This is a genomic window from Marinibacterium sp. SX1 (genome assembly GCF_050389775.1).
Taxonomy (GTDB): Bacteria; Pseudomonadota; Alphaproteobacteria; order Rhodobacterales; family Rhodobacteraceae; genus Marinibacterium.
In genome coordinates, this window is record NZ_CP177144.1 from 902,470 (window position 1) to 957,028 (window position 54,559).

The following is a 54,559-nucleotide window of genomic DNA, read 5'->3' on the forward strand; positions in this document are numbered from 1 at the left end:
GCCTAGAAGTCGATGCCGCGTTGGGCCTTGATGCCGGCGTCGAACGGGTGCTTGACGGCTTCGATCTCGCTGACCAGGTCGGCGGCCTCGCAGAGCGCGGGCTTGGCATCGCGGCCGGTCAGGATGACGCTGGTGCGGTCATGTCGGGCGGCGAGACCTTTCAGGACGTCGTCGGTCGACAGGTAATCGTAGCGCATGGCGATGTTGATCTCGTCGAGCAGGACGAGGTCGTAATCGCCGCTGGCCATCAGCGCGCAGGCCTTGTCGAAGGCGGCGCGGGCGGCGGCGATGTCGCGGTCGCGGTCCTGGGTGTCCCAGGTGAAGCCTTCGCCCATCGTGTGCCAGGTGACGCCTCCGAGCTTGTCGAAGAACCGCCGTTCGCCGGTGATCCACTTGCCCTTGATGAATTGCACGACGGCCACCGACTGGCCCCAGCCGAGCGCGCGGACGAGCACGCCGAAGGCCGAGGACGATTTGCCCTTGCCCTTGCCGGTATGGACCAGGATCAGCCCGCGGCCGGGATCGGCGGCCTTGGCCACCTTGTCGCGGTGTTCGGCCTGGACCTTCTGCATCTTTTCCTTGTGGGTGTCTGTTTCGGACATCGGGGCTCCTCCGGTTGGGTCGGTTGCGGGGTCGGTCAGTCGCGTTGGCGGGCCGCGCGGGCGCGGTCGTTGATCAGGCCGAGCTGGCGTTCGCGCCAGAGCACCAGGACGTTGCCGGCGATGACCAGCAGGGCGCCGAGCAGCATGTAGAGCGTGGGCACTTCGCTGAAGAAGACATAGCCGATGGTGATGGCGAAGATCAGCGAGGCATAATCGTAGGGCGCAAGCATCGAGGCGGCGCCGAAGCGGTAGGCCGAGGTGACCAGGATCTGGGCGATGCCGCCGAGGATGCCGGTCATGCAGAGCAGGAACAGGGTCAGCGGGTCGGGCATGACCCAGCCGAAGGGGATGGTGAAGAGCGACAGGGTGGCCGAGGTCAGCGAGAAATAGAAGACGATGGCCGCGGTATGTTCGGTCTTGACCAGGGTGCGGATGTGGATCTGGACCAGGGCGCGCAGCACGCAGGAGGCCAGCACGAAGGCCACGCCCAGGCGCACGCCCGAGGTGATTTCATCGGGGCGCAGCGACAGGCGCGGCCAGGCGACGATCAGCACGCCGACAAGGCCCAGGATGACGGCCGTGATGCGGATGAAGCGGATGCGTTCGCCCAGGAGGAGCACGGCGAAGATGATCGTGAAGATCGGGGCGGCATAGCCGATGGCCGTGACCTCGGGCAGGGGCAGCAGGCCGAGGGCGGCGAAATTCGAGGCCATGGCCGCCGTGCCGAACAGGCCCCGCCAGACGTGGCCCAGGGTGTTGCGGGGCACGAGGGCTTCGCGCAGCTCGCCTTTCTGCCAGATCCAGATGACGATGACCGGCAGGGCCAGAAGAGACCGGAAGAACACGGCTTCGCCCGCCGGCACGGTTTCGGTCACGACCTTGACCAGCGCGGCCATGGCCGTGAAGAGCGCGACCGAGGTGATCTTGAGCAGGACCGCGAGGCCGGGGGCGGAATGGGTCGTGGGGGGCTTCATGGCTCCACCTCTGCGCCTTTCGCGGGGCGAGGGCAAGCCGTTGCGCGCCCGGGGTGGGGCGGGTGTGCGGCAGTGTCGGGCAGGAGGGTGCGCGGTGTCGGGTTGGCGTGCGCGGTGGTGGGCCGAGAGCGGACGGTGTCCGTTCGGTGCGGTGCGGTTCGGTTCGGTTCGGTGTGGCGTGGTGCGGTGTTGGGCCGAAGCGTGCGCCCGGTGCAGGTGTTCGTCCGGTGGCTCCCGGTGGCCGGGCGCGGGGCCGTGTCAGGCCTGATGCGCAAAGTGGCGGCCGGTCAGGGTGACGGCCGGGCAGACGGTGGTGGGGCGCGGTGCCCGTTCGGGGCGACCGGCGGTGGGCCGGTCAGCCGATGGGGCCGCGCAGGCCGCCGGTCTGGCCGCGATCCAGCAGCAGGTGGTCGAGCATGACACAGGCGGCCATGGCCTCGCCCACCGGCACGGCGCGGATGCCGACGCAGGGATCGTGCCGGCCCTTGGTCACGATTTCCGCCGGTTCACCCGACTTGGTGATCGTCCGCCGGGTGGTCAGGATCGACGAGGTCGGCTTGACCGCAAAGCGCAGGACGATGTCCTGGCCCGTCGAAATCCCGCCCAGGATGCCCCCGGCATGGTTCGACGTGTAGATCGGCCCGTCATTGCCCGGCAGGATCTCGTCGGCATTGTCGACGCCCGTCAGTGCCGCCGCGGCCATGCCCTCGCCGATTTCCACGCCTTTCACGGCGTTGATCGACATCATCGCCGCCGCCAGGTCGGTGTCGAGCTTGGCATAGATCGGGGCGCCCAGGCCCGCCGGCGCGCCCGAGACCGTGACCTCGATCACCGCGCCGACCGAATTGCCGTCCTTGCGCAGGGTGTCGAGGTAATCGGCCCAGTCGGCCGCCGCCCCGGCATCGGGGGTCCAGAACGGGTTGCGCTCGATCTCGGCCCAGTCGAACCGGTCGCGGTCGATCCCGCGGGGGCCCATCTGGACCATGTAGCCCGTGATCTTCAGATCCGGGGCCAGCGCGGCCAGCGCCGCCCGGGCCACCCCGCCGGCGGCCACGCGGGCCGCGGTTTCACGGGCCGAAGACCGCCCGCCGCCGCGGTAATCGCGGATGCCGTATTTCTGCCAATAGGTGATGTCGGCATGGCCGGGCCGGAATTTCTCGGCGATGTCGCCGTAATCCTTCGATCGCTGGTCGGTGTTCTCGATCATCAGCTGGATCGACGTGCCCGTCGTCCGGCCTTCGAAGACGCCCGACAGGATCCGCACCTCGTCCGGTTCGCGGCGCTGGGTGGTGTACTTGTTCTGGCCGGGTTTGCGCCGGTCCAGCCAGTGCTGCAGCATGGCCGCATCCAGGGCCACGCCCGGCGGGCAGCCATCGACCGTGGCGCCCAGGGCCGGCCCGTGGCTTTCGCCCCAGGTGGTCACGCGGAAGAGATGTCCGAATGTGTTCATCGACATGGGCCGGCTCCTGCTTGGTGCGCGGGGGTCTAGCGCAGGGCGTGCCCGGGGGAAAGCTTCTCTGTCGGGAATCGCCGGGAAATCGGCTAGTCTGGCCCGGCCACAGCCGAGGAGAGCCCCGATGGTCCGTCCCACCTGCCTGATCCCGTCCCTTGTCCTGCCGCTGAGCCTGACCCTGAGCCTGGCCATGGCGCCGGCCACCCCGGCCCGGGCCGAGGCGCCGATGACCCGCGCCGAGCTGGGGCGCAGCGAGACCGCGACCGAGACCGAAACCATCGTGTCGGAACTGCGCATGATGCCCGGGGCCTACCTGCGCCTGCACACCCATCCGGGCGACGAACATGTCTATGTCGTCAAGGGCGGGCCGATGACAACCAGGGACGGCCGGACCATTGCCTTTGAACCCGGCGGCTACCTGTTCTTTCCCCGGGGCCAGCTGCATGGCGGGCTGACCGCGGCCGGCGAGGATGAGGTGGTCGTCATGACCGTGCATGTCGTCGACAAGGGGCAGCCGGTCTATGACTATGCCGAGTGATCCGCGCCGGGTGATTGCCGCCCGGTGATCGCCGGCGCCCGACCCGGCCGGGGTGAGCGCAACCGAGCCCGAACAGCCAGCCCAAGGGCCGGCTTGCCAGCCCGCCGGCCAGCGATTACCAAGGTGGCCACCTCGGGGTGCCCGGTCGGGCTGAGATGCATCATGCGAACCCGTTGAACCTGAACCGGCTCATACCGGCGGAGGGAAGGTCATGGTCAGCCATTCATCCTTGCCCTGTCGCCGCAATCGGAGGATGCCAATGACACCGCCCCTTGTCCGCACGTCACATCTCACAATTGCAGCGGGACTTCTGTTCGGCACGGCCGCCCTGGCCGACACGCCCGAACTGATCGTCTATACCTACGACAGCTTCGTGTCCGAATGGGGCCCCGGCCCGGTGATCGAAGCGGCCTTCGAAGAGACCTGCGCCTGCGACCTGACCCTGGTGGGCGTCGGCGACGGCGCCGCCCTGCTGGCCCGCCTGCGTCTGGAAGGCCCGCGGTCCGAAGCCGACGTCGTGCTGGGCCTCGACAGCAACCTGGTGGCCGCGGCCCGCGAGACCGGGCTGTTCGCGCCCCATGGCGTCGACGTGGCCTATGACCTGCCCGTCGCCTGGGACGATGCCGAATTCGTGCCCTACGACTGGGGGTATTTCGCCTTTGTCCACGATCGCGCGACCGCCGCGCCGACCGATTTCCGCGCCCTGGCCGACAGCGACCTGACCATCGTCATCCAGGATCCCCGGTCGTCGACCCCGGGGCTGGGCCTGCTGATGTGGGTCAAGGCGGCCTATGGCGACGAGGCCCCGGCGATCTGGGAGGGGCTGGCCGACAACATCGTCACCGTGACCAAGGGCTGGTCCGAGGCCTATGGGCTGTTCCTCGAGGGCGAGGCCGACATGGTGCTGTCCTACACGACCTCGCCGGCCTATCACGTGATCGCCGAGGATGACGACACCAAGACCACGGCACCCTTTGACGAAGGCCATTACCTGCAGGTCGAAGTGGCCGGCAAGCTGGCCAACAGCGACCAGCCAGAGCTGGCCGATGCCTTCCTCGATTTCATGGTCGGCCCGGCTTTCCAGGGCGCGATTCCCACGACCAACTGGATGTATCCGGCGGTGATCCCGGCCGAGGGCCTGCCCGCCGGGTTCGACACGCTGGTGGTGCCCGGCGAGGCGCTGCTGGTGCCCGTGGGCGAGGTTCCGGCCCTGCGTGACGAGGCCCTGGCCGAATGGCTGACCGCGCTCAGCCGGTAAGGCCGGGCGCCGGGTTTGCCGCCGCCGGGCTGGTCGCGCTGCTGGTCTGCGGCGCGCTGGCGGCCGTGGCCTGGCGGGCCGGGGGCGCGGCGGCGCCCGGGCCGGCCGACTGGGCCGCGCTGCGCTTCACCCTGGTCCAGGCCCTGGTCTCGGCGGCGGTCAGCCTGGCGCTGGCCGTGCCGCTGGCCCGGGCGCTGGCCCGCCGGCGCTTTCCCGGCCGGGGCCTGCTGGTCACCTTGCTGGGCGCGCCGTTCCTGCTGCCGGTCATCGTGGCCGTGCTGGGCCTGCTGACGGTGTTCGGGCGGTCGGGCTGGGTCAATGCCGGGCTTGGCCTTCTGGGCCTGCCGCCGGTGCAGATCTACGGGTTTCACGGCGTTGTCCTGGCCCATGTGTTCTTCAACCTGCCGCTGGCCACGCGGCTGATCCTGCAGGGCTGGGCCGAGATCCCGGCGGAGCGGTTCCGCCTGGCCGCCCAGCTGGGCCTTGGCCCGGCCGAGATCCGGCGGTTCCTGGAATGGCCGATGCTGCGGCGTATCGCGCCGGGGGCCTTTGCGGTGATCTTCGGCATCTGCCTGACCAGCTTTGCCGTGGCGCTGACCCTGGGCGGTGGGCCGCGGGCGACAACGGTCGAGCTGGCGATCTACCAGGCGTTCCAGTTCGATTTCGATCTCGGGCGGGCGGCCTTCCTGGCCTGCGTCCAGATCCTGCTGACCCTGGGCGCGGCGGCGCTGGCGCTGCGCCTGTCGGCGGGCGAAGGGTTTGGCGCCGGGCTGGACCGGACGGTCCAACGCTGGGACGCCGGGGCCTGGCACCTGCGCGCCGCTGACGCGGCGCTGATCGTGCTGGCCGCGCTGTTCCTTGTCGTGCCGATGGCCGCTGTCGCGGCCCGGGGCGCGGCGGGCCTTGCGGCCCTTCCGCCATCGGTCTGGCGCGCGGCGCTGACCTCGCTCGGCGTTGCCGCGCTCAGCCTTGCCGTGCTCGCGCTGCTCGCCCTGCCCATGGTGGCCGCCCTGGCGGGCGGGCGGCACCGCTGGGTCGACATGGCCGGGCTGCTGGGGCTGGCGGTGTCGCCGCTGGCGCTGGGGACGGGCCTGTTCATCCTGCTCTATCCGCTGGCCGATCCGGCGGCGCTGGCCCTGCCGGTCACGGCGCTGGTCAACGCGGCCATGGCGCTGCCCTTCGTGCTGCGCATCCTGGTGCCGGCGGCGCGGTCGGTGGTGGCCGATCACGGCCGGCTGGGCGCCCAGCTGGACATGGGGCGCGGGCCGTTCTTCCGCCTGGTCCTGCTGCCCCGCCTGGCTCCCCAGCTGGGCTTTGCCGCCGGGCTGGGCATGGCCCTGTCGCTGGGCGACCTGGGGGTCATCGCGCTTTTTGCCAACCACGAGGAGGCCACGTTGCCCCTGCAGATCTACCGCCTGATGGGCGCCTACCGGATGGATGCCGCGGCGGGGGCGTCGCTGTTGCTGATGCTGCTGGCCTTCGGGGCGTTCTGGATTTGTGATCACAAGGGGCGTGCCCATGCTGTCGCTTGAGGCGCTGACCTGCGAGGCCGGGGGGTTCCGGCTGTCGGCCGACCTGGCCGTGGCCCCGGGGCGGATCGTGGCGGTGATCGGGCCGTCGGGGGCGGGCAAGTCGACCCTGCTGAACACCATCGCCGGCTTCCTGCCCCCGGCCGGCGGGCGGATCCGCTGGGCCGGGGAGGACATCGCCAAGCTGGCACCGGGCCGGCGGCCGGTGGCCATGTTGTTCCAGGATGGCAATCTCTTCCCCCACCTGGGCATCGCGCGCAACGTGGCGCTGGGGCAGGACCCGCGCGGCCGGCTGACCGGCCCGCTGCGCGCCCGGGTCGAGGAGGCGCTGGCCCGCGTCGGGCTCGGCGGGCTGGGCGACCGCCTGCCGGGCACGCTGTCGGGTGGCCAGCAGAGCCGGGCGGCGCTGGCCCGAATCCTGGTGCAGGATCGCCCGCTGATCCTGCTGGACGAACCCTTTGCCGCGCTCGGCCCGGCGCTGAAGGCCGACATGCTCGACCTGGTGGCCGACCTGGCCCGGGCGCAGGGGGCCAGCGTGCTGATGATCACCCATGATCCCCGGGATGCCCGGCGCATTGCCGACGACGCCATCCTGGTCGCCGAAGGCCGGGCCGCGCCGCCGGTGCCGACCGCGGCCCTGCTGGACAAGCCGCCCAAGCCGTTGCAGGACTACCTGGCGCAATCCAGCTGAGGCCCGAGATGCATCCGAACCCCGTCTACCACACAGCCGATGCGGACCAGAACCTGGCCTGGGCCCGCGAGCGCGCCTTTGGCGTGCTGGCCTGCGCTGCCGGCCCGGAAGCGCCGATGCTCAGCCATGTGCCCTTTCTGCTGGATGCCGAGGCGCGCATGGCCGAGCTGCATCTCGTGCGGTCGAACCCCATCGCCCGGGCGCTGAAGGCCGGCCCGCAGACCGCGCGGCTGGCGGTGTCGGGCCCGGATTCCTATGTCTCGCCCGATTGGTACGGGATCGAGGACCAGGTCCCGACGTGGAACTACGTCGCCGTCCATCTCACCGGGCAGCTGGAACTGCTGCCTGTCACGGAGCTGCGGCCCCTGCTCGACCGCCAGTCGGCCTTCTACGAGGACCGGCTGCGCCCGAAACCGCCCTGGACCACCGACAAGATGACGCCCGAGGCGCTGGACCGGCTGATGCGGATGATCCTGCCGGTGCGGCTGTGGATCGACGATGTGGACGGCACCTGGAAGCTGACCCAGAACAAGACGGCAGCCGCCCGTGACGGCGCGGCGGACCAGATGGATGCCTACGGGTTCGGCTCCGACCCGCGCGTGCTGGCCGCCTTGATGCGGGGGGTATGACGGCCCGGCGGTGCCGCCCCGGGGCTTCTGTCGGATGGGATATTTATGAAGAGAAAGAAGCAGGGGCGCGGTCTGCTGCTTCTTTCTCTTTCCAAATATCCGGCCGTTCGCCGGCAAGCGGGCGCCGTCCCCGGGCAAGGGCGCTTGCGTGGCAGGGGAAAGGCGCTAGGGTCGCGATCAAAGAGGACGGAGCCCCCCATGAAACTCTATCAATCCCCCGCGTCGCCCTTCGTGCGCAAGGTCCTGGTCGTGCTGCACGAAACCGGCCAGATCGCGGATGTCGAGCTGGTGCCGGTCAAGGTCACCGCAACCGCGCCGTCGGACCAGCTGATCCCCAAGAACCCGCTGTCCAAGATCCCCGCTCTGGAGCGCGAGGACGGGCCGGCGATCTATGACAGCCGGGTGATCTGTGCCTATCTCGACGACCGTTCGGGCGGGCGGTTGTATCACACCGGGGCCGGGCGGTGGGACCAGCTGACGCTGGAAGCCACGGCCGACGGGCTGACCGAAGCCGCCGTCCTGATGGTCTATGAAGGCCGCATCCGGCCGGACGACATGCAATATGCCCCCTGGGTCGAGGCGCAATGGGGCAAGGTCGACCGGGCGCTGACCGCGCTGGAAGACCGTTGGATGCCGCATCTGCACGGCGCGCTGGACATCGGCCAGATCGCCGTGGGCTGCGCCCTGGGCTACCTGGATTTCCGCCATGCCGATCGCAACTGGCGCGAGGGCCGGCCGGCGCTGGATGCCTGGTACGAAACCTTTGCCGCCCGGGCGTCGATGGTGGCCACGCAGCCGCAGGGCTGAGCCATGCGCGCGGCGCTCGGCGCAGGGGTGCTGCTGGCCGCGCTGTGGGGATTTACCCAAGTCATGCAGGGGCTTGGCGCCTGGGCATTTGGCCTGGCCGCGCTGGTCACGGCCATGCCGCTGACGCTGGTCGGCGCCCATGGCGCGGCGATGCGGCGGTTGCGGCGCTTGCAGGTGCTCGACCCCGGGGGCTGGGCCTTTCGGCGGCTGTCGGGCCCGGTGCTGCGGGTGGCGGTCCAGCTGGTGGTTGCGCTGGTCCTGGCACTGATCCTGCTGGTGCGCCTGGCCGGGCAGGGCCTGGCCGAATGGGCGGCGCTTGGCGTTGCGGCCCTGGCCGTGCCGCTGGGCGCGCGGGCCTGGGATGCGCTGGCCGGCGGCCAGATCGCCGAGGCCTTCCGGACCGGCGCGCGCATCCGGGCCGGGTGGGTCATCGGGGCACTGGCCGGGCTGGTGGCCTACCTGGTCCTGCGCGGCCAGGGCGGCGCGCCGGTCATGCCCGCCGGGCCCTATCGCAGCGCGCTGGTCGAACAGGCCATGCTGCTGGGCGCGCAATGGCAATTGCTGGAGGATTTCGCCCTGGGCCAGCTGGCCGTTCTGGGCGATTGGGGCCGGCTGGCCGCGGGGATCGTCTCGGCGCTGGGGGTGCTGGCCCTGGCCGGGACCGGCGCCGGGCTGGCCGCGGCCTTCCTGCTGACCCGCGCCGCCCTGGCCCGCGCCCTTGCGCCGGTGGGCGCTCCGGCCCCCGGGCCGGTGGCCCTGGGCTGGACCGCCGCCCTGGTCACGATCCTGCTGGCCTTTGTCTATGTCCCGGCCCTGGCCCTGGCCGAGGCCACCCTGCGCGGCATGCCCCGCCAGGACCGCCCGTCCGAGGTCTTTGTCACCCAGGTCGAGGAGATCGGCGGCCGGTACTTTGCCCCGGGCACCATTGCCGAGATCACCGGCCGGCGGATCGAGGCCCAGGTCGAGGCCGCGCCCGGGGCCCGCGACCTGCTGCATGCCGAGATCGACGCCGGGTTCGACGCGATGACGGCCAATGTCGATCCCTTCCTCGACTGGTATTACTCGCTGCCCGCCGAATATGCCCAGATCGGCCACCTGCTGGCCGGTGATTTCGAAAGCTACCTGGCCGGGCGGATGAGCGATTTCCTCGGCCGGGGCGCGCCCTTTGCCGGGCTCGAAGAGGCGCTGGCCGGGCTGGAGACCGTCGACGCGGCGCTGCGCCCGGACCTGGCCCGCGAGCTGGCAGGGATGGCCGAGGCCCGGCGGGTCGATGTCGTGCCGGGCCAGCCGCTGGCCGTGACCGGCCGGGCCGAGGCGCCGGTGCTGCTGGGGCTGGACGGGATCGGCATCGCCGGAGCGGTGGGCGAGGGGCTGAAGACCCGGCTGGCCGTGTCGGGCGGCACCGCCGGGGTGGCCGGGGCGCTGACCGGGGCGGTGGTGGCCAAGCTGGGTGCCAAGGGCGTGACCAAGGTAGCGGCCAAGGCGGCCGTCAAGGTCGCGGCGTCCAAGGGCATCGGGGGCACCGCCGGGGCCGGGGCGGGCGCGGCGGCGGGCGGGCTGCTGGGCTCGGTCGTGCCGGGGCTGGGCACGGCGGCCGGAGCCCTGATCGGCGGGGCGATCGGCGGGCTGGCCGTGGGCGTGGGTACCGACTTTCTGCTCAAGAAGCTCGAAGAGGCATTGTCACGCGAGACGCTGCGCGCTGATATCGTTGCCGAACTTGACGCAGCCCGTCTGGACGTGCACGGCTTGGTCGACGCGGACCTGTCCGCAAAGTGACGTATCTCGGCCACCGCGGCCGGACTGCGCGCCTATGACCGCTGGACGTAAGCGGTCTGCGGCATTATGCAACCGCGTTGAGGCGCCATGCCCCTGCTGCGTGGCGAGAGGTGAACCGCCCCCGGGTCCGGGGAGCTGAAATCGGAGACGAAGGCCAGTGTCCCACGCAGATGATCACGAAGGCTCCCGGAGAGACTTTCTCTATTACACGACGGCCGGCGCCGGTGCAGTGGTCGCGGGCGCGGCCATCTGGCCGCTGGTCAACCAGATGAATCCCTCGGCCGATGTCCAGGCCCTGTCGTCGATCATGGTCGACATATCGGGTGTCGAGCCGGGAACGCAAATCACGGTAAAGTGGCTGGGCAAACCGGTGTTTATCCGCCGCCGCACCCAGGACGAGATCGACGCCGCCCGTGACGTGCCGATCACCGACCTGCCGGACCCCGACGCGCGCAACGCCAATATCTCGGTCGGGGCGGAAGCCACCGACGCCAACCGTGCCCTGCCTCAGCCCGGCGACGAGAACGCCGAGGAATGGCTGGTCATGATGGGCGTGTGCACCCACCTGGGCTGTGTGCCCCTGGGCGATGGTGCCGGCGATTTCGGCGGCTGGTTCTGCCCCTGCCACGGATCCCACTATGACACCGCCGGCCGTATCCGCCGCGGACCCGCCCCCGAGAACCTGCCGGTTCCGGTCGCCGCCTTCGTCGACGAATCGACGATCCAACTCGGATAAGGAAGCCAGTCATGTCCGGAATTCCGCACGATCATTACGAGCCGAAAACCAAGGGCGAGAAGTGGGTCGAAAGCCGACTGCCGATCATTGGCCTGATCTATGACACGCTGATGATCCCCACGCCCAAGAACCTGAACTGGTGGTGGATCTGGGGCATCGTCCTGGCCTTCTGCCTGGCGCTGCAGATCGTCACCGGCATCGTCCTGGTGATGCATTACACGCCGCATGTCGACCTGGCCTTTGCCAGCGTCGAGCACATCATGCGCGACGTCAACGGCGGCTTCATGCTGCGCTACCTGCATGCCAACGGCGCCTCGCTGTTCTTTGTCGCCGTCTACATCCACATCTTCCGCGGCCTGTTCTACGGGTCCTACAAGGCCCCGCGCGAGATCACCTGGATCGTCGGCATGCTCATCTACCTGATGATGATGGGCACGGCCTTCATGGGCTACGTCCTGCCCTGGGGCCAGATGTCGTTCTGGGGGGCCACGGTGATCACCGGGCTGTTCGGAGCCATCCCGTTCATCGGTGAATCGATCCAGACCTGGCTGCTGGGCGGCCCGGCCGTGGACAACGCCACGCTGAACCGCTTCTTCTCGCTGCACTACCTGCTGCCTTTCGTCATCGCGGGCCTGGTCATCGTGCACATCTGGGCCTTCCACTCGACGGGCAACAACAACCCCACGGGTGTCGATGTCCGCAAGGGGTCCAAGGAAGAAGCCAAGAAGGACACGCTGCCCTTCTGGCCCTATTTCGTCATCAAGGACCTCGTCGGCCTGTCGATCGTGCTGGTGATCTTCTTTGCCATCGTCGGGTTCATGCCCAACTACCTGGGCCACCCCGACAACTACATCGAGGCCAACCCGCTGGCCACGCCGGCCCATATCGTGCCGGAATGGTACTTCCTGCCCTTCTACGCCATCCTGCGGGCCTTCACGGCCGATGTCTGGCTGGTGCAGATCGTCAACGTCCTGACCGGCGGCATCATCGACGCCAAGTTCTTCGGCGTGCTGGCCATGTTCGGCGCCATCGCCGTCATGGCCCTGGCGCCCTGGCTCGACACGTCGTCGGTGCGGTCGGGCCGCTATCGTCCGATGTTCAAATGGTGGTTCTACCTGCTGGTCATCGACTTCATCGTCCTGATGTGGTGTGGCGCCATGCCGGCCGAGCCGCCGTATTCCGGCATCTCGCTGCTGGGCGCGACCTACTGGTTCGCCTACTTCCTGGTGATCCTGCCGCTGCTGGGCGTGCTGGAGAAACCGGATGCGCAGCCGGCGACGATCGAGGACGATTTCAACGCCCATTATCCCAAGGCAGCCGGCACCGATGGTGCGGCCCCCGAGGCCACCCCGGCCGAATAAGAGACAAGGACAAGGTAAAATGTTCAGAACGCTTCTTATCGGCGCCACCCTGGCCCTTTCGCCCCTGGCCGCAATCGCGGCCGGTTCGGAGGGCGGGCATATCGAAAACGTGCGCTTTTCCTTCGACGGGCCGTTCGGCACCTATGACCAGAACCAGCTGCAGCGCGGCCTGCAGCTTTACACCGAGGTCTGCGCGGGCTGTCACGGGCTCAAGTTCGTGCCCTTCCGCACCCTGTCCGACGAGGGCGGGCCGGGCATCCCCGAGGATCAGGTCCGGGCCTATGCCGCGGAATTCGCGGTGCTCGACGAAGGCGCCAACATGCATCTCTACGATGCGGCCGAAGGCGAGCTGCGCGGGCTGACGCCCACGGATCACTTCCCGGCCAACGACTCGCTCGGCGCGCCGGACCTCAGCCTGATGGCCAAGGCCCGGGCCGGGTTCCACGGGCCTTACGGGCTGGGGATCAACCAGTTCTTCAAGGGCATCGGCGGGCCGGAATACATCGTCGGCGTGCTGACCAGCTACACCGGCGAGGAAAAGGTCGAGGCCGGCGTGACGCTCTACGAGAACACCGCCTTCCCGGGCGGCTGGATCGGCATGGCCCCGCCGCTCTATGGCGAGGACGTCGAATTTGCCGACGGCCATGCCAACGACCTGCACCACGAAGCCGAGGACGTCGCGGCCTTCCTGATGTGGGCGGCCGAGCCGAAACTGGCCGCGCGCAAGCAGGCCGGCCTGACCGGGGTGATCTTCCTGGCGATCCTGTCGGTCCTGCTCTACCTGACCAACAAGCGCATCTGGGCGCCGATCAAGGGCAAGGAAGTCCACTGACCGGTGGTGCCGGACCGGTCCCCGCAAGGGGCCGGGACGTGGATGCCGAGACAATGAAAGGGCGTGAGAGGGCAACCTCTCACGCCCTTCGGCTTTGGTGGTGACCGCGCGAGGCAGGGCGCGGCCACCGGCCCCGGGTCACCCTGCGCGTCCGGCCCGGGACAGCGGGCGGCGCAGATCCTGCCACTGGTGGCGGGCCCGTAACGAGACCCACCACAGCGCGGTCATCAGAAGGTAACCGTCGGCCATGCGATGCCGGGCCCTACTTGATCGCGTGAATGCGCGGACGTTCGGGCGAGTTGGCCTGCGAACAGCGGTTCATCTCGGCCAGCGCGGCCCACATGTCGTCATGGGTCCGTATCTGTTCGTTGGACCATTTCGAGATCGACCGCAGAACCCCGCCGAACAGGTGGTCGCTGGGGCTGAGCCGGTGCAGCATGCGGTTGAGGCTGTCCAGCTTGATGCGGCACATTTCCTCGTGCTGTTTGAGGGCCTCGAAACGGGCGACGGCGTCTTCGTAATTACCTGGCATCCCACTCATGATCTGTTCCCAACTTTTTCCTTGTAACAACTGGGATCAGTTAAGCCCGGCCCGGCCGCCGGGTCTGTGAAGCGCGTCACATGTCTGGAATTTTTGGAAAAAATCGGGGGCGCCGGGTTTTCGATGTGAAAAGCCCGGGTCAAGGGCGCCGGACACGGCCGGCCCGGGCGCGGGTGTCATGCGGGTTCTGCGCGGGGCAAATGGCGGGTTGCAGGGCAGACAAGAGCGCGTCCGCAAGCAAGGCGCCAGGGGCCGGCACGTGGGCTGTCAGGAGGCCCGTCAGGGGGGCGCAGGGCCGTCGCAGTGAGACGCTGTCAGGGGCCGGAAGGGGCTGTCAGGAGCTAGGCCAGAAGGGGCTGTCAGGGCCGGGTCAGGCGGCGATGAGACAGCTCTTGTCATGGCCCGAGATGCGCGCCGTCAGCATCTCGCCGGCGGTGTGGTCGGTGTCAAAGACCACCTCGGCGAATTGCCGGGTGCGCCCGCGGTTGGGGCCTTCCATCAGGATGTCGTGGCTCTGGCCGACCTGGGCCTCCAGGTGCTTGCGCACCTGCTTGTCGCCCGCGGCGCGCAGGGCGGCGGCCCGGGCCTTGATCGCCCGGCCATCGACCTGGGGCATCCGCGCGGCCGGGGTGCCCGGGCGCGGCGAATAGGGAAAGACATGCAGCCAGGTCAGGTCGCATTCCGAGACCAGCCGCAGCGAATTGTCGAACTGGGCCTCGGTCTCGGTCGGGAAGCCGGCGATGATGTCGGCGCCAAAGGTCATGTCGGGCCGCAGCCGCCGGGCCTCTTCGCAAAAGGCAATGGCATCGTCGCGCAGGTGGCGGCGTTTCATGCGCTTGAGGATCAGGTCGTCGCCATGTTGCAACGACAGGTGCAGGTGGGGCATCAGCCGCTGTTCGGTGGCGATGGCCAGCATCAGGTTGTCGTCGGCCTCGATCGAATCGATGGACGAGATGCGCAGGCGGGGCAGGTCGGGCACCAGCCGCAGGATACGCATCACCAGGTCGCCCAGCCGCGGCGTGCCGGGCAGGTCGGCGCCCCATGAGGTCAGGTCGACGCCGGTCAGGACGATCTCGTTATAGCCTTTCTGGACCAGCCGCTTGATCTGGTCGACGATCACCCCCGCCGGGACCGAGCGCGAATTGCCCCGGCCATAGGGGATGATGCAGAAGGTGCAGCGGTGGTCGCAGCCGTTCTGGACCTGGACATAGGCCCGGGCACGGGTGCCGAAGCCGTCGATCAGGTGGCCGGCGGTCTCGGTGACCGACATGATGTCGTCGACCTGGACCTTCTCGGTCTCGCCGATGAAATCCCCGGCCATCCCGGCGGCCATGCCCTTCCAGGTGTCGGGGGTCATTTTCTCGGTGTTGCCGATCACGCTGTCGACCTCGGCCATGGCGGCAAAGGTCTCGGGCTCGGTCTGGGCGGCACAGCCGGTGACGATCAGGTGGGCGCCGGGGTTCTCGCGGCGCAGCCGGCGGATTTCCTGGCGGGCCTTGCGCACGGCTTCCGAGGTCACGGCGCAGGTGTTGACCACCACGGCATTGCTCACGCCGGCCTCTTCGGCCAGGGCCTTCATAGCCTCGGTCTCATAGGCGTTCAGGCGGCAGCCCAGGGTGGTGAACTTGGGCACGCTCATGCCAGGGCCTCCAGGAAGGCTTCGGTCAGCACGCCGTCAAAGACATGGGCCGTGCCGCCGGTCATCCACACGCCGTCCGCGCGCCAGTCGATGGTCAGCGTGCCGCCGTCCAGCACGATCTCGACCTTGCGGCCGGTCAGGCCCCGGCGGGCGGCGGCCACGCCGGTGGCGCAGGACGACGAGCCCGAGGCCAGGGTGATGCCCGTGCCCCGTTCCCAGACGCGCATGCGGATGCGGTCGGGCCCGATGACCTGGGCGACCTGGACATTGGTGCGCAGGGGATAGAGCGGGTGATGTTCGTGGGCCGGGCCAAAGCTGGCCAGGTCGACGGCCTCGGCATCCTCGACGAAGAAGGTGCAATGGGGGTTGCCCATGCCCGTGGCCACCGGATCGCCGTCGATCGGCAGGTGCAGGGTGTCCATTTCGTGGGCCAGGGGGATCTCGGCCCAGTCCAGCTGGGGCGGGCCCATGTTGATCGAGGTCAGCCCGTTGCCGGCATCCTCGGCCAGCAGCACGCCGCGATCGGTGGTCAGGCGCAAGGCGCGCCGGCCGGTGCCGTCCATGATGTGCCGGGCGATGCAGCGCGTGGCATTGCCACAGGCGGCCGACAGCGAGCCGTCGGCATTGTAGAAGGTCAGGTGGGCATCGGCCCCGTCATTGGTGCCTTCACCGGTGCCATCCGCGGGCGCGGTGATCACGGCCAGCTGGTCGAAGCCGACCCCGCGATGACGGTCGGCCAGGGCCGTGGCCAGGGCCGGCGTCATGTCGAAGGCCCGCGCACGGCCGTCCACGACAACGAAATCGTTGCCGAGCCCGTGCATCTTCATGAAGGTCCAACCGGTGGTGTCGCGCATGGCGGGCATATAGACCCCCGCGCGCTGCTGTTCCAGTTCTTTGATCGGGCCGGTTGACGGCCCGACCGCTTGTGACGGCGCGTTTCTCAGAGCGGCTGCATCTTCAGCCCGGCCTCGCTGCCCGCCCGGTCGAAATATTCGCCCGGCCGTTCAAAGACCTGGCAGGCCCCGGTCTCGGCCACGAAGTTGAAGGCATGGCAGGTGTCCGATCCCAGGCACTTGTCGGCGCAATCGTCGAAGCTGCGGCCCTGGAAATAGAAGGCCGGGCGGTCGAAAAAGCCCTTGCCCGGCCGGCGCAGGATGACCGGTTCGGTCGCCGCCCGTTGCAGCCCGTCGATCTGGCTGCCCGAGACGTAGAGATCGGATTTCGGATGGGCCGACAGGGCGCGGGTGCTGCGCGACACGTCCTTGAGGAAGCAGATGCCGTTCCAGCGGTCGAACGTGGCCCCGTCGCAGCCCGGCGTGGCCTTGCAGATGGCCATGCAGGCCTCGCCGTTGCCGGCCGCCTCGCGGCCGAGATCGCCGCCGGCCATGTCCATGCCGTCGAACCGGGCGAATCCCGGGGGCGGCGGGGGCAGGGCGGGTCCGCCCTCGGCCCGGGCGGCGGCGGCATCGGGCGAGACGGGCAGGTCGTCCAGCCGGGCATGGAAGGGATACATCAGCAGCGGCGGCACGTCATAGGCGCCCACCAGGCGCGTCGGCGCCTGCCAGGCCACGGGATCGAAGGTTGCGGTGTCGCGATCCTGGCCGCCGTAATCGCGGAACTCGACGGCGATGCCGGTGATCCCCAGCGCCGCGTTCTCGCCGCCATAGGCCGCCACGTCCGCCGGGCGGATGGTGACGTAACATTCCCGCTTCCAGTATTTCGACCCGGCCCAATAGGGTCCGGCATAGCCCTGGACGACATCACCGTCGCGGGCCACCGCGCCCTGGACCGGGGCGATTCGGTTGCGCCGCAGGTTCGAGATGGAATGGGCGGTGCTCATGAAATCGGTATCCAGCGGCCCGGCGGTGCCATCGTGCAGCCGGTGGCGCAGGTAGACCGCATCGCAGATGTTGACGACATGGCGCGGCTCGATCCGCGCGGGCGCGGCCACGCCCATGACCGGGATGTTGGACAGGTAGGCATCGCCCACGGTGTCGATGACATAGGGCTCGGCGCCCCGGTGACGCAGGATCTGCAGGAAGAGATGGTCTTCGAGCAGTCGGTGGCCCTGTTCCTCGGTGACCTTGATGGCAAACAGCCCTTCAACCACGTCCAGCGCCCGGTCGATGCTGCGCCCGGCCCCGGAAAAGCCCAGCCGCGCTCCGGCCCAGATCTCGCGGTGGGGAAAGCGCACCAGCCCGGCCCCGTCGACGGTGGCCCCGCCCAGGAAGATCAGGGCACAGGCCCCGGTGCAGGTCTGGCCGGGCAGGACCCGGGTGCGGATGTTGCGGTTGCGGACGTTGGACAGGATGGCCAGCCCCTCGACCAGGTCGCCGCCATTGCTGTCCAGGCACAGGGTCGTGCCGCCGGGATCGGTGGCCATGCCCGACACGGCCTGCAGATCGCCTTCGGCCACCGGGCCGGAGAGGCGCCAGTCGCAGAAGGTGCCATCGGTCTGATCCAGCGTTCCGGCGGTGGCGGCCCCGGCCACCCATAGCCCGACGGCCGCCAGACCCCACATGCGCTGCAGGTATCTTTTCATCCTTGCCCCACTGCCCGTTTTTTCTTTTGGTTACCGTGGCGTGAATTTGGGCGAAAGTCCATAAATGGCCTCTTGACGCCTCCCTGCAGCGCCGTTAGTTAGCCCCCCACACTGTGGGCCGTTAGCTCAGTTGGTAGAGCAACTGACTTTTAATCAGTGGGTCGCAGGTTCGAATCCTGCACGGCTCACCACTGAACATCAGTTTTCCTTTCCTTTAAGGGACTTGGTGTCGATATTGGCGAACCAATCAGGAAGGTTCGCCAGGTTTTGTTCTCCATTTGGACGTGCGAGCAGCTTCTCGAAAGCTGAATCAGCCAATCCTTCGCGTTCTGCCGCAGCCGTGTAGTGCTGTACAAGCGCCAGCGTCTTGTGGCCCGTCACCGACGCGATCTGGTTCGTGGTCGCTCCGGCCTCCGCGAGTCGCCGCGCACAGGCCTTCCGCAGGCCGTGAGAAGAGCAGGCGGGCAAATCCGCCTCCCGGGTCCAGCGCTGCATGAGATTGCCCAGGCCGGCCGGTGTACGCGCCGTACCGCGCCTCGTGGAGATGTAGGGCCGGTCAGTCGGCAGCTTGGCCAGGACCGCCGCCAGGTCCGGATGCACGGGAATCGAGATCAGGCGCCCGTTGGTCTTCTTCGTCTTCTGGCGACGGTACTGAAACCGCCCATCCTTGATGTTCCAGGGTCCAAGCTGCACCGCATCCACGCGGGCCGCACCGGTGTAGGTCATCAGCGTCATCACCCTGTGCGCCTCGGTGCCCTCAGGATGCGTCTGGATGAACTTTGCGATCTCCGCCTCGGTCCAGGTGTGGAAGCCCTCCGTGGCGACCTTGTAGGGCTTCGTGGCGCGTGCCGGGTTATCTGTCCGCCATCCCAGCGTGATCGCGTAGTCCAGAAGCTGGATCAGCCTCTTGCGCAGGTTGTTGGCCGCTGCAGGCGTGTCCGCCTTGGCAGCCAGAAGGTCCTGCACATGACGGAGCTGGATCAGGTGCACGGGCTTGTCGCCGTGCTGCTGGCGAAAGCTCTCGACCACACCGCGGTAAACGCGCTGTGTCGAGGCCTCGAGCGCCAGGAAGTCCTGCGACCGGTACCATTTCGAGACGAGCAGCCCGACACTGCCGGGTTTCGCGCGGCCGACGCCAACGCCTCCGCGCGTCCGATGCCCCTCCAGCGCAGCCTCGTATCGCCGGATGAAATCCTCGGAGCCGTAATCCGATCCGAGCTCGGCCGAGAAGCCGTCCTTGCGAAAGCGCCAGCGGCGCTTGCCGTGCCGGTCGAAATAGGAGGTCGCGCCGGGATGCTGGCGGCTGCGTTTCAGGCCTGATCCCAAGGGTTGTCCTCCTCCTGCGCCTTCGGCGTGGCCGTGTAGATGACGACGGTGCCGTCGCGGCTGATCTCCGAACGCCCGATGGGGATCCCGGCATCCCGATACGCCTTCAGGTATCGGGTCAGCTCGGATTGCGTGATGCGTGCCTTCTCTGCCGCCATCTTCGCCTCCTCAGGCTCTCTGGTCAGCCTGGGGCCGCCCCGGCATCAGCAGTGCCTCGATCTGCTCCGGAGACAGGAGCATCAGGTTGCCAATTTGGTAGTAGTTGCCGGTCTCGCGCGCCCTCGTGCGGAGGAGGCGCGGCGACACCCGCACACCGTGCTCGAGCAACTGCTTCGCCCAGTTCTCCGGGGTTTTCCCTTCCATCAAGAGTTCCGACATCGGTGCCTCCGGTTTCATACGCTGTCGGGCTGATGCTACCAGCCAAATGCACGGCTTCACAGGCTTTCTTTTTTCGGGCACAATTGCCGGAACGATTGTTCCTATCCTGCGAGGCCGTGACAATGGCGTTCAAATTCACCCCGGAAGACCCAGACGAGTATGCCCGTGGTTTCGAGGAAGAGGAGGAAGCCCGAAGCCAGGAGGAGGCCCTGGCGGCCGCGCTCGCGGTGGAGCCCCACGCCAACCTCGAACGCTTCAGGAAGAAGCGCGGCTTCACCAAGACCGAGATGGCGGAGATGATGGATATCACGCCACGGAGCTACTACGCCTATGAAAGCGGGAAGCGATCGATCCCGACCGAGGCGCTGGTTCGCCTCAACATGTACACCGGGGTTGATCTGAACGAGATCCTGACCGGCCGCCCGTCAAGCGAGGGGTACGAGCGGGTCGTGTCCACGACGATCTGGATGCTTCGCGTTCTCCTGACCGACTACAAGGGCATCCCCCTTTCGAGGCAGGAGAAGATCATCAATGAAACGATCGGCTATGCGCAGGAGCGCGGGCTCACGATCGACAAGCGCCTGGTCGATGAGGTGGTCGCGAGCGAGATGGTGTACAAATTCCATCCGGAGAACATCCCGGCGCCGCCTGACGCCAAGGCGTACGGGGAAGATCAGTACGAGCAGTACAAGCGGGATGAGGAGGCTTGGCAGAAGCACGTCGATGAGGGTCTGGAAGGGCGCAGGTCTCCGCGGTAGGTTTCTGGAACCGCAATTGTGAGGTGATCTCGCCCCAGAATTAGACTCGCCCGGCTTGCCGTCCACCTCGTTCCTAGCTTTGTCTACGCCCGTTCTCAGCTTTATGCGATGACCCGGGTAAGCCGCAGCGTAACGGCACGTGCTGACAATGGCGATTTCGGCACCTTCTCTGCACGCGCGAACTCAACGTCCACAGATCTTGGAAACGGACGCTCCGCCAGGATCGCATCGCTGAACCCGGGTTGTCTACAAGGTGGGCGGAAAGGTCGGCGGATTGCAGCACCGAACGGAAGAGCTAGAGGCTTGAGACGGGGCGGACACGCTACCGCCTCTAGTCAGAGTAACCACCTGATATTGGAGTTAGCGCCGCTTGCGGAAGGACGGATCCGGGGTGCCAGTGTAACACGCCATGACATGTGGATAGGTCTCAGTAATTACGTAGCCATAGACCCCGTTCTGGACCATCCCGTTACACTGATCGAGATCACCGTATCCCACAACATATTCCCAGTCGTCTACGAAGGTCCCATCATAGGGGCCACCGGGGTCACCGGGGCCACTTGGCCGGTTACCGGTCCGCAACCGGTAGCTGCTGCGCGCAGGGCGGATCGTGCCATTGTCCTCGATGTAACTGCCGAAGATCGGAAATCCATCCGCCGCAAAGCCGATCACTGGTGACGGCGCCGCAGGGTTGTCCTGATCGAACAAGGCCATCGGGTTTCCATGGTAGTGATATGTGCCGTCGGGTTGGGTATGGGCATTATGTTCGTCGGCTCCAAATCCGGCGTTCGAAGCTAGCGGATCGTAGCGATAAGGCGCCGACATGTCGGTGCAGCCAATGCGGCCATCGCGTACGCCGAAGCACCCTGCTGCCATCAGGTCTAGCTTTACCCCGTTTAGGAAGACGGCGTTGTCATACTGCAGGCTCAGCGCCGTCGGCCGACTTGCGGCGACGGGGTTTGCGGGGACCGAGTAGACTTGAACTTGTTCGGCCAGCGGGGTGACGAAGTGGCCGGTGGTGTTGAAGTCGTGATTGGGCACCGCGTTGGACCGAATCGTGCAACTGTCACCATCGGTCGAAATTGAGAGCTCCGCGCTGAACTGGCGCCGGTTCTGGATGTCAGTCGCCTCAGCAGAGTAAGTATCAGCATAGGCCGCGCAGTTGGCAAATCGATCTGTCAGCAGAGTATCGGTAATGTCCTCATGAGCGACCGCTGGTGCAGCCTCTGCCAGGATCAACGCCAACACTCCGATCGCGGATACCTGGGCCCAGATCATGAACCGCATGTTATTCAGATGGATTATCGCGTTTCGCGCAGCACCCATGCAGGAGGCCTCCGTTCAGGGTATGGACATTTCGTGATCATCGTAAGCGCAACCTTGCAGACCAATGCTTCTACGCTTCACGACGAGGCTTCCGTCGGACGTGTCTAAAGAGAACGGTCTTCCCGAAGCCACGGTTGATTTACAAGCAAGCCCCAGGGCGCTCACTTCCAAGTAAGAGCGGTAGAGTTGGGGCTCGCGACGGTTAGGTTTGGCGATCTGTCTGGCCGCCGGATGTGCATTTTTCGGCAACTGTGGCACCCTATCCGGCGTGACCCGAGCTTGCTCGGTGATCTTCGCCGATCCTGGCAGGCCGAACAGGTCCGAGGTGTCCTTTGTCGATGCCCTGTCACCAGTTTGCCTTTCGCCTTGGCTTCACCGATGCTCTGGCCTGACTATCGTGATCTCGGAAGTGGATGGCCCATGTCTCGTCGTGTTGAAATCGCTGGAACTGCTGCTGTAGCCGTACTGCTGGTCTCATCGGCCTTTGCGCAAGTTCACAATGGGCCGCCGCCCGACGATGGCGGCCCGCCGCCAATGTCCGTTGAAGATCAGGAGCTTAGTAATGCACTTCAAGCGCGCATGGGTGACACTAGCACCCTCATGGAAAGCTTGCCGATCCCCGACAGCGCCGCCGAGTGCGGAGACGCTCCGGGAATCGGGCGGATGCTGTGCTTGATTGAACTTCTGAAGGCCGACGTGTCCGTGGATATCCTCGAACGCCTGCAACTGGACTATTCCCGCATCGAGGCAGAAAACTGGAGCAACCTTCCTGCAGGAGCCTTTCCGAAGCGGCCGGGCGTCCTGCTGGGCGAGTTGAACGCCAAGCAGCGCGGGCTAGTCAAAGCGATCATGATGGAAGCCACAAGTGGCGAAAGTGAAGAAGGCTGGGACGAACTGGTCCAGACCCTTAACGCCGACGATTACATCAGCACCGTTAGCACCGACTACAAGGCCGGGTATTCCTCCTTCAACACCAAGTTTGCCTTTTTGGGCGTACCCGGACCAACCGGCGTCTGGCAGCTATACTACGGCGGCCACCATATGGCGTTCTCCAACACCTATGTCGACGGAGATCTGGCGGGCGCCACACCGTCCTTCCGGGGGATAGAGCCTTTTCCTTATTTCGAGATGAATGGCCGGGTGAACCAACCTCTGACGCAGGAACGGGATGCCTTTGCCACGCTGCTCAGCGCATTGACGGAGGATCAACGCACCGAAGCGCTGCTGGAAGGAACTTACCGTGACATCCTTGCAGGACCGCAGGCCGATGACGCGCTTCCAGACAAATTCGAAGGCTTGCCTGTTGCCGAATTGGACGCGGACCAGACCAAGCTGCTTCTGGCTGCGATCAAAACTTACGTTGGCGATATATCCGAAGCCGATGCCATGGCCTATATGGCAAAATACTCCGCTGAGCTTCCCGAGACTTACCTCGGCTACTCGGGCACGCCGCAACTGAGCGCGGAAAACGATTACGTCCGGGTTCACGGGCCGTCTCTCTGGATCGAATTCTCGCTGCAATCGAATAAATCCACTGAGAAGGTCGGCAACCACCCTCATTCGGTCTGGCGTGACCTGATGGACGATTACGGCGGGCAGACAGAGTGAGCTGGCGTGCAAGCATGTTCGCATTCGCGGCTATGGTCTGCCTCGCTGGGGGCGCTCTGGCGCACGCCTTGCCGGGGAGTGTTCTTTCACTGCGCCTTCAGGGGGGGCTCTTGCAACTGACGCTCCAGTTTCCGGTGGAAGACCTAATCATCGCGGCGCCCGAATTCGTAGCATTGGAGGACGTGGAGGCAGGCCAATCCGTCTCTGAGGAGTTAACGGATGAGCTGACGCGCTATCTCAGCCGCCATCTTTCAGTCTCAGAAAATGGTGTCTCGTTAGACCTGAATATGACCGATGTGCGACTGCAACCCGCCCACCTTGATCATCTTGGCCAGTTTACTTTGCTCGTCAGCCAGTGGGAAATGATGGGTGCCGAAAAGGACTCAACACCTCTTGAGCTGTCCTACGACGCTGTGATGCATGAGGTGCGAAATCACCGCGCCACTGTGCAATGGATTGAACCGAATGGAGATTTACGTCTGATTTCAGAGTTCGGGTACTTTGACGCAGCCAATGGCGTCCTTCTCGACCTGCGCGCGGTCGGGCGGCAGTGAGCTACGTCCCGCCAGTTGATCCGGCTGCATTGTCGTCGCACATGAAGCAAGGCCGAGCCTAAACTAGGCCGTGCGTGTTTAGACCGCCAACCGGTCTTTGGTGTGTGGTGCCGCGGATGTCTGCACGGTTCTGCGCAGTAGACGCCGGCGCACAACACAGCGAACGTCCGCAAAGGGCCGTGAGTGAAGTCCGCTGCTGTGTGCCACGTGCCAGCCCCGTTGCAGCGCCGCAGATCCGCCACGAGCCCACTACCGAAGTGTTAAATTATCGCTGTGCATGCTCGCAGCATTTCTTCCGCTGGAAGGTGGCTGACTGAAATTGGGCGCAGACTCTATCTGTTGCCTGCGGTCAAGGCGTGTACTGGCTGCGGCACCAGGCGACCAGCGCCTCGGCGAAGAGGGACATTGCCGGCGACACCTCGCGCGACGGGTAATAGAGATAGAACCCCGGCAAGGGTCCGATGTGGTCGTCCAGCACGCTTTCCAGCCGGCCCGCCTCGATGTCCTCCGCGACCATGTGGTGCCATAAGCAAGTCAGTCCCAGACCCCGGATCGCGGCCTGCCGCAGCAACGCTCCGTCGTTGAACACCATCGTGGTGGCATCCCGGAACATCACCTCACCCGTCGGCCCGACGAACCGCCAGGGCATCACGCGGCCCGCCGAATGCATCCGGTAGCCGAGGCAAGGATGCCCCGCCAGATCCTCCGGCCGGACAGGCCGCCCGGCCCGGTCAAGATAATCGGGCGCCGCGACGACCACCGGCCGGGTCTCCTCGGTTAGGCGTTGGGCGATCATGTCCTGCTCCAAACTGTCCCCCATGCGGATACCGGCATCGAACCGGCCCTGCACCAGGTCTTCCAGCGCATCGGTTGCGGCGATCTCGATTTGGATCCCAGGGTGCGCGGCCCGGAAGGCCGGGAGCATCGGCAGGACCAGCAGATCAGCGGCGTCGCGCCCCATCGTCAGGCGCAGCAGCCCAGAGGGCTGATCCGCCGCGGCGGCCACCTGCGACAGCGCCGCGGTGATTTCGTCGAGCGCAGGGCCGAGCCGAGTCAACAGGGCCTCTCCCACGATCGTCGGCGCGACCGAGCGCGTGGTGCGCGACAACAGCCGCTGGCCGATATCCTCCTCCAGCCGCCGGATGGCATGGCTCAGCGCCGATTGCGTGACGCCCAGCTCGGCCGCCGCGCGGGTGAAGCTGCCATGCTCGGCCACCACGCGCAACGCGGCAAGGGTATCGAGGCGGTCACGCGCCATTCATGACTCCATTTCATTGACCCCAGAAAAATGACGGACTTCTGGCGCGAATGAAAGCAACGTATCTCCCTGCCGTAACGCGAGGGCGCAGCGCCCCCGCCGCCCCGGCACAAAGGACATCAGATGGCTGACAGGATCACCCGCCTCAACCCGACCTCCCTTCCTGACACCAGCGCCATCGGATACGCGCAGATTTCCATCGTGCAGCCGGGGCGCATGGCCTTCGTCTCTGGCCAGGTGGCCGGTGCGGAGGCTGTGGCAAAGGGCTTCGAGGCGCAGGTCGCAGACGTGATGCGCAAGGCAAGCGCCGCGCTTGACGCGCTGGATGCCACCACCGACGACATCGTCTTGGCACGGGCCTACGTGGTCGACCTGGACGAGGCCCGGCTGGGCATCTGCGTCGCGCAGATCAACGCCTTTTGCAAAGGCGCCACGCCGTCGCTGACGGGGGTTGGCGTGGCCGCACTGGCTGGCCCGGGTCTGCTGGTCGAGATGGAATTGCAGGTCCTGCTGCGCGACTGATGCGATGTCAGCGACGCCACGCGGGGGGCGCTTGTTCCGCAAAATGCGTTCGAGCAGGCCCGCGTCTCGACCTCCCCGTGCTTGTCAGGAGGCAATGAGAAAGCACGCCGCCGATCGGACATTGTGTCTCCGATGCCTGGGATGTCTGCACTGCGGACCTTCTGTTATCGTGTGTCGCTGCGCCGTGTCACGAACGGCCGGTTCGGGGAAGCTGCGCTGCGGCGTTGCCTCTTCCGGCAAATGGCCGCAAAGGGCCGTCAGGGTTCCGCGGACCTGCTTCATCTGCCCGATACACCTGCCGCGCCGCCGTCTGACCGGTTCTAGCTCAGACTACCGGTTGCCGTATGTGCAGCATGCTGCAAGTGCCGACCGAACGCGCTGAAAATCTCGGCCCAAAACCGCCGTTCAGTCTCTGGCCGACCGCTGTGGTGAAGCTTCACCAGACCCGTCATTCGTCCATCGCGCAACATTTTCGGAAGACGAATGTCGTTGATGCGGACAAAGCCGCGCTGACCTCAGATCAGGTACGTGCGTTAGATGCGTCGATTTCACTGGCCAGTTGGCGGCATTTCGCACCGGCCCACTCATGAGCGTCCGCGCCGAACAGCAACCGCCGGTCGGGCGCGTCGGACGATGCTTCGTTGACGATCAGCGCGGCCAGCTCTTCGGGGTCGTTGTCCTGCGCGCCGTTCGCCTGCGAAATGAAGCCCCGGAACGCGGTAACCGCCTCGGCGTAATCATCGATCTCGAGGTCGCCCTGACGCGCGGTGGAGGGATCGAGGAAGTTCGTGCGCATCATGCCCGGATCGACAATCAGGGATCGAATGCCGAGCGGCGCGATCTCTTCGGCAAGGCCCTCCATCCAGCCCTCAAGGGCAAACTTGGAGGCGGAGTAGATAGATCCGCCGGGGTTGGAGACCAAGCCGTTCACTGACGAGATTGTCACCACCAGACCCGACCGCTGGCGGCGCATCGTCGGCAGAACGGCACGGGCCACGTTCATCGCCCCGAAGACGTTAATCTCGAACTGTCGGCGCACATCGTCGTCGCGGATCGTCTCGAAAAAACCAAGCTGCGCGCGACCGGCATTGTTGACCAGCACGTCGATTTGTCCAAAGACCTTGACGACCGAGTCATGGGCCTCTGCCACAGCGGCAGCGTCTGTCACGTCAAGGGGCAGGGCGAGTAGCCTGTCTTCGGGCGCGGCGAGGCGCTCGGCCAGCCCGTCGACGGCCCGGCTGGTAGCCGCAACCTTGTCGCCCGCGCGCAATGCGTCCCGCGCTATGAGATACCCCAGCCCCTTGGCGGCGCCGGTGATGAACCACACTTTGTCAGTCATCCTGTCAGTCCTTTCATTGGTCGCCTCTCATATTAAGTGGTCTTTTTGTTTGACGATTAGACCCTTGAAAATTGTCGCGATCAGTAGCTTGTCTAATGAATGGACCCGCGCAGATTCTCAGACTTGATCACTTTCAGCCGCGTCGCGGAGACGCGAAGCTTCACTGCGGCGGCGCAGAGCCTCGGGGTGACCCAGTCTGCCGTCAGCCAGACAGTGAAGCGGCTTGAGGCGGACCTTGGCATCAGGTTGTTGTCACGCTCAACGCGCAGCCTGGCACCGACATCAGCGGGCGAGCAGCTGCTGGCCACCCTTGCGCCCAATGTCGCTGAGCTTGACGCGAAGCTCGCCGATCTCGAACGGCTGCGCGAAGAGCCGGGCGGGCAGCTCAGGGTGACCTGCGGCAAACACGCCGCGGATACACTTGTTTGGCCGGCCTTCTCCAGATTGCTGGCCGCGCATCCCGACATCGAGGGCGAGCTGAGTGTCGAGGACAGATACGTAGATATCGTCGCAGAGCGGTTCGATGTCGGGATACGGATGCGCGACAACCTGCAACTCGACATGGTTTCTGTCCCCGTCGGGCCCCCCCTGCGCTCGGTCGTTGTCGGCGCGCCGGGGTATCTTGATGCCTGCACAGCCCTGGATTCCCCGCGCGATCTCTCACGGCATCGCTGCATCGGGTTCCGGACCGCGGGCGGTATCCTGTCGCCTTGGTCCTTCGAAAGGGACGGCCGCACTGAGACGGTGAAGGTCACATCCTCGGTCGTCGTCAACGACGGTAACGCGTTGGTTGCGGCGGCCTGTGCGGGGATTGGACTGGCCTATGTGCTGGAGGAACTGGCCGCTCCGTTCTTGCGGGACGGGCGGCTTGTCGAGGTTCTCCGAAACTGGTCTCCACGGTTCGCAGGCTATCACGCCTACTACTCGAACCGACGCCATCCGCCCCCGGCGGTGAGGCTTTTCATCGACCTCTTGCGGCAGGAGATCTGAGCATCACCAGTGTTTTGGGTACAAGGAGCTTTACGGCTCACTCCGGCCCTCGCCGGCCCTTCAAACTCAGCTCGGCTGTCGCATCGCAGCACCTGCAAGCGGACATTGCCCGAGCCTAGAGTTTTCAGGAGAATATGACGCGCTGTCCGGACCAACCCCAGAGACAGCGCGTCAGGTGTTCAGCGGAACCTGGCTGCGTTCTCTGCAGCCGCGGCATCCGTGTCGCCCTGACCGAACGCCGACGGTCGCGGCTCCGGCAGTTGCAGAGCCTCTTGAACCCGCGGCATGGCGTCGATGCGGTCGAACCACGCTTGCAGGTTCGGCAATCCGTCGACGCGCACCGTGGCCCAGAAGTAGCTGCGCGCCCAAGGGTAGGTCGCAATATCGGCGATGGACATCGTATCACCTACCAGCCACTCGCGCCCTGCGAGCCGCGTATCCAGCACCTCCAGCAGGCGGCGGCTTTCGGTCACGTAGCGATCAATAGCGTAGGGCACCTCGTCACCATTCGGCTTGGCGATCCGCTGGAAGAACATCGCCTGGCCCATCATCGGGCCGATCCCGCCCATCTGGAACATCAGCCATTGCAGCGTCTCCGAGCGCTCCTTGGGGTCGTGGCTGAGGAGCCGATCGTATTTCTCGGCAAGATACCACAGGATCGCGCCGCTCTCGAAAACCGCGAAGTCACCCGCGCCGCGATCCACGATGGTCGGAATGCGCCCGTTTGGATTCAGGAGCAGGTAATCGGGCGCCTTCTGCTCCTTTTTGCCGAAATCAATCGGCACCAGTTCGTAGTCGATCTGCGCTTCGTGCAGGAAGATCAGGGGCTTCCAGCCGTTCATGGTGTTGGCGGTGTAGAGAACGATATCAGGCCGCGTCATTGCTGAGCTCCCCGAAGGTCATTGCGAGATGGGCGTCGAACCGGGCGAGGTCGGAGGCCACGTCGGGGTTCTTCATCACGTCGAAGGCCCCGACGGTCGGCAGCGGCGTCATGCCGAAGAACCTGGCGTTCAGATGGACGGGGCGGAGGAGATCATCCAGCGACATGCCCTCGAAGAACGGCTCTGCCGGGTCATCGAAGGCCTCAGACGGGGCGTTCAGCGTGGCCGAGATCATGTAACGTGTGCCTACCAGCTTGCCGCCCATGCCGTAATTCGCTTTCGGAGCCACGGAGCTGCGGCCGTCACCGTTGCTGAGCTGCCCGCCCATGCCGACCGTGTAGACCTCGTCCATGTACTTCTTGAACGACCACGGCACGCCCATCCAGTTTACCGGGAATTGCAGAAGGACCACATCCGCCCAGAGGTGGCTGTCCACCTCGGCCTGCACGTCGTATCCGGCCGCGACCGTGGTCAGGCGAACCTCGTGACCCTGCGCCTCAAATGTCGCCTTGGCGCGCTCCGCGAGCGTTTTGTTGAGTTTACCGGGGGCAAATTCATAAGGCTGCGCGCCGTTCAGGATGTGGATCTTGCTCATATCGTCTCTTCCGTTGCTCCGCCCGCTTGACTTCGGCGGGGTCCGGGATGAGATGACTGTGGTGGGAAGTAAAAACAACCAGTATACTTTTGGTAACCTAATCCAGCGCGGACCAGCGGAGCTTAAAACGATGGATGCAAAGATCGAAGTAGACGGTGCCGGCCGACGGAGCGCGGCCAATGCCTGCACCGAACCCTGCGCCATCGAGCGTGGGATGCGGATCATCGGAGGGAAATGGACTGGCTCCATACTCTGGCACGTCAAGGATGGGCCGGTGCGGTTCAACGACCTCGCCCGGATGATCGGCGGCGCGTCGAAGAAGATGATCACGGAACGCTTGCGGCAACTCGAAGACCAGGGGCTGGTCAGGCGTGAAGTCTGCGACACCGCCCCGATCACCGTCGTCTACGAAATTACTGATTTCGGGCGCACTGCCCTGGGTTTCCTGGATGAACTGCGCAAGTGGAGTGAGGGCCTGCCGAAGAGTTTGACCGCTGAAACGCGATAGCCTGTCGAGAGCGCGACCGGCCCAGACTTGCCATTTAGGCATCGTTCACCGGATGGCTGCTTCGACATCAATTCGGACTAGGAGCATAACGCCATCCCTACGGGCCTTCACACAGTCCAGAAGGCCATTGTCAGCGCTTCGAGATTGCAGGCAAAAGCGACGAGATCGAGGGTTACCGCTCGGGTGTGACGAGGATGAACGGGCTTTTTGTTTCCGCTGAGGCAGCCTGAATGAAAGCACGGCCGCTAACTTGGCCGTCGACGAGAGCCCGTGCTAACGACTGCTGCTGACCAAGGTTGTTCACTGCGCAGGCAAACCCTTCAGCGATCCGGGCTAGGCGTCCAGCCGCGTCCCGGCGCAGGGAGATCGAGGCGGTCAAATCCTTTTCTGATGCGGCTACCAAACGAGCCAGCGAATCCGGGTTCAGTTGATTTAGGCACCTGAGGTTGTCGTCCAAGTAGTATGCTGCATAATCGCTCGCATGGCCCAAATCCTCTGAAATGAAGAGCGTTCGAAGCTCGGCCTCTTCGCAGAGCCATTTTGCAGAGCTCAGGGTCCAGATCAAATCCAATCGCGCTCTTGGAAGGGAGGTCGCCTCACCTGGGTTCATTGCCTCCCGCAGTAAGTCAGAAAGTGTGCTCACATGAGTGGAAAGTTCTCTTTGCAAAGTGGTTGCAAGGCCGCGATGATCGGTTCTCGTAGCTGCACTATCAAGGTCCTTGAGCGCTGCGCGAATTTCGCTGAAGAGACGACGGAGTTCGGCCTCCTGTATCAACTTGCCAATCTCGCGAACTTCCTCCCGCAGAGTTCCCAGATGGTTCTCGATGGCGTTCAATCTCATATTGATGATCGCGAAGCCGGCAACTGACACGCCAATCCCGATCCCGGTGAGAGCCATGTTGGCGAATTGCAGGTTTTCCAGAAGTGCCATGCCTTCCTGCAATTTGTTGAGGGAGGATTTGATCTGTTCGTTTTGCACAATTCCGACGACGCCCAGAGGCGAAAACCCGGATTGTGCGGCGGCTCCGCCAGCTTGAATCAAAGCTGAGACGAAGCCCTGTGTCTGCTGTACATGTCCTAAAATCTGGCCTGACGAGACATCTTTTATGATCGCGCCAACCAATTGAGCCTGACCAGAGGAAACGAGTGCTTCGAGGCCGGGAGGGATGGCGTAGAGGAGAGGCATCAGGCCGTTTCGATCTTTGTTTCGAGGCTGCGCAGTGTAAACGCTTGCAGATCGGTCACGAGACAACGCGCGCCCGAGGCAAGCCCGTAGCCCAATGCGGCAGTGCGGGCGCGGCTTTGCAGGCGGGTCGTTAGATAGGCGCGATTTCGGTTGCTGAGCCGGTCGACCACTTTGCTGCCGGTAAGGGTGGCCACCGCGAGGCCGGCTCCTCCGACTGCGAAGAGAGGTAAAGAAAGCGTGGGGCTGCTTAATAAGAAAAAGGAAGTTGTCGTCACCGTCGCGAACGAGATCACAGAGGGAATAGCGGCAAGAGAAGCGCCGAGAACACTGACCCTGGCGAGCGCGGGTAGCGCAGCTCGCAAAGCAGCTTGACTGGTGCCTTTCTCGGACAGCGATGCGGCGAGCGCATCGATTTCTCCTTCGAGATCCGCCTCGACACGATGAGCAACTTTCTGTGCCCAAGGTCCGAAGAGTTCCTTCCAAAGCGACTCGGGTGAAATCTGCGCCTTGCTCGCAGCGAACGAGGACATCGAGGTAATGGCGTTTTCAATGTCCGCCATGAGGTCGGGAAGAGCGTCTTCAACGTATTCGGTAACCCGTTCAAAGCGCGCCTGCTTCCATCGGATCACTTCAAGTTCGACAATCGGATCGAGAGTGGATGAGGGGTCAGTTTTTGTTGTCACGGACACTGTCATTCTAGCTGTGTGGAGACCACATCGCGTGGCCACCAGCACATTTGCATACTGCATTGGAAGTCAATCGCCAACTAGCTCTTCTAAGAAAAATTCCCCGCACTATCGGGTGCTATGGCGGTCGGAATGGGGAATGGTTCCCAAGATGATGGGAAAGGAAAATTCAACTCGGCAAGGCCGCTTTCCGGTTTGGGCTTGGGATGGACGTCGCTAGCCCACTCCGGACATTGGCGTCCGGCGCAGCGAAAGCCCGCTTCCCGCCCTTCGTGCCGCCCGAGAGCAACATGTTTCGCGGGGGGGAAAGGCCGCCATGTGTGGGTGCAGTGGTATGCGGGGCGTGGCTCGACAGGCGACCATGGGGCTGGGAGAGAGCCAACGAGATCTACACTGCAGCCAACCACGTTTCGGGCGTCACGTAGATCGCGCTGCCCTCCGTCCCGATCATGATCTCTCCATCCTGGATATTGATTTGGAGCTTCATCGCGCGCTTAGCCAGCTTTTCCAGTGCGGCTGTATCCTCCGCCGGAAAATTGACGATCGTCAGGTTCGAGAAGCGGGTGACTCCACCCTTGATCTTCTCCCACCAAAGGTCAGCCGCGCGTCCTCCATAAGGATAGACGATCACCTTCCCAGCCTTACTGCAGGACTGCCGCAGGACCTTCTCGCTCGGAAGCCCGAGCGCAACCCAGGCTTCGATCTCGCCGCTCAGACTCTTTTGCCAGAGATCGGGCTCGTCATCCGTCGACAGACCCTTGGTCATTTCCAGGTGCTCATGAGCGTTAAGAGCGAAGGCAGCGATACGAAGCATCAAACGCTCGTCGGTTTCCGAGGGGTGCTTGGCCACGGTCAGCTTGTGCGTCTCGTAGTAGTGACGATCCATGTCCGAGACCGACAATTCGACTTTATAGATGGTGGCATTCTGCGCCATTTGCTTCTCAACTCTTCCAGGGACCGCGCTGCCTACCGCGTGCGGAGCACCTTGGGAAGCGGACACCGCTTCCTCCAGGCTACAGACGTCATCATCAGTCCGGCGCAGCAAGGCGGGGTAGGTGACATCTACGCGGGCGGGGTTACTCATCGCTCTGATGCAGGTGAAAGGAAAGGATCAGCCCAGAGCCGCCCCTCGCGCGCGGCGCAGCATGACGTCACGCACTGGCATCAAGGGCAGGAAATTGCAGTTCGCCGCGCGTACGAGCACGCCGTCGCCTCAAAACCGAAGCGGACTTTCCGTAAGGATCATCTCGCTGAGCCTTACGTGATCCATACAGACGGGCGGGAACCGGCCGTTCGCTACGGACATCATGAACGGCCGCAATACGAGACAAGCGATGCGCTCACTCATGTAGGGAGCTTGCTTCAGGCTCGGTGGTTCGACATATCGAGCGGCTTCGAAACGACCAAAGTTTTTTTGACGCGGGAGTGACGCAGCTGGAAGGTTTGAAGATGACAGGCTGGTCTCCAGCAAACCTTCCGCAGCGATTCTTCGAAATGCAGATATAAGGTCTCGGCTGACACCTTGGCGGGGCTGACGACACCGGAGGTGTGCATCGTACAAGCCTCGAATCCGCCGCTTCGGTCACAAGGGTTCGCGCAATCACCTGCGGGCATAAACTCTGGTGAGGCGGGGCATGGGCGTTTTCTTTTGGCTGCGCGCCGGGTCACGCCGAAGTGTCCGGGATTCAGGCGCGTCCCGGCTGGTAGGCCGCGCTCCACTGGCGAGGAGAAGTGCCGTACATGCGCTTGAATTCCCTGCTGAATTGCGATGGGCTGACATAGCCCACATCCATCGCCGCCTCTGAGACCGTCATCCCGGCAGAGATCTTCATCGCTGCGTGGTTCAGCCGCATCGCCTTGGCGAACTGAATCGGGGACATGGTGGTTGCCTCCTTGAAGCGACGGTGAAAAACGGCGCGGCTCATGCCCGCACGGGTGGCCATGTCGTCGATCGAGACAGCATCGTGCAAATGGTTGGTCAGATGCCAAATGGCCCGCGCGATGCCATTGCCTGGCGCAAAGGCCTGCCGGGCAAAGGCCCCGGCGTCGCCCTTCAGGATCGCATAATGCAACTCGCGCAGGCGGGCTTCTCCCAAAATGGCCAGGTCTGTCGAGTCCTCCAGCTGAACCAGTCGCAAGAGCGCCTCGGCAAACCCGTCATCCCATGGAGAGAGACGGATGCCTCGAGCCTCGGCCACCGATCCTGCCGCTGTCGCATGCCCCATCTCCATCGTCAGCTCCGTCATCAGTCGCGTGTCCAGCGCGATGTAGACGCCCATCAGCGGATTGTCCGGCGCGGCCGTCGGGGTGCCCGCCTCAACAGGCATGGACAGGGGGCAGATCAGGTAATCGCGGTGGTCGTAGACATGGTGATACCCGTCCAGAACGGCCTCTTTCGCTCCGCTGACGATGGCGATCACACAAGGCTCATAAACCGCCGGGATACAAGGCACGGCCTCGGTTGCGCGGAACAGCTGCACACCGCGGACCCCCGTCTGCACAAGGCCGTCCTCGGGCATGCGGCCTTCGATTGTGTGTCGGAGGGTCGTCTTCGTCATGCGGGCAGCGTTCTCTCAAAAATAGGGTCGCGCAATAGGATCGATACAATCAGGCAAGTCTTCAAGAGTATCTCGGCTGTTTTGAACCGGCTTTGAGATTTATTTCTCCCCCAACGCTGACACAGCAGAAACTGAAGGACAAGACGATGGCCGACACGACATTTGGACCCAAGGGCTGGACACCGGAGCGTCTCGGGGATCTCAGCGGCAAGACCTATCTGATCACCGGGGGCAACGCGGGTGCCGGGTATCAGGCGACACGATTTCTGCTGACCAAGGGCGCGAAAGTGGTGATGCTTAACCGCAGCGCCGAGCGGTCGAAGGCCGCAGTGGAGACGCTGCGCGCGGAATACGGACCGCAGGCGGAGGTCGATTTTATCCGCATGGACTTGTCGGATCTCTCCAGTGTGCGCGAGGCCGCCGCTCGGGTTCTGGCGGATGTACCGCGCATCGACGCGCTGATCCAGAATGCTGCTATCGCGCAGGTGCCAACGCGCCAGCTGACCAAGGATGGGTTCGAAAGCCAGCTTGGCACCAATCACTACGGGCATTTCCTGCTCGCCGGGCTGCTGTTCGACCGCATCGAAGCGTCGGCGGGCCGGATCGTCGTGGTGGCCAGCCTTGGCTACAACATGGGCCTGAAGACCATCAAGTTTGACGACATGAACTGGGACAGCGGCTATGGCGCGAACACCGCCTACAGCCAGTCGAAACTTGCGCAGATGATGTTCGCCTACGAATTGCAGGACCGTCTGGCGGTAGCAGGGAAAACCTCGGTCGAGGTGTTTGTCTGCCATCCCGGTTCATCCGCGACCTCGCTGATCAACACCAGCGGCGGCGCGTTGTCGAAGCTGATCTTCAAGATCATGACCCTCACCCCGATGGTACAGTCAGCCGAGAAAGGCGCCTATCCCGAGGTGATGTGCGCGACTGAAGACGGCCTGCAGCAACGCGCGCTTTACGGGCCGACCGGCCGCATGGAATTTGTAGGCCCCGTCGGTAGGGGAACGTTGAACCCCCACGCCTATGACAAGGCGGTCATGACCCAGCTCTGGAACGTTTCCGAGACGGTCACGGGTTTCACCTGGTCACTTTGAGGCGCCTTGCACTCACCGGGACGCCATGTCTCACCAAGAACGGAGAGCGCGATGAACCCACTCAAGACTGCAACCGACTGGGCCCGGACCGAGATGCTCTCAAACAGCGCCTTCATCCTGATAGGGATAGCCTTTCTGGCCAACTGCTTCAGCCTATGGCACATGTGCCGCACCGAGATGGCCCGCTCCTTTGTCTGGCCGATGGGCGTGGCAGGCGTGTTGCTGCTGATCCTCGGGGGCGGCTTGCTGTTTGGCACGTGGTCCAGCCTGTCGGGCTTTGCCGAAGCGGCAACTCACGTGCAAAGCTTTGTCACGTCAGAGCATGCCCGGATCGATCAGACGCGCGCGGGCTATGCCACCGCCGTCTTCAAGGTGATGCCCCTGATGGTGGCAGCGGCGGCGCTGGGGATCGTGTTCTTCGACGGTCCGCTCTGGCGAGCGTCGTTTATCACGGCCGCCGCTTTTCTGAGCGTGGTGATGGTGGTGGACAGCATGGCCGATGCGCGCCTCGGTCACTACCGGGCGCAGTTGGCGCAGGGGTGACGGCCCGTCCCGTAGAGCGCGGGCCGGGGGCGTTCAGACCTCGATCACCACCTTGCCCAGGGCGGCGCCACATTTCAGTCGGGCGTAGGCCTCGCCCACCTGGTTCAGTGTGAACCGTTGGTCATCCAGCAGCGGCTTGACCGCGCCCGCATCCACCAACGCGGCCAGTTGGGCAAGGATCTCGCCATGCTCGGCGCGACGCACGTTGTGCAGCATCGGCAGCAGCATGAAGACGATGTGCAGAGACAGGCCCTTGAAATGCGCGGGGCTTAGGTCGATTTCCGACAGCGCCACGGTTGTGACCACATGCGCATTCAGCCCGGCCGCCGCAAAAGAATTGGTCATGTTCGCGCCGCCGACGGTATCGAACACCACGTCAAAGCCGGCTCCGCCGGTCTGCGAAGCGACGTAGTCGTCGATTTGTGTGATCTTGAAGTCGATGGCCGCCGCACCGAAGCCCTCGATCACGTGCATCTGCCCGGCTCCGGTGCCTGTGGCAGAAACCCATGCCCCAAGGTGGCGGGCGATCTGCACTGCCAAATGGCCGACGCCGCCCGCGCCGCCCTGCACCAGAACGGACTGGCCATCCGTGACGCCTGCCCGGTGAAGCCCTTCCCAAGCGGTGATGCCCACCAGCGGCAGGGCGGCGGCCTCTCGCATCGACAGGCTTTGCGGCTTCTTCGCGATCAGCCGAGCATCGGCCAGCATGTATTCTGCCAGCGCGCCCTTCAGGTCAGCCAGCCCACCGGCGCAACCGTAAACCTCGTCACCCACGGCAAAGCCGGTCACATCGGCGCCGACCTCTTCGATCACCCCGGCGAAATCCATGCCGAGCACGGCAGGCAACGCGGGGGAAAGCGGGAGGTCGGTGCCCATATCCTTGATCATCGTGTCGATGGTGTTCACGCTGGTCGCCTTGATGCGGACGATCACGTGGCCGGGGGCGGCTGTGGGGCGCGGGGTTTCGGTTTCGGTAAAGACAGCGTCGGGACCGTAGGTGTTCAGGGTCATGGTTTTCATGGGAATGTCCTCAGTTGACTTGGGAGAGAAGCGCGTCGATCTGGCCGGCGATCTGCGCCGTGGTGGCCGCGTCGTAGCGCGGGGCAAGCCGTCGTGCGTCGTTGTCGTAGTAGCGCCCGGTTGCTGCGGCGAATTCTGCCGACAGCGCGGCGCGGGTCAGGATGTCGACGCCGATGTTCAGATCATTGCCGGAAGTGCCAAAGCCTTCGCGCACCATGCGCGTCGCCAAAAGCGAGCCGGGGTTGACCGCCAGCGACACTGGCCCCTCCGGGTGCGCGTCGCCAAAGGCCTGGTTCCACAGTGTGATGGCCAGCTTGCTCTGGGCGTAGGCCTCCATGTCTTGCAGGGGCGTGTCGCCGGCAAGCGCACGCGGCTCGACCGAGGCCTGTGCCGCTGAAGACAGGTGAATGATCCGCCCGTCCTGCGGGATCACCGGCAAGAGTCTCTGCGCCAGCAGCGCCGAGGCCAGCGTGTTCACCGCAAAGCGCACGTCGAATGCGCCTGCACGCGGTTGCCCGGTCTTGAATACGCCCGCGTTGTTGATCAGCGCGTCGATCTGCGCATGGCCCTTCGCCACGCGATTCGCCAAACCCGCGACCTGCGCGAGGTCGGACAGGTCCGCGACTTCGGTCGAGACCTCATCCCCTGTGCGGCGCAGGTCGTCGGCCACAACCGAAAGCTTGGCCGCGTCTCGCCCGTGCACGATCAGGCGGTGACCCTGTTCGGTCAGCGCCTGCGCGGTGGCAAGGCCAAGGCCCTGCGTCGCGCCGGTTATCAGAATGGTCTTCATGAGTGATCCTTTCAGGAGAACTGCGGCAGGACCTCCCGCGCGAGACGGTCCAGCGTTTCGTCGATCGGCGCCCGGTTGAAGCGCAGGTTTAGGGCAACATGGTTCACGCCGATCCCTTCAAGCTGCTCAAGATGGGCGGTCAGCCAGCGTGCCCCCGCCCGGACCCCAAGGTGGATGTGGTGGGCCCCCTCATCGGGATCGTCCGACAGGTCGACGTACAACGGCTGCAAAACGGGTTTCCCGGGCTGCCCAAGCGCCTCCAGGCGGTTCCGCCAGTCCTGAAGCACCCGACTCTGCGCTTGGCCAGGGCGGGGATACGTCATCCAACCGTCGCCATTCTGTGCGATCCAATCGGGCGACTGGCCGCTGGAGCCGGTGACCAGCAGCGGCAAGCGCGTGCCATGCGGTTTGGGCAGCATGTCCATGCCCCCTTCGATGCGCCCAAAGGCAGTGTCGGCGCGCGGCGCGGGTCTGCCCATGGCCCGAATGTAGTCGACCGCCGCCTGAAACGCCGCGCCGCGCCGGTCGAAATCGGCGGCCATGGCCGGATACTCCTCCGGGCGATCCCCCGAGGCCACGCCAAGGATCAGGCGCCCGCCGGACAGCTGGTCGACCGAGGCCGCCGCCTTGGCCACATGCGCGGGATGGCGCAGCGGCAGAACGATGGACGCCACGCCAAGCGCGATTTCGCTGGTCTGTCCCGCAAGGTAGCCAAGGTATGTAAACGGGTCATAGAGCTGACCCGCATCGCCAAAGCTCGGCACGTCAAACGGCACATCTCGTAGCCAGACCGCACGAAAACCAAGCGTCTCGGCCCGCTGGATCCGCGCCAGATGGCCAATCATGTCTGGCACCGGACTATCCGGATAGGCGGTGATCGGGACCACGAGACCAAGGCTCAACCGCCCGGCCTGAAAGGTGCCGTCGTAGCCCCTGTTGATTTGCGGAAAGCTGTCCAAGTGGTCTCGCATGTCTGGCTCCTTCCCCCAAGTTTAGGCGGACAGGCCCGGCAGCACCTGCTTGCCGATCACACGCCCGCTTTCCTGCCGTTCATGCGCGGCGGCGAGGGTCTCGGCCGTCAGCACATCGGCGCGTTCGGTCACGGTAGAGATCAGCTCGCCCGCATCCAGCATCGCCGACACACGGTTCAGCAGATCGCGCTGCGCCTCCATATCGGTGCCGAACATCGACCGGGTGAACATGAACTCCCAGCTGAGAGTCAGCGCCTTGGGCTTGGCGGGCGCGATGTCGAGCCCCTGCGGGTCGTCGATCAGGGCAATGTGGCCGCGCGGGGCGATCAGCTCGATGATGGCGGGCCAGTGTTGGTCGGTGGCGGTCAGGGCGGACACGTAGTCCGGCACCACTGCCAGGTCGCGCAATTGCGCGGCCATGTCGCCGCGATGGTCGATCACGTGATCCGCGCCCATCCGGCGCACCCACTCCTGCGTCTCTGGGCGCGAGGCGGTGGCGATCACGGTCAACCCGGTCAGCCGCTTGGCCAGCTGGATCAGGATCGAGCCGACACCACCCGCGCCGCCGATGACCAGCAGGTTCTGGCCCCCGCCTGCGCCTTCGGAGAGGCGGAAGCTGTTGAACAGCATTTCCCAAGCCGTGATTGCGGTCAGCGGGAGGCCTGCGGCTTCGGTGAAATCCAGCGAGGCCGGTTTGCGCCCGACGATGCGTTCATCCACCGCGTGGAATTCGGCGTTGGTCCCGGGGCGGGTGACGTCGCCGGCGTAGAAAACCTGGTCGCCGACCTTGTAGCCCGTCACCTCTGGTCCGGTTTCGACTACCACACCTGCGGCGTCGAAGCCAAGGATGCCAAGCCCTTCTGGTGCCCGGTTCGCACGAAGCTTCACGTCGACCGGGTTGACCGAGATCCCCCTGACTTCGACCAGAAGGTCACGCGGGTGCAGCTCGGGGCGGTCGGCCTCTTGCGCGGTCAATACAGTGGCGGCGCCGGCCTGGGTGTATCCAATGGCTTTCATGTCGATTGTCCTTTGCAACTTGCTTGAAGACAGAGATGCACCTTTGAATTTCAGAAAAAACGGATCATATCGGAGTTCAGTTTTCCGGTTTTCAGGATAATCAGCATGGAGATTGAGACCCTGCGTTTGTTCGTGGCGGCGGCAGAGCGGCTGAACATCAGCGCTGCCGGGCGCAGCCTTGGCCTAGCGCCTGCCATGGCCAGCGCGCGGTTGGCGAAGCTGGAACATGAGTTGGGCGCAGAGCTGCTGCACCGCACCACGCGCAAGGTGTCGCTGTCGCAGGAAGGGGCCGCCTTTCTGCCCTACGCGCGCGAGATCCTTGCGCAGTCAGAGGCCGCGCGCGCTGCCCTTGGCCTGAATGCGGAGCGCCCCACGGGCACGCTGCGCTTTGCCGCGCCGAGCAGCTTTGCCCAATTGCACATCATGTCGCTTTTGCCCGCTTTTCATGTGGAATACCCCGACATCACGCTGGATCTGCGGCTGTCCGACACTCGCATGGATCTGATCGAAGGCAGCTTTGACCTGGCCCTGCGTAGCGCCCCTTTGCAGGACAGTAGCTTGCGGGGGCGCAAACTTGGCGACGACACGCGGGTGCTTTGCGCCGCGCCAGAATATCTTGGACGACGCGGCACGCCCAAGACGCCAGAAGATCTGGACGGCCACGATATGCTGTCCTGGGGCAATGCGGCCCCGCGCGAACTGCTTGCCGGGACCCGCCGCTTCACGCTCGATCCGGCCCGCATGACCTGCCGCACGATCCTCGATGACGGAACGGCACAGCGCATTGCAACACTGGCGGGCGGCGGGGTCTCGATCAACTCGCTCTGGAGCGTTGCGCACGAGATTCGCGCCGGACGGTTGGTGCATCTGTTGCCCGACTGGCGGCTTGCAGATGCGTCGGTGCTGTGGCTGATTTATCCCCGGTCCAATGTCTTGACGCCTAAGGTGCGAGTGTTCATGGACTTTCTGCTGGCACGGCTGACACCAGCGCCTTGGCTGCCGTGATGGCGGCCCGACCATGCAGGGGCCATGACTGGGTCAGTTCCTCGACGATCAGCAACAGCGTCACCTCATGACCTGCCAGCCCGGTCGCATCCGCTGTCCGCTGAGCGACCTCCTGTTTGTGATCCTCCAACAGCTGCCGAAGCGGCTGGTTGGTAGGGTCGGAGCCCACGGGCATGAAATAGGCAGCCATCGGTTGCCTCGGTCCGAATCCATGAGGCAACGCGATCCACTAGGTGTTCGAGCCCGCGGTTGAAAAAGGGGGGCGTGGCAGGCTGATTCGGCGAACGAAGGGTGACATGAACACCAAGCTACATGCCGTCACGGACGCGTACGGCCAACCAATCAAGTTCTTTATGACAGCCTTCCAGGTGAGCGACTACACCGGCGCGGCAGCCCTGCTGAGCAGCCTGCCCGGTGCAGAATGGCTGTTGGCCGATCGGGACCATGACTCCGACTGGTATCGGGAAGCCTCGCAGGACAAAAGGAACCAAGCCCTGCATCCCGGGCCGGAAGTCCCGAGGCAAGCCCGCCGAATACGACAAGCGCCGCAACCGTCTTGAGATCATGTTCGGCAAGCTTAAGGATTGGCGCCGCGTTGCGACCCGCTACGACAGGTGCCCACAAGTCTATCTGTCCGCCGCAACTGTCATCTTCTGGATTTGAGGCATAACGAGTCTGGGACCTATTGACCGTTTGCGGCCAAGAGTTAAGCCGCTCCTGGGGGCGCGTGTATGAACCCCGCCGCAGCTGTGCCATATGACCAGCTTAGCGTGACAATCCGAGTTCCTTGAGTACGGCATTGAGAAACTGCCCGTCATCCAACCCTGCTAGCGCAGTGCTGCGACCAAACGTTTCCAGAGCCCAGATCGTCAGGAGCCTCCGCATGACGGCTGCGGGTGCGTCCATTCCATGGGTGGCCAGGTCGAGCAGGAGGAGCTGATAGGCTTGGTCGAGGCTTCTCGTGGGCCCGGCACCGCCGCGTGATCGCGAGCTGATGTGCGGTGATATCGTGGGCTTGAGCAGCTTGTAGACGGCGTCCTTAGCTTCCGCGGTCCATGCTTCGCCCCGCTCCGACACGTCGGCGCAGATCGCGAGATTGGCGATTTCGGTGGCGCTCAGCCAAGTTCCGAAAAGGTATTTGCCACCTAACTCTGACATAAGTGTCTCTCCAGGTTCGCACTTCTTCCACACAGGTAGAACAGGGGCCGCCTCTAGTCTGAGACGGCGTTTCCCATGATCTTTCGAATGTTTCCCGACATGGCTGACTCCCGCTAGATGAAGAGGCCTGTGACCGGGCCAAGAGGCTCAGTCGGCCCATCGATCCGAGCCGTACTCGACTCTGGCAAATCAGGTGCCACTGGTCGTCCGCCCGACACGATTTGGTTGCGCCAAGCCTTCCGATGTCGCGTGAGCAGATCCTGCGCGGCATCAAGAGCTTCTCTCCGCGTTGCCTGCGGATCAGGTGACGCAACCGGCACAGCCCTTAGCCGACCAAGGCGATACCAGCGCGACATTGTCCGCAACCAGCCTGTCCCGAGGTCGAAATCGTACCGGAAGCCCAGCACAGGAGACGTCGTCACCCATGGGTCTGAAATCTCGGGGTGGCCGCTCACGTCGCCGTCGGCCCGGATGGCATCACCGTCGCGCCAGACAAGGAACCAGTTGTCGATCATCGGGGCGCCTTCGATGTCACCTGAGCTCGGCCCGGCCTCGGCCTGCTCGATAGCGGACAACAAGTCCTCACAGCTCATGTATCGCATTCTTCAGGCCTCCTTGTTCCATGGCAGCCGGTCGCGACCCAGGATGGCGCATAGCATCGTGATCTGGACAAACGGATCACGATTGATCCCGTCAACGCCGAGGCGATCAATAGGGCCAATGCGGCGCCCCCCAGAGCACCAGGGATATGAAGGTGCTGCCCAGCAGGACACTTCCCAGCAATATGCCCAGACCAAGGCGCTTGTGTCTCCGCAGAAGGATGCCGCTTTCCTCGCCCAGGATGGCGAGGTCTGCCTCGAGCTTCGCTTGCCGCCTTTCCGCCGCAACGAACCTCCGGCCGGTAACCTGCATGACGCCCCCGATCCGATTTGCCTCAGCCGCCACCTCCTTGCGGAAGGCCGTCATCTGCCGTTCGAGCTCAGCCTGCATCTCTGCCAGCTCTGCCTCCGTCTTCCGGATCGTATCGTTTCGTCTGTCACGAAGCTCCTTGATCCGGGCGTCCAGCTCTCGGGTCATGGTTCGATCCCCTTCTCTGGCCGGTGGTGCGGATCGCGCCCGGCCGGGGGCTGATCCTCCACCAGGTCGCTCAACTCAGCCTCGGCCGCAGCCGGTTTCAGTTGGCGCTTGATCAGCTCCCAGCAGCGGGAGACGATCTGCAGGATGCGATCCAGGGAGCTCGCGATATCCAGCTCTCCGACCCGACGCTTCAGGCGTTCATCGTGGATGGTCCAGCCTTCCCCCGTTGGCGCCGGCACGACTTCACCGGTCAGCACGCCGATCATCATCTTGCGGGCCAGCTCGCAGGCCTCGCGCACCCCGTCCCGTCGATAGGAATCGGCCTGAGAGTGGACCTCTTCCATCTTGCGCTCGGCGTCGAGCCGCAGCTGCCGGGCCTTGTGCTTGGTGTCGCGGAGGTAGGCGTCGGCCACGGCGGTATCTTCCTCGGCCTTCTTCCGGGCACGGTTTTCCAGCCTTCTTGCCTCCGCCTCCGCAGTGGCCAGCCTGGCCACTGCCGCCTCCCGATCGCGACGGGCCGCCTCGAGCAGGGCGTCGATTTCGGTCGATGCGCTCTGCCGCTTCGCCTCTGCCTCAGCGTCCAGGAGGGCGGCCTGTTCCAGCTGCTCCGCCAGCCGGGCGGTGATTTCCTCCTCCGTGGCCGAGAGCTCTTCCTCGTGGATCGCCAGCGCCGAGACGCGATCTTCCATCTCCCGCAGCAGCAGCGCATCCTGCTCCGCAGCCGCCTTGCGCGCGCGCCACTCCGCCCGGGACAGCCTTTCCCGCTTCGGACCCAGCCGGGTCAGGGCAGCTGCGATGCCGACCTCGCGGTGGTACTCGTCCTGAATCTCTCGCGCCCGGGCCTTGTAGGCCTTGTTCCCGAGTTTCACCGCGGCCTTCGCGTCGTGACCGGCCTCCCGGGCAGCGGCTTCCGCCTCTGTCTTCGCGGCCCAGGCGGGGTTCAGATCGCGGGCCGAGCAGGTGGGATCATCCGTCGGCAGGACGAAGGCGTGCAGATGCGGGTGCTCTTCGTCGAGGTGCTCGACCACGCCCATCAGCTTGTCGCCGAACATCCGCTGGAAATGGGCGAGGTTGTACTCGACCCATGTTTCGTATTTCCGCCGGGCCTCCGCGTCGGCCTCGACCTGGTTGGACAGGAGCGGATGCGAGGCCACGCAGGTCAGCAGGGTGTGTCGGTCCTTGCGGATGCCGCGCTCCTTGGTCGAGCCATCGGCCAGTGTCACGGAAATCCGCCCAGTCTCCACCATCGCATCATGGCGCTCCTTGATCCGCGCCGGGTGCAGACCCGCGACGACGCGCGGCGAACGAGGGGAGGGGACGTGGGTGGAAAACCGGGGGACACGGGCCGCTTCGGCCAGGACCTGCTCGACCGATTGGCCGGCGGGGTTGGCCTTGCGCGAAAAGCTCTGGAGGTGGAAGAACTGGGGGCCGCTCATGCTGCGACCTCCGTTCCCCGGGAAACGCAATATGGACCGACTACTGTGTTGGCAAGCAACACGTCGGGCAAGGCGCTGCGCCCCTGCACCCAGCCATGCGGCTGCGCCGCCGATCCGTCCCGGATCGATGCCGCCCATGGCGGCTGCAAAAGCCCTTCTCCGCCAGCCATGGGGGTGGCGCGTCGGCAGGCTTTTGCGGGGTGTCCCGGGAGCGCGGGCTGCACCGGCGCGGCGTTCGTTGGCCAGCCGGGGGCCGGGATCATGCCGGGTCTGGTCATCGCAGGAACCCCGCTGCCTGCGCCTCTTCCCGCGTGATCAGCCCGCGTTTCACGGCCTGGAAAACCCTGTCCTCGGGCAGGTGCCGATACATCCAGTCCTTCCGCTCGCGGATCGCTTCGGCGGCGTCGCTGAGCTGCCTCTCGGCGATCTCTTTCGGCCTGTGCGCCTCGGCCCTGGCCGCCTCGACGAAGGGCCGCCATTTCCCCAGCCTGAACCAGTTGTCCGAGAAGCTGACCTTCGATCGGGTGTGCCCGGCCGAGTGCAGGGCATAGGTCTTCACCGCCGTCAACAGCTCGGCTGCCGTCACCTCGGACAGCGCATCCCGGGCCAGCCTGAGCGAAGTCGGCCGGTCTCGTCGCCGATCCTTGGGATAGGCCTCCCAGATCTTCCCCAAATCCTCCTCCCCCGGCTCCTGCGCGCGCGTAGGAGGTTTAGGGGTTGTTTTAGGATTGTTTGGGGTCCCCTGAGGACCCGGTACCCCGTCCTCAGGGGACCCGGTACCGGGGTCAGGACGCACCCCGTCCTCTGAGGACCCCGTCTGCGTGGGGGTCCTTGCCGGGGCCCCAATCAGCTCCAACTGCGCCACGACATCCATGTCGATCCGGTAGACGACGGTGAAGCCGTTCTTGCAGGGCCGTTGCTGCCCGGTCTGGACCAGGATGCCCTCGCGGAGGAACTCAGAGATGGTCCGCTTGACGCTGGTCTCGCTCAGCTCCGTGTGGCGCTGGACGAACCCCTTGGAACACCAGATGCCCGAGCCGTCATCGCTGGCCTTGTTGGCCAGGAACATGATGATCTGCTTGCGGACGGCACTGCCGAAACGGCGCTCATGGCAATGGGCCTCTACGACGTAGCTCATGGCCGGTCCTCCGTGAGGCTTGCGCCAGTGGCGGAGGGGGCGTAGGTTTTTCGTGTCGAAAGACTTTCTTTGTTGTCGGGTGGAGTGCCAGCTCCCCCGGCAATTTCATTTGGGGCTCCGGGGGCGTCCGGACGGTTCGTCAGGCCCTGAATTTCGTCAATGAAATCAAAGGGGCTGTTGTGGGGGTTCGCCAGCGTAACCCCTTGATTTGCAACAACGCGCAGACTCCTGCACGGCTCACCACTGTCTCCTCGATACAACGCAAGGCACCCGGCCTTGATCAACCGCCCGATGTCCCTGTCGGGTCGGATCGGTCGCCGCTTTGGTGCGGTTTCAGCGCGTGGCCAAATCGATACGCCCCGCGCGCTTTGGTGCAGCGAATCCCCTGAAATAAAAGAAAAAACCCGGCATGACGCGCATGCCGGGTTCAACAGTCATTCGGGCCCGTGGTAGGGGACCGGCCCGACAGCCGGGGCTCAGTCGGTGGCCCCGGTATAGCTGCGCAGGGCGGCTTCGGTGCCCTCGGCCCAGATCAGGCCAAGCCAGCGCGCAAAGGCCTGCGAGAATCGCGGATCGCGGGCCAGGTCGCCGTAGATGTGCGACTGGTCCAGCCAGGCCTGCGGGTGTTCGCGGGCGGCCTGGGCGACTTCGGTCAGTTCGGCCCAATACGGGTCGTTCGCCTCGATCGCCGTGCCATCCTCGCGCAGGCCGGCGCACATGCGCGCCCAGAGCGCCTCGACCAGGGCCAGCCCGGCAATCGGGCCGTCGGCGGCCAGGGCATCGCGCAGGATCGGCAGGACAAAGCCCGTGTGGCGCGACGAGCCGTCAAAGGCCACGCGCCGGGTGGTGTCGCGGATCGCCGGGTTGGAAAACCGCGTCTCGATCAGGGCGACGTAATCGCCGGGCTGCATGTCGGGCACCGGGGCGACATAGGGCGCGATTTCCTCGCGTTCGACCTTGCGGAACAGCGACGACACCAGCGGATGGGCCATGCAATCGGCAATCGTCTCGACCGACAGCAGCTCTCCGGCATTGGCCAGCACCTGGTGCCCGGCGTTGAGGATGCGGATCTTCATCGTCTCGTAGGCATGCACGTCGGACGTGAAGGTGGCCCCGGCGCGGTCCCAATCGGGGCGGCCGGCGCAGAAATTGTCCTCGATCACCCATTGGCGGAAGTTCTCGTGGGTGACGGGCGCGGCATCGTCGATGCCGATCCCGGCAACCAGGGCCAGTTCCTTGGGTCCGGTGGCCGGCACGATGCAATCGACCATCGAATCGGGGAAGGAGCAATTGGCGTCGATCCAGTCGGCCAGCTCGCGGTCGGTCAGCCGGGCCAGCGACACCACGGTCTGGCGCAGGATCGCCCCGTTGCCCTGCAGGTTGTCGCAGCATTGGCCGGTGAAGGGCCCGTGGCCGGCGTCGCGGCGCAGTCGGAGCGCGGCGATCATCGCGCCGAAGGCCGTGCGCGGGCGGTCGGGATGGGCCGCGTCGTGCTGGATGTCGGGATGGCCAGCGTCGAACCCGCCGGTCACCGGGTCAAGGTAATAGCCGCCCTCGGTCACCGTCAGGGCCACGATGCGGATCGCCGGATCGGCCATGGCCGCGATCAGCGGGCCGTTGCCTTCCTCGATGGGCAGGTAGCCGATCATCGCGCCGGTGACCTCGGCCGAGGTGCCGGCGGGGTCGAGCTCGATCAGGGTGGTCAGGCAATCCTGGGCCACCAGCCGGTCGCGCATGGCGCTGTCATAGGGCCGGACCCCGGCGCCGAGGATGGCCCAGTCCTGCGCCAGCCCGTCCTGCATCAGCCGGTGCAGGTACCAGGCCTGGTGGGCGCGGTGGAAATTGCCCAGCCCGATATGGACGATGCCGGGGGTCAGGGCCGTGCGGTCATAGCGCGGGCGGGCCACCGTGTCGGGCAGCTGGGCCAGCGTGTCGTTGGACAATTGCATCCCGGGTCTCCGTCAGCTCATCCACTGGCCGCCGTCGACATTGTAGCACTGGGCCACAATGTAATCGGCGTCGGCGCTGGCCAGGAAGACGGCCATGCCGGTCAGGTCGTCAGCCGTGCCCATGCGCCCGTAGGGCACGGCTGCGCCGACTTCTGTCTTCTTCTGGCCGGGGGCCTTGTTTTCATACTTCGCAAAGAAGGCATCGACCCCGTCCCAATGTTCGCCGTCGACGACACCGGGGGCGATGGCATTCACGTTGATGCCGTGTTCGATCAGGTTCAGCCCGGCCGATTGGGTCAGGCTGATGATGGCCGCCTTGGTTGCGCAATAGACGGCGACAAGCGGTTCGCCCCGGCGGCCGGCCTGGCTGGCCATGTTGATGATCTTGCCGCCGCCGCCCCGGGCGATCATGTGGCGGGCCACGGCCTGCATGGTGAACAGCGCCCCGGCCACGTTGATGTCGAAGGTCCGGGCGAAATCGGCCCGCTCGATCTCGACGATGGGCGCGGCGGTGAAGATCGCGGCATTGTTGATCAGGATGTCGATCCGGCCCAGCTGGTCGACGGTTGCGGCCACAGCCGCGTCGATGCTGTCCTGGCGGGTGACGTCCATTTCCACGGCAATCGCCGCATCGCCCAGTTCGGCCGCGGCGGCCCGGGCCCGGGTGATGTCGATGTCGCCGATGGCCACGCGGGCGCCTTCGGCCACGTAGGCCTTGGCAAAGGCCAGGCCGATGCCCCGGGCGGCCCCGGTGATCAGGGCGGTTTTTCCGGCAAGTCGGGTCATGCGATGCGCAGTCCTTGGGCGTCGAACCGGTGCATGACATCCATGCGCGGGGTCAGGTGGATGCGGTCGCCATGGCGAAAGCCGACCTCGCCATCGGCGCGCACGGTGATGGTTTCGGCCAGGCCGGTGTCATGGACGTGGAAATAGGTGTCCGAGCCCAGGTGTTCCGACACGCTGACCACGCCGGACCAGGGGCCTTCGGTTTCCGACACGGCGATGTGTTCGGGCCGGATGCCGATGGTCTGGGCGCCCAGCTTGGCGGCCTCGGGGCCTTCGATGAAGTTCATCTTGGGCGAGCCGATGAAGCCGGCGACAAACAGGTTGCGCGGTTCGCGGTAGAGCTCCAGCGGGCTGCCCACCTGTTCGATGTTGCCGGCCCGCAGCACGACGATCTTGTCGGCCATGGTCATGGCCTCGACCTGGTCGTGGGTCACGTAGATCATCGTGGTCTTGAGGCGTTCGTGCAGTTCCGAGATTTCCAGCCGCATGCCCACGCGCAGGGCGGCGTCGAGGTTGGACAGCGGCTCGTCGAAGAGGAAGGCCGCCGGTTCGCGCACGATGGCCCGCCCGATGGCCACGCGCTGGCGCTGGCCGCCCGACAGCTGGCCGGGCCGGCGGCCGAGGTAATCGGTCAGGTTCAGCACCTCGGCCGCGCCGTTCACCCGGCGGTCGATCTCGGCCTGGTCCAGCTTGGCCATGCGCAGGGGGAAGGCGATGTTCTTGCGCACCGACATGTGCGGATAAAGCGCGTAGGACTGGAAGACCATGGCCAGGCCGCGCTTGGCGGGCGGCACCATGGTGGCGTCCTGGCGGTCGATGCGGATCTGGCCGGTCGAGACATCCTCAAGCCCGGCGATCAGGCGCAAGAGGGTGGATTTGCCGCAGCCCGAGGGCCCGACGAAGACGGTGAATTCGCCGTCCTCGATGGTCAGATCCAGAGGCGGGATGACCTGCACGTCGCCGAAGCTCTTGGTCACCTTGTCGAGTACGATGCGTCCCATGGTGTGGTTTCCTTATTTGACGGCGCCGAAGGTCAGGCCACGGACAAGCTGTTTCTGGCTGAACCAGCCAAGGATGAGGATCGGGGCGATGGCCATGGTCGATGCCGCGCTGAGCTTGGCGTAGAACAGGCCCTCGGGGCTGGAATAGCTGGCGATGAAGGCCGTCAGCGGGGCGGCCTTGGCCGCGGTCAGGTTCAGCGTCCAGAAGGCTTCGTTCCAGGCCAGGATGATGTTGAGCAACACGGTCGAGGCGATGCCGGGGATGGCCATGGGCGTGAGGACATAGAGCAGTTCCTCGCGCAGGCCGGCCCCGTCCATGCGGGCGGCTTCGAGGATCTCGCCGGGGATTTCCTTGAAGTAGGTGTACAGCATCCAGACGATGATCGGCAGGTTGATGAGCATCAGCACCACGACCAGCCCGCCCCGGCTGTCGAGCAGCCCCAGCTTGATGAAGATCAGGTAGATCGGATAGAGCACGCCGACCGCCGGAAGCATCTTGGTGGACAGCATCCACAGCAGGATGTCCTTGGTCCAGCGGCCGGGCACGAAGGCCATCGACCAGGCCGCGGGCACGGCGATGATGATGCCCAGCAGGGTCGAGCCGCCGGCGATGATGACCGAGTTCCACAGGAAGCGCATGTAGTCCGAGCGTTCCTGCACGATGGCATAGTTTTCCAGCGTCCAGTCGAAGTTCAGGAACAGCGGCGGATCGGCGATGGCCTGGGCCTCGGTCTTGAAGCTGGTCAGGATCGTCCAGAGGATCGGGAAGAAGATCAGCAGACCCAGGCCCCAGGCCAGGGCGGTGTTGATGACCTTGCGTTGCGGTGTGACGGCACGGGCCATGGCTCAAGCTCTCCGCTGGGGCCGAGAAAATTCGGCGAATTTTCTGGGGCGTACTGCGTGGATGGGGGTGTGCTCAGGCATCGAGGTTCTTTCCGACGATGCGCATCAGGAAGAGCGCCACGATGTTGGCCAGGATGATCGCATAGACCCCGCCGGCCGAGCCCAGCCCGATGTTCTGGCTTTCCAGCACGCGCTGGAAGATCAGGTAGGTCAGCGTCCGGGTGCCAAAGGACCCCTGGGTGGTCACGAAGATCTCGGCAAAGATCGACAGCAGGAAGATCGTCTGGATCAGCACGACGACGGTGATCGCCCGGCTGAGGTGCGGCAGGATGATGAACCAGAACCGTTTCAGCGCCGGCGCCCCGTCCATTTCCGCCGCTTCCAGCTGTTCGCTGTCGAGCGACTGGATGGCCGTCAGCAGGATCAGCGTGGCGAAGGGCAGCCATTGCCAGCTGACGATCATGATGATCGACGGCAGCGAGGCTTCGGACAGCCAGGCAACCGGCTCGGCTCCGAAGAATTTCCACAGGTGGGCCAGCAAGCCGTTCACGGGGTCCATGAACATGTTCTTCCAGACCAGGGCCGAAACCGTGGGCATGACGAAGAAGGGCGCGATGACCAGGATGCGCACGATGCCCTGGCCCCACATCGGCTGGTCCAGCAGCAGGGCCAGCACGACGCCCAGCACCACGGTGATCAGCAGGACACCGCCCACGATCATCAGCGTGGCCTGGACGGCCGGCCAGAAGGCGCTCGACGTAATGAAGCGCACGTAATTGTCGAAGCCCACCCAGCCCAGGTCACCGCCGCGCAGGGGCAGGTATTTCCGGAACGAGAAGTAGAGCGTCATGATGAGCGGCACGAGCATCCAGCCGAGCAGCAGGACAACGGCGGGCGCCATCATCAGCCGGGCGGCGGAGCGGGAGTGCTGGGTGGCCATGGGGGAATATCCTCTGCTGGCGGGCAACGGGGCCGCGGTCCGAGGGGGGGATCTTTGGGGGATCTGACGTGCCCGAGGGGCGCCGAAGCGCCCCCCGAACAGGGAGGAGGACTTAGTAGCCCGCGGCTTCCATGGCGTCGGTCGTCAGCGCCTGGGCCTTCTCGAGGGCCTCATCGGCGGTCTGCTGACCGGCCAGTGCGGCAGAGAACTCCTGCCCGACCTCGGTGGCGAAGCCCGCGAATTCCGGGATCGCGACGAACTGGACGCCGACATAGGGCACCGGGTCGACCGTCGGGTTGAGCGGGTCGGCCGACAGGATGGACTTGAGCGTCATGTCGGCAAAAGGCACTTCCTGGTAGGACGGGTTGTCATAGAGCGACTGGCGCGCGCCCGGGGGCACGTTGGCCCAGCCTTCCTTCTCGGCGACCATCTCGATGTAGTCCTTGGACGTGGCCCATTCGATGAACTCGCGGGCGGCATCGACATTGTCGGTGCCGGCCGGGATGCCAAGCGCCCAGGCCCACAGCCAGTTGCCGCGCTTGCCCTTGCCGGTGTCGGGGGCCAGCGCAAAGCCGACCTTGTCGGCCACCGAGGAATCATCGGGGTTGGTCACGAAGGACGCGGCCACGGTGGCATCGATCCACATGCCGCACTTGCCCTGCTGGAACAGCGACAGGTTCTCGTTGAACCCGTTGGACGACGCGCCCGGAGGGCCGGCCTCGTTCATCAGGTCGAGGTAGAAGGTCAGCGCCTCCTTCCATTCCGGGCTGTCGAACTGGGCCTGCCAGTTCTCGTCGAACCAGCGCGCGCCAAAGGCGTTGGCCGTGGCCGTCAGGAAGGCCATGTTCTCGCCCCAGCCGGCCTTGCCGCGCAGGCAGATGCCGTAGATCTCGTTGTCCTTGTCCGTCATCGCCCGGGCCGCTTCGGCCACGAATTCCCATGTCGGCGCCTCGGGCATCTCGAGCCCGGCCGCTTCCATCAGGTCGGTGCGGTACATGATCATCGAGCTTTCGCCGTAGAACGGCGCGGCATAGAGCGTGCCGTCGTGGGACAGGCCGCCGCGCATTGCCGGCAGGATGTCATCGACGTCGTAATCCGCGCCCAGGTCGTCCAGCGGCACCAGCCAGCCGTTCTGACCCCAGATCGGCGTTTCGTACATGCCGATGGTCATGATGTCGAACTGACCGCCCTTGGTGGTGATGTCGGTCGTGACCCGCTGGCGCAGGACGTTCTCTTCCAGAGTGACCCATTCGACCTCATGGCCGGTCTTGGCCGTGAAATCTTCGGTCAGACCCTGCATGCGGATCATGTCGCCGTTGTTCACGGTTGCGATTGTGATGGTGTCTGCCTGCACGGCGGTGCCTGCAATCAGGCCAAGCGCCGTCGCCGCACGAAGTGCGTTCTTCAGGTACATCCGGTCCTCCCTCAGTTTTGGATGTGACGTGCAGGACGGTAGCCAAGAACATAGCGCGCCGTCAATCATAATTTTACGCGCGTTAACTTTTGTTGTCCGGGGCCGGGTTAGACCCCGGCCGGGCCCCGATCAGGCCGAATCGCGCATGACCAGCTTGCCTTCGAACAGCAGGGTCTGGCGTTCGACGCGGCCGCCTTCGATCGATTTGAACAGGATGTCGACGGCCGAGCGCGAGACCGATTCGTAATCCTGGGCCACGGTGGTCAGGGGCGGGCAGGTGAACCGGGCAAAGGGGTGGTCGTCCTGGCCGGCCACGCGGATGTCGCAGTCCGGCCCATGGCCGACGCGCAGGCCCAGCTCGTAGCAGGCGACCAGGAAACCGATGGCCAGGCGGTCGTTGCTGCACAGGACCGTGTTGGTCGGAAAGCGGTTTTCCGACAGGGCGCGCAGTCCCTCGCGATAGCCGATATCCTCGAAATCCCACCCGGTGCCCTCGGCCTTGAAGATCACCGGCTCGTGCCCCAGCGCCTCCATCGCGGCCAGGTAGCCCTGGCGCCGGCGGTTGGCATTGGGGTTGGCCGGCGTCTTCATCTCGAAGAAACAGGGCGGCTCGCCGGTACGGCAGAGGTATTCGACGGCCAGCCGGGCGAATTGCGGATTGTCGGACCCGACGAAGGCCAGCCCGAGATCGGGCATCGAGCTGTCGAAGAGAACGGTGGGCACGTCGGCACAGAACTTTTCCACCGCGCCGACATCCGAGGCCCGGCCCAGCGGCGCCAGCAGCACCCCGGCGGGTTTCATCGAGCGCAGGGTGTCGAGGATTTCGATTTCCAGCTCGGGTTCGCCGTGGGCCGAAAAGAGCGTCGGGCGGAACCCCGCGGCAATACAGCGTTTTTCGACGTTGCGGGCGATCTCGGCAAAGAAGGGATCGGCCAGGTAGGGCACCACGATGCCGACATTCTTGGTCAGCTTGCGGTTCTGGTTCATCGCAAAGATGTTCGGCCGGTAATCGTATTCCGACAGCGCCTTTTCGATGCGCTCGCGGGTCGAGGACCGCACGCTGGCCGGGTCGTTGAAATACTTCGAAACCGTGGGGCGCGAGATGCCGCTGACGGCGGCGAATTCTTCCATGTTGCGGATCTTGGTTTCTTTCATTCGCGTCAGTCTCGGTCACTCGCAGGCCCGGGGCGGCCCGCGCCCCTGCGGCGCCCCGGTCGGTTTCTTTCGGTGGACTTTACCGTTTATTGCCGCGCGGCAAAAATCAATGGTCCAGATGTCCAAATCGTCTTGCCGACCCCGGCAGCAGGGCCAAACCGTCTTGCCGACCCCGGCCGCGGGGGCGGTATGCCGGATCGCCAAGCCATGCGGTGACCGCAGGGAAAACTTGTTACAATGTCCGAAAATCGGGCATCGGCACGCTGATTTGCCCAAAAACGGGGCAGATGCAAGGGGTTTGGGGCCTGTGCCTCGCTCATTGATTGAGCGGAACGGGGCTTCGCGGGTTTCGTCGGGTCGTCTCGATGCGGGCGGGGATGCCGCAAGCCACGGGGCGCGTGATGACCGCCCGAACGCCAACCCAGGCGGTACGTCATGCAACAACAGCAACGATAAGTTGCGGGGGACCATGTCTGCGGGGATCAACGGGCCAGCATTGGCGCGACCCCTTCGTCGTGTGATCTCTCCCGCGCGGAGGAACAGATGACTCTTCTCAAAAAGACCCTTCTGGGTGCCGCCGTGGCCGGCGCCGCCGTTCCGGCCCTGGCACAGGAAGACACCATCAAGGTCGGTGTGCTGCACTCGCTGTCCGGCACCATGGCCATTTCCGAGACGACGCTGAAGGACACCGTCCTGATGATGATCGACGAACAGAACGCCAAGGGCGGCCTGCTGGGCAAACAGCTGGAAGCCGTTGTCGTCGACCCGGCGTCCGACTGGCCGCTCTTTGCCGAAAAGGCCCGCGAGCTGCTGACCGTGCAGGAAGTCGACGTGATGT

At 65.1% G+C, this 54,559-nt stretch carries 56 protein-coding genes, 1 tRNA gene, 1 pseudogene and 1 riboswitch (1 of these 59 cut by a window edge); of the genes and pseudogenes, 22 read left to right on the forward strand and 36 right to left on the reverse strand.

The window, feature by feature from the left end:
• Positions 1-2: 2 nt before the first annotated feature.
• The 3 genes from cobO to aroC all read right to left on the reverse strand — a co-directional run bounded on the left by cobO (position 3) and on the right by aroC (position 3,032).
• Positions 3-602, reverse strand: a complete 600-nt coding sequence (gene cobO, locus ACK3BB_RS04140; protein ID WP_428927469.1) for a cob(I)yrinic acid a,c-diamide adenosyltransferase — start codon at positions 600-602, stop codon at positions 3-5.
• 35 nt (positions 603-637) lie between these two features.
• Positions 638-1,576: a DMT family transporter gene (locus tag ACK3BB_RS04145; RefSeq protein WP_428927470.1), complete on the reverse strand. Its 939-nt coding sequence runs from the start codon at positions 1,574-1,576 to the stop codon at positions 638-640.
• A gap of 355 nt (positions 1,577-1,931) precedes the next feature.
• The gene (gene aroC, locus ACK3BB_RS04150) at positions 1,932-3,032 is read right to left on the reverse strand and encodes a chorismate synthase (protein ID WP_428927471.1); all 1,101 of its coding nucleotides are present in this window, start codon (positions 3,030-3,032) and stop codon (positions 1,932-1,934) included.
• A 121-nt stretch (positions 3,033-3,153) separates the two neighbouring features.
• Here aroC and ACK3BB_RS04155 point away from each other — a divergent pair, with 121 nt between their 5' ends.
• The 10 genes from ACK3BB_RS04155 to ACK3BB_RS04200 all read left to right on the forward strand — a co-directional run bounded on the left by ACK3BB_RS04155 (position 3,154) and on the right by ACK3BB_RS04200 (position 13,186).
• Positions 3,154-3,567: a cupin domain-containing protein gene (locus ACK3BB_RS04155; RefSeq protein ID WP_428927472.1), complete on the forward strand. Its 414-nt coding sequence runs from the start codon at positions 3,154-3,156 to the stop codon at positions 3,565-3,567.
• Positions 3,568-3,690: 123 nt separating this feature from the next.
• A riboswitch (TPP riboswitch) is annotated at positions 3,691-3,790 on the forward strand.
• A gap of 36 nt (positions 3,791-3,826) precedes the next feature.
• Entirely contained in the window at positions 3,827-4,825 is a 999-nt protein-coding gene (gene thiB / locus ACK3BB_RS04160) for a thiamine ABC transporter substrate binding subunit (RefSeq protein WP_428927473.1), read from the forward strand.
• Positions 4,801-6,357 carry a thiamine/thiamine pyrophosphate ABC transporter permease ThiP gene (locus ACK3BB_RS04165; RefSeq protein WP_428927474.1) on the forward strand — a complete coding sequence of 519 codons (1,557 nt, stop codon included), beginning with the start codon at positions 4,801-4,803 and terminating at the stop codon, positions 6,355-6,357. The genes thiB and ACK3BB_RS04165 overlap by 25 nt, the downstream gene beginning before the upstream one ends.
• Entirely contained in the window at positions 6,344-7,045 is a 702-nt protein-coding gene (locus ACK3BB_RS04170; protein WP_428927475.1) for an ATP-binding cassette domain-containing protein, read from the forward strand. The genes ACK3BB_RS04165 and ACK3BB_RS04170 overlap by 14 nt, the downstream gene beginning before the upstream one ends.
• A gap of 8 nt (positions 7,046-7,053) precedes the next feature.
• The gene (locus tag ACK3BB_RS04175; RefSeq protein WP_428927476.1) at positions 7,054-7,674 is read left to right on the forward strand and encodes an FMN-binding negative transcriptional regulator; all 621 of its coding nucleotides are present in this window, start codon (positions 7,054-7,056) and stop codon (positions 7,672-7,674) included.
• A gap of 198 nt (positions 7,675-7,872) precedes the next feature.
• Positions 7,873-8,481, forward strand: a complete 609-nt coding sequence (locus ACK3BB_RS04180) for a glutathione S-transferase (protein WP_428927477.1) — start codon at positions 7,873-7,875, stop codon at positions 8,479-8,481.
• Between the two features lie 3 nt (positions 8,482-8,484).
• The gene (locus ACK3BB_RS04185) at positions 8,485-10,257 is read left to right on the forward strand and encodes a hypothetical protein (RefSeq protein ID WP_428927478.1); all 1,773 of its coding nucleotides are present in this window, start codon (positions 8,485-8,487) and stop codon (positions 10,255-10,257) included.
• A 157-nt stretch (positions 10,258-10,414) separates the two neighbouring features.
• On the forward strand, positions 10,415-10,993 hold the full coding sequence (gene petA, locus ACK3BB_RS04190) for a ubiquinol-cytochrome c reductase iron-sulfur subunit (protein WP_428927479.1): 579 nt from the start codon (positions 10,415-10,417) through the stop codon (positions 10,991-10,993).
• Positions 10,994-11,004: 11 nt separating this feature from the next.
• The gene (petB, locus tag ACK3BB_RS04195; RefSeq protein WP_428927480.1) at positions 11,005-12,354 is read left to right on the forward strand and encodes a cytochrome b; all 1,350 of its coding nucleotides are present in this window, start codon (positions 11,005-11,007) and stop codon (positions 12,352-12,354) included.
• A 19-nt stretch (positions 12,355-12,373) separates the two neighbouring features.
• On the forward strand, positions 12,374-13,186 hold the full coding sequence (locus ACK3BB_RS04200) for a cytochrome c1 (protein WP_428927481.1): 813 nt from the start codon (positions 12,374-12,376) through the stop codon (positions 13,184-13,186).
• A gap of 262 nt (positions 13,187-13,448) precedes the next feature.
• On the opposite strand, the gene ACK3BB_RS04205 is transcribed toward ACK3BB_RS04200, so the two are convergent.
• From ACK3BB_RS04205 to ACK3BB_RS04220, 4 genes are all read right to left on the reverse strand, one after another.
• Entirely contained in the window at positions 13,449-13,727 is a 279-nt protein-coding gene (locus ACK3BB_RS04205) for a hypothetical protein (RefSeq protein WP_428927482.1), read from the reverse strand.
• A gap of 370 nt (positions 13,728-14,097) precedes the next feature.
• Entirely contained in the window at positions 14,098-15,366 is a 1,269-nt protein-coding gene (mtaB, locus tag ACK3BB_RS04210) for a tRNA (N(6)-L-threonylcarbamoyladenosine(37)-C(2))-methylthiotransferase MtaB (RefSeq protein ID WP_428927483.1), read from the reverse strand.
• Positions 15,363-16,229 (reverse strand): diaminopimelate epimerase, encoded by an 867-nt coding sequence (gene dapF / locus ACK3BB_RS04215; RefSeq protein WP_428927484.1) that lies wholly within the window; start codon positions 16,227-16,229, stop codon positions 15,363-15,365. The genes mtaB and dapF overlap by 4 nt, the downstream gene beginning before the upstream one ends.
• A 77-nt stretch (positions 16,230-16,306) precedes the next feature.
• Positions 16,307-17,908, reverse strand: coding sequence for a PAN domain-containing protein (locus ACK3BB_RS04220; protein WP_428927485.1), 1,602 nt, complete (start codon positions 17,906-17,908; stop codon positions 16,307-16,309).
• 115 nt (positions 17,909-18,023) lie between these two features.
• On the opposite strand from ACK3BB_RS04220, the gene ACK3BB_RS04225 reads away from it, so the two are divergent.
• Positions 18,024-18,099, forward strand: a tRNA-Lys gene (locus tag ACK3BB_RS04225).
• A gap of 7 nt (positions 18,100-18,106) precedes the next feature.
• On the opposite strand, the gene ACK3BB_RS04230 is transcribed toward ACK3BB_RS04225, so the two are convergent.
• Genes ACK3BB_RS04230 through ACK3BB_RS04240 form a run of 3 tightly spaced genes read right to left on the reverse strand, consistent with a single transcriptional unit; the run spans position 18,107 to position 19,612 of the window.
• Positions 18,107-19,234 carry a tyrosine-type recombinase/integrase gene (locus tag ACK3BB_RS04230; RefSeq protein WP_428927486.1) on the reverse strand — a complete coding sequence of 376 codons (1,128 nt, stop codon included), beginning with the start codon at positions 19,232-19,234 and terminating at the stop codon, positions 18,107-18,109.
• The gene (locus tag ACK3BB_RS04235) at positions 19,219-19,392 is read right to left on the reverse strand and encodes a hypothetical protein (RefSeq protein WP_158965043.1); all 174 of its coding nucleotides are present in this window, start codon (positions 19,390-19,392) and stop codon (positions 19,219-19,221) included. Before ACK3BB_RS04235 ends, ACK3BB_RS04230 begins: the two co-directional genes overlap by 16 nt.
• A 10-nt stretch (positions 19,393-19,402) precedes the next feature.
• Entirely contained in the window at positions 19,403-19,612 is a 210-nt protein-coding gene (locus ACK3BB_RS04240) for a hypothetical protein (RefSeq protein ID WP_428927487.1), read from the reverse strand.
• A 122-nt stretch (positions 19,613-19,734) separates the two neighbouring features.
• Between ACK3BB_RS04240 and ACK3BB_RS04245 the strand changes: the two genes are divergently transcribed.
• Positions 19,735-20,370: a helix-turn-helix domain-containing protein gene (locus tag ACK3BB_RS04245; RefSeq protein WP_428927488.1), complete on the forward strand. Its 636-nt coding sequence runs from the start codon at positions 19,735-19,737 to the stop codon at positions 20,368-20,370.
• A 360-nt stretch (positions 20,371-20,730) separates the two neighbouring features.
• Here the strand turns inward: ACK3BB_RS04245 and ACK3BB_RS04250 are convergent, their stop codons facing one another.
• On the reverse strand, positions 20,731-21,648 hold the full coding sequence (locus ACK3BB_RS04250; protein ID WP_428927489.1) for a YHYH protein: 918 nt from the start codon (positions 21,646-21,648) through the stop codon (positions 20,731-20,733).
• 468 nt (positions 21,649-22,116) lie between these two features.
• On the opposite strand from ACK3BB_RS04250, the gene ACK3BB_RS04255 reads away from it, so the two are divergent.
• The gene (locus ACK3BB_RS04255; RefSeq protein WP_428927490.1) at positions 22,117-23,304 is read left to right on the forward strand and encodes a DUF3500 domain-containing protein; all 1,188 of its coding nucleotides are present in this window, start codon (positions 22,117-22,119) and stop codon (positions 23,302-23,304) included.
• Positions 23,305-23,414: 110 nt separating this feature from the next.
• Complete coding sequence (locus ACK3BB_RS04260; RefSeq protein WP_428927491.1) at positions 23,415-23,858, forward strand: hypothetical protein; 444 nt, start codon at positions 23,415-23,417, stop codon at positions 23,856-23,858.
• Positions 23,859-24,207: 349 nt separating this feature from the next.
• Here the strand turns inward: ACK3BB_RS04260 and ACK3BB_RS04265 are convergent, their stop codons facing one another.
• Positions 24,208-25,116 carry a LysR family transcriptional regulator gene (locus ACK3BB_RS04265; protein ID WP_428927492.1) on the reverse strand — a complete coding sequence of 303 codons (909 nt, stop codon included), beginning with the start codon at positions 25,114-25,116 and terminating at the stop codon, positions 24,208-24,210.
• Positions 25,117-25,239: 123 nt separating this feature from the next.
• Here ACK3BB_RS04265 and ACK3BB_RS04270 point away from each other — a divergent pair, with 123 nt between their 5' ends.
• Entirely contained in the window at positions 25,240-25,638 is a 399-nt protein-coding gene (locus ACK3BB_RS04270) for a Rid family hydrolase (RefSeq protein WP_428927493.1), read from the forward strand.
• A 520-nt stretch (positions 25,639-26,158) separates the two neighbouring features.
• On the opposite strand, the gene ACK3BB_RS04275 is transcribed toward ACK3BB_RS04270, so the two are convergent.
• The gene (locus ACK3BB_RS04275; protein WP_428927494.1) at positions 26,159-26,977 is read right to left on the reverse strand and encodes an SDR family oxidoreductase; all 819 of its coding nucleotides are present in this window, start codon (positions 26,975-26,977) and stop codon (positions 26,159-26,161) included.
• 123 nt (positions 26,978-27,100) lie between these two features.
• Between ACK3BB_RS04275 and ACK3BB_RS04280 the strand changes: the two genes are divergently transcribed.
• Positions 27,101-27,967, forward strand: coding sequence for a LysR family transcriptional regulator (locus ACK3BB_RS04280; protein ID WP_428927495.1), 867 nt, complete (start codon positions 27,101-27,103; stop codon positions 27,965-27,967).
• Between the two features lie 179 nt (positions 27,968-28,146).
• Here the strand turns inward: ACK3BB_RS04280 and ACK3BB_RS04285 are convergent, their stop codons facing one another.
• Together ACK3BB_RS04285 and ACK3BB_RS04290 are read right to left on the reverse strand one after the other, a co-directional pair.
• Positions 28,147-28,848 carry a glutathione S-transferase family protein gene (locus ACK3BB_RS04285; protein ID WP_428927496.1) on the reverse strand — a complete coding sequence of 234 codons (702 nt, stop codon included), beginning with the start codon at positions 28,846-28,848 and terminating at the stop codon, positions 28,147-28,149.
• Positions 28,835-29,443 carry an NAD(P)H-dependent oxidoreductase gene (locus tag ACK3BB_RS04290; RefSeq protein ID WP_428927497.1) on the reverse strand — a complete coding sequence of 203 codons (609 nt, stop codon included), beginning with the start codon at positions 29,441-29,443 and terminating at the stop codon, positions 28,835-28,837. The genes ACK3BB_RS04285 and ACK3BB_RS04290 overlap by 14 nt, the downstream gene beginning before the upstream one ends.
• A gap of 130 nt (positions 29,444-29,573) precedes the next feature.
• Between ACK3BB_RS04290 and ACK3BB_RS04295 the strand changes: the two genes are divergently transcribed.
• The gene (locus ACK3BB_RS04295) at positions 29,574-29,951 is read left to right on the forward strand and encodes a winged helix-turn-helix transcriptional regulator (protein ID WP_428927498.1); all 378 of its coding nucleotides are present in this window, start codon (positions 29,574-29,576) and stop codon (positions 29,949-29,951) included.
• Between the two features lie 172 nt (positions 29,952-30,123).
• Here the strand turns inward: ACK3BB_RS04295 and ACK3BB_RS04300 are convergent, their stop codons facing one another.
• The 4 genes from ACK3BB_RS04300 to ACK3BB_RS04315 all read right to left on the reverse strand — a co-directional run bounded on the left by ACK3BB_RS04300 (position 30,124) and on the right by ACK3BB_RS04315 (position 34,381).
• A complete protein-coding gene (locus ACK3BB_RS04300) occupies positions 30,124-31,137 on the reverse strand; it encodes a hypothetical protein (RefSeq protein ID WP_428927499.1) in 1,014 nt (337 codons plus the stop codon).
• Complete coding sequence (locus ACK3BB_RS04305; RefSeq protein WP_428927500.1) at positions 31,137-31,820, reverse strand: hypothetical protein; 684 nt, start codon at positions 31,818-31,820, stop codon at positions 31,137-31,139. The genes ACK3BB_RS04300 and ACK3BB_RS04305 overlap by 1 nt, the downstream gene beginning before the upstream one ends.
• Positions 31,821-32,211: 391 nt before the next feature.
• The gene (locus ACK3BB_RS04310) at positions 32,212-32,757 is read right to left on the reverse strand and encodes a YaeQ family protein (RefSeq protein ID WP_428928681.1); all 546 of its coding nucleotides are present in this window, start codon (positions 32,755-32,757) and stop codon (positions 32,212-32,214) included.
• Between the two features lie 751 nt (positions 32,758-33,508).
• Positions 33,509-34,381: an AraC family transcriptional regulator gene (locus tag ACK3BB_RS04315; protein ID WP_428927501.1), complete on the reverse strand. Its 873-nt coding sequence runs from the start codon at positions 34,379-34,381 to the stop codon at positions 33,509-33,511.
• 146 nt (positions 34,382-34,527) lie between these two features.
• Here ACK3BB_RS04315 and ACK3BB_RS04320 point away from each other — a divergent pair, with 146 nt between their 5' ends.
• Together ACK3BB_RS04320 and ACK3BB_RS04325 are read left to right on the forward strand one after the other, a co-directional pair.
• Positions 34,528-35,478 carry an SDR family oxidoreductase gene (locus ACK3BB_RS04320; protein ID WP_428927502.1) on the forward strand — a complete coding sequence of 317 codons (951 nt, stop codon included), beginning with the start codon at positions 34,528-34,530 and terminating at the stop codon, positions 35,476-35,478.
• 51 nt (positions 35,479-35,529) lie between these two features.
• Complete coding sequence (locus ACK3BB_RS04325; RefSeq protein ID WP_428927503.1) at positions 35,530-36,021, forward strand: hypothetical protein; 492 nt, start codon at positions 35,530-35,532, stop codon at positions 36,019-36,021.
• Positions 36,022-36,054: 33 nt separating this feature from the next.
• Here ACK3BB_RS04325 and ACK3BB_RS04330 read toward each other — a convergent pair whose 3' ends face one another.
• From ACK3BB_RS04330 to ACK3BB_RS04345, 4 genes are read right to left on the reverse strand one after another with little or no spacing between them, the layout of a single operon-like run.
• A complete protein-coding gene (locus ACK3BB_RS04330) occupies positions 36,055-37,041 on the reverse strand; it encodes a zinc-dependent alcohol dehydrogenase family protein (protein WP_428927504.1) in 987 nt (328 codons plus the stop codon).
• Between the two features lie 10 nt (positions 37,042-37,051).
• On the reverse strand, positions 37,052-37,831 hold the full coding sequence (locus ACK3BB_RS04335; protein ID WP_428927505.1) for an SDR family NAD(P)-dependent oxidoreductase: 780 nt from the start codon (positions 37,829-37,831) through the stop codon (positions 37,052-37,054).
• Between the two features lie 11 nt (positions 37,832-37,842).
• Positions 37,843-38,802 (reverse strand): LLM class oxidoreductase, encoded by a 960-nt coding sequence (locus tag ACK3BB_RS04340; RefSeq protein ID WP_428927506.1) that lies wholly within the window; start codon positions 38,800-38,802, stop codon positions 37,843-37,845.
• 21 nt (positions 38,803-38,823) lie between these two features.
• The gene (locus tag ACK3BB_RS04345; RefSeq protein ID WP_428927507.1) at positions 38,824-39,819 is read right to left on the reverse strand and encodes a zinc-binding alcohol dehydrogenase family protein; all 996 of its coding nucleotides are present in this window, start codon (positions 39,817-39,819) and stop codon (positions 38,824-38,826) included.
• Between the two features lie 105 nt (positions 39,820-39,924).
• On the opposite strand from ACK3BB_RS04345, the gene ACK3BB_RS04350 reads away from it, so the two are divergent.
• On the forward strand, positions 39,925-40,824 hold the full coding sequence (locus tag ACK3BB_RS04350) for a LysR substrate-binding domain-containing protein (protein WP_428927508.1): 900 nt from the start codon (positions 39,925-39,927) through the stop codon (positions 40,822-40,824).
• Here the strand turns inward: ACK3BB_RS04350 and ACK3BB_RS04355 are convergent.
• Positions 40,775-41,014: a hypothetical protein gene (locus ACK3BB_RS04355; RefSeq protein WP_428927509.1), complete on the reverse strand. Its 240-nt coding sequence runs from the start codon at positions 41,012-41,014 to the stop codon at positions 40,775-40,777. The genes ACK3BB_RS04350 and ACK3BB_RS04355 overlap by 50 nt on opposite strands.
• A 58-nt stretch (positions 41,015-41,072) precedes the next feature.
• Between ACK3BB_RS04355 and ACK3BB_RS04360 the strand changes: the two are divergent.
• A pseudogene (locus tag ACK3BB_RS04360) lies at positions 41,073-41,487 on the forward strand (IS5 family transposase); the annotation flags it as partial.
• Between the two features lie 102 nt (positions 41,488-41,589).
• Here the strand turns inward: ACK3BB_RS04360 and ACK3BB_RS04365 are convergent.
• The 12 genes from ACK3BB_RS04365 to ACK3BB_RS04420 all read right to left on the reverse strand — a co-directional run bounded on the left by ACK3BB_RS04365 (position 41,590) and on the right by ACK3BB_RS04420 (position 53,721).
• Positions 41,590-41,982, reverse strand: coding sequence for a hypothetical protein (locus tag ACK3BB_RS04365; protein WP_428927510.1), 393 nt, complete (start codon positions 41,980-41,982; stop codon positions 41,590-41,592).
• A gap of 113 nt (positions 41,983-42,095) precedes the next feature.
• On the reverse strand, positions 42,096-42,584 hold the full coding sequence (locus tag ACK3BB_RS04370) for a DUF6634 family protein (protein ID WP_428927511.1): 489 nt from the start codon (positions 42,582-42,584) through the stop codon (positions 42,096-42,098).
• Between the two features lie 106 nt (positions 42,585-42,690).
• Positions 42,691-43,059 (reverse strand): hypothetical protein, encoded by a 369-nt coding sequence (locus tag ACK3BB_RS04375; protein ID WP_428927512.1) that lies wholly within the window; start codon positions 43,057-43,059, stop codon positions 42,691-42,693.
• A complete protein-coding gene (locus ACK3BB_RS04380) occupies positions 43,056-44,495 on the reverse strand; it encodes a plasmid recombination protein (RefSeq protein ID WP_428927513.1) in 1,440 nt (479 codons plus the stop codon). Before ACK3BB_RS04380 ends, ACK3BB_RS04375 begins: the two co-directional genes overlap by 4 nt.
• A gap of 274 nt (positions 44,496-44,769) precedes the next feature.
• The gene (locus tag ACK3BB_RS04385) at positions 44,770-45,633 is read right to left on the reverse strand and encodes a hypothetical protein (RefSeq protein ID WP_428927514.1); all 864 of its coding nucleotides are present in this window, start codon (positions 45,631-45,633) and stop codon (positions 44,770-44,772) included.
• 476 nt (positions 45,634-46,109) lie between these two features.
• The gene (locus ACK3BB_RS04390) at positions 46,110-47,582 is read right to left on the reverse strand and encodes a mannitol dehydrogenase family protein (RefSeq protein ID WP_428927515.1); all 1,473 of its coding nucleotides are present in this window, start codon (positions 47,580-47,582) and stop codon (positions 46,110-46,112) included.
• A gap of 12 nt (positions 47,583-47,594) precedes the next feature.
• Positions 47,595-48,368 carry an L-iditol 2-dehydrogenase gene (locus ACK3BB_RS04395; protein ID WP_428927516.1) on the reverse strand — a complete coding sequence of 258 codons (774 nt, stop codon included), beginning with the start codon at positions 48,366-48,368 and terminating at the stop codon, positions 47,595-47,597.
• The gene (locus ACK3BB_RS04400; protein ID WP_428927517.1) at positions 48,365-49,369 is read right to left on the reverse strand and encodes an ABC transporter ATP-binding protein; all 1,005 of its coding nucleotides are present in this window, start codon (positions 49,367-49,369) and stop codon (positions 48,365-48,367) included. Before ACK3BB_RS04400 ends, ACK3BB_RS04395 begins: the two co-directional genes overlap by 4 nt.
• Positions 49,370-49,381: 12 nt before the next feature.
• Positions 49,382-50,212, reverse strand: coding sequence for a carbohydrate ABC transporter permease (locus tag ACK3BB_RS04405; RefSeq protein WP_428927518.1), 831 nt, complete (start codon positions 50,210-50,212; stop codon positions 49,382-49,384).
• A gap of 73 nt (positions 50,213-50,285) precedes the next feature.
• On the reverse strand, positions 50,286-51,152 hold the full coding sequence (locus ACK3BB_RS04410; RefSeq protein ID WP_428927519.1) for a carbohydrate ABC transporter permease: 867 nt from the start codon (positions 51,150-51,152) through the stop codon (positions 50,286-50,288).
• A 112-nt stretch (positions 51,153-51,264) separates the two neighbouring features.
• Positions 51,265-52,566, reverse strand: coding sequence for an ABC transporter substrate-binding protein (locus ACK3BB_RS04415; protein WP_428927520.1), 1,302 nt, complete (start codon positions 52,564-52,566; stop codon positions 51,265-51,267).
• A gap of 129 nt (positions 52,567-52,695) precedes the next feature.
• Positions 52,696-53,721, reverse strand: a complete 1,026-nt coding sequence (locus ACK3BB_RS04420) for a LacI family DNA-binding transcriptional regulator (protein ID WP_428927521.1) — start codon at positions 53,719-53,721, stop codon at positions 52,696-52,698.
• 543 nt (positions 53,722-54,264) lie between these two features.
• On the opposite strand from ACK3BB_RS04420, the gene urtA reads away from it, so the two are divergent.
• Positions 54,265-54,559, forward strand: the 5' end (the start) of a protein-coding gene (gene urtA / locus ACK3BB_RS04425) for an urea ABC transporter substrate-binding protein (protein ID WP_428927522.1). It continues 983 nt past the right edge of the window; 295 of the gene's 1,278 nt are visible here — the first part of the coding sequence; its start codon is at positions 54,265-54,267; its stop codon lies off the right edge, out of view.

Coding starts and splice junctions, on each gene's coding strand:
- aroC (WP_428927471.1), bottom strand. CDS start 3,032: ATGTCGATGAACACATTCGGACATCTCTTCCGCGTGACCACCTGGGGC.
- ACK3BB_RS04255 (WP_428927490.1), top strand. CDS start 22,117: ATGTCTCGTCGTGTTGAAATCGCTGGAACTGCTGCTGTAGCCGTACTG.
- ACK3BB_RS04325 (WP_428927503.1), top strand. CDS start 35,530: ATGAACCCACTCAAGACTGCAACCGACTGGGCCCGGACCGAGATGCTC.
- ACK3BB_RS04395 (WP_428927516.1), bottom strand. CDS start 48,368: ATGACCCGACTTGCCGGAAAAACCGCCCTGATCACCGGGGCCGCCCGG.
- ACK3BB_RS04315 (WP_428927501.1), bottom strand. CDS start 34,381: ATGACGAAGACGACCCTCCGACACACAATCGAAGGCCGCATGCCCGAG.
- ACK3BB_RS04250 (WP_428927489.1), bottom strand. CDS start 21,648: ATGATCTGGGCCCAGGTATCCGCGATCGGAGTGTTGGCGTTGATCCTG.
- ACK3BB_RS04220 (WP_428927485.1), bottom strand. CDS start 17,908: ATGAAAAGATACCTGCAGCGCATGTGGGGTCTGGCGGCCGTCGGGCTA.
- ACK3BB_RS04240 (WP_428927487.1), bottom strand. CDS start 19,612: ATGTCGGAACTCTTGATGGAAGGGAAAACCCCGGAGAACTGGGCGAAG.
- ACK3BB_RS04355 (WP_428927509.1), bottom strand. CDS start 41,014: ATGGCTGCCTATTTCATGCCCGTGGGCTCCGACCCTACCAACCAGCCG.
- ACK3BB_RS04200 (WP_428927481.1), top strand. CDS start 12,374: ATGTTCAGAACGCTTCTTATCGGCGCCACCCTGGCCCTTTCGCCCCTG.
- ACK3BB_RS04175 (WP_428927476.1), top strand. CDS start 7,054: ATGCATCCGAACCCCGTCTACCACACAGCCGATGCGGACCAGAACCTG.
- petB (WP_428927480.1), top strand. CDS start 11,005: ATGTCCGGAATTCCGCACGATCATTACGAGCCGAAAACCAAGGGCGAG.
- mtaB (WP_428927483.1), bottom strand. CDS start 15,366: ATGAGCGTGCCCAAGTTCACCACCCTGGGCTGCCGCCTGAACGCCTAT.
- dapF (WP_428927484.1), bottom strand. CDS start 16,229: ATGCCCGCCATGCGCGACACCACCGGTTGGACCTTCATGAAGATGCAC.
- thiB (WP_428927473.1), top strand. CDS start 3,827: ATGACACCGCCCCTTGTCCGCACGTCACATCTCACAATTGCAGCGGGA.
- ACK3BB_RS04365 (WP_428927510.1), bottom strand. CDS start 41,982: ATGTCAGAGTTAGGTGGCAAATACCTTTTCGGAACTTGGCTGAGCGCC.
- ACK3BB_RS04285 (WP_428927496.1), bottom strand. CDS start 28,848: ATGACGCGGCCTGATATCGTTCTCTACACCGCCAACACCATGAACGGC.
- ACK3BB_RS04420 (WP_428927521.1), bottom strand. CDS start 53,721: ATGAAAGAAACCAAGATCCGCAACATGGAAGAATTCGCCGCCGTCAGC.
- ACK3BB_RS04295 (WP_428927498.1), top strand. CDS start 29,574: ATGGATGCAAAGATCGAAGTAGACGGTGCCGGCCGACGGAGCGCGGCC.
- cobO (WP_428927469.1), bottom strand. CDS start 602: ATGTCCGAAACAGACACCCACAAGGAAAAGATGCAGAAGGTCCAGGCC.
- ACK3BB_RS04310 (WP_428928681.1), bottom strand. CDS start 32,757: ATGGCGCAGAATGCCACCATCTATAAAGTCGAATTGTCGGTCTCGGAC.
- ACK3BB_RS04300 (WP_428927499.1), bottom strand. CDS start 31,137: ATGCCTCTCCTCTACGCCATCCCTCCCGGCCTCGAAGCACTCGTTTCC.
- ACK3BB_RS04170 (WP_428927475.1), top strand. CDS start 6,344: ATGCTGTCGCTTGAGGCGCTGACCTGCGAGGCCGGGGGGTTCCGGCTG.
- ACK3BB_RS04235 (WP_158965043.1), bottom strand. CDS start 19,392: ATGGCGGCAGAGAAGGCACGCATCACGCAATCCGAGCTGACCCGATAC.
- ACK3BB_RS04370 (WP_428927511.1), bottom strand. CDS start 42,584: ATGCGATACATGAGCTGTGAGGACTTGTTGTCCGCTATCGAGCAGGCC.
- ACK3BB_RS04350 (WP_428927508.1), top strand. CDS start 39,925: ATGGAGATTGAGACCCTGCGTTTGTTCGTGGCGGCGGCAGAGCGGCTG.
- ACK3BB_RS04320 (WP_428927502.1), top strand. CDS start 34,528: ATGGCCGACACGACATTTGGACCCAAGGGCTGGACACCGGAGCGTCTC.
- ACK3BB_RS04245 (WP_428927488.1), top strand. CDS start 19,735: ATGGCGTTCAAATTCACCCCGGAAGACCCAGACGAGTATGCCCGTGGT.
- ACK3BB_RS04340 (WP_428927506.1), bottom strand. CDS start 38,802: ATGCGAGACCACTTGGACAGCTTTCCGCAAATCAACAGGGGCTACGAC.
- ACK3BB_RS04390 (WP_428927515.1), bottom strand. CDS start 47,582: ATGCAATTGTCCAACGACACGCTGGCCCAGCTGCCCGACACGGTGGCC.
- ACK3BB_RS04410 (WP_428927519.1), bottom strand. CDS start 51,152: ATGGCCACCCAGCACTCCCGCTCCGCCGCCCGGCTGATGATGGCGCCC.
- ACK3BB_RS04385 (WP_428927514.1), bottom strand. CDS start 45,633: ATGAGCTACGTCGTAGAGGCCCATTGCCATGAGCGCCGTTTCGGCAGT.
- ACK3BB_RS04290 (WP_428927497.1), bottom strand. CDS start 29,443: ATGAGCAAGATCCACATCCTGAACGGCGCGCAGCCTTATGAATTTGCC.
- ACK3BB_RS04205 (WP_428927482.1), bottom strand. CDS start 13,727: ATGAGTGGGATGCCAGGTAATTACGAAGACGCCGTCGCCCGTTTCGAG.
- ACK3BB_RS04405 (WP_428927518.1), bottom strand. CDS start 50,212: ATGGCCCGTGCCGTCACACCGCAACGCAAGGTCATCAACACCGCCCTG.
- ACK3BB_RS04180 (WP_428927477.1), top strand. CDS start 7,873: ATGAAACTCTATCAATCCCCCGCGTCGCCCTTCGTGCGCAAGGTCCTG.
- ACK3BB_RS04415 (WP_428927520.1), bottom strand. CDS start 52,566: ATGTACCTGAAGAACGCACTTCGTGCGGCGACGGCGCTTGGCCTGATT.
- ACK3BB_RS04380 (WP_428927513.1), bottom strand. CDS start 44,495: ATGAGCGGCCCCCAGTTCTTCCACCTCCAGAGCTTTTCGCGCAAGGCC.
- ACK3BB_RS04375 (WP_428927512.1), bottom strand. CDS start 43,059: ATGACCCGAGAGCTGGACGCCCGGATCAAGGAGCTTCGTGACAGACGA.
- ACK3BB_RS04345 (WP_428927507.1), bottom strand. CDS start 39,819: ATGAAAGCCATTGGATACACCCAGGCCGGCGCCGCCACTGTATTGACC.
- ACK3BB_RS04400 (WP_428927517.1), bottom strand. CDS start 49,369: ATGGGACGCATCGTACTCGACAAGGTGACCAAGAGCTTCGGCGACGTG.
- ACK3BB_RS04185 (WP_428927478.1), top strand. CDS start 8,485: ATGCGCGCGGCGCTCGGCGCAGGGGTGCTGCTGGCCGCGCTGTGGGGA.
- ACK3BB_RS04145 (WP_428927470.1), bottom strand. CDS start 1,576: ATGAAGCCCCCCACGACCCATTCCGCCCCCGGCCTCGCGGTCCTGCTC.
- ACK3BB_RS04155 (WP_428927472.1), top strand. CDS start 3,154: ATGGTCCGTCCCACCTGCCTGATCCCGTCCCTTGTCCTGCCGCTGAGC.
- ACK3BB_RS04330 (WP_428927504.1), bottom strand. CDS start 37,041: ATGAAAACCATGACCCTGAACACCTACGGTCCCGACGCTGTCTTTACC.
- ACK3BB_RS04165 (WP_428927474.1), top strand. CDS start 4,801: ATGGCTGACCGCGCTCAGCCGGTAAGGCCGGGCGCCGGGTTTGCCGCC.
- ACK3BB_RS04275 (WP_428927494.1), bottom strand. CDS start 26,977: ATGACTGACAAAGTGTGGTTCATCACCGGCGCCGCCAAGGGGCTGGGG.
- ACK3BB_RS04270 (WP_428927493.1), top strand. CDS start 25,240: ATGGCTGACAGGATCACCCGCCTCAACCCGACCTCCCTTCCTGACACC.
- ACK3BB_RS04335 (WP_428927505.1), bottom strand. CDS start 37,831: ATGAAGACCATTCTGATAACCGGCGCGACGCAGGGCCTTGGCCTTGCC.
- ACK3BB_RS04265 (WP_428927492.1), bottom strand. CDS start 25,116: ATGGCGCGTGACCGCCTCGATACCCTTGCCGCGTTGCGCGTGGTGGCC.